The following is a 57,671-nucleotide window of genomic DNA, read 5'->3' as shown; positions in this document are numbered from 1 at the left end:
TCCTCGACCTCGAGGACCCCCTGCGCCCCGGCAGACCGGCCCTGATCAACAGCATCACCCCGGTGGCCGGGATGGCCGCCGGCGTGCTGGCCTCGACCCTCCTCATCGCCCTCTCCCCGGCACCCACGGTCACCGTCTATCTGCTGCCGGCCGCGCTGTTCGTGGCCCAGGCGGCCGCGGTCGCCCGCGCCGCGGAGACCGGACACCGGCGGCCCGGGGCGCTGCGGTCCCTGCGCCCGCGGCTCGGCCTCCCGCCGTCGGCCCGCGGCGCGCTGCTGACCGTGGGCACGGGCGTCGTCGCCGTCTGGGCGCTGGGCGGTCTCTACTCCTCCCTGGGGCCCGCGCTCGTACGCCTGGTGGCCCCCGGCACTCCGCCTCCCGCGGGCGGGATGGTGTTCTTCACCGTCAGCGCCGCCGCCGCGCTCACCGTGTGGACACTGCGGCGCACGGCTCCGGGCGCCGCCGCGATCGGCGGCTGCCTGGCCGTCATCCCCTCCGCCGCCCTGAGCCTGGGCGCGCTGCACGGTGCCGGCCCGCTCGCCCTGTTCGGCGGCGCGGCCCTGGCCGGTGTCGCCTTCGGCGCCGTGTCCCAGGGAGCGCTGCGGCTGCTGCTCGCCTCGCTCGACGAGCGGGACCGGGCCACCACCGTGGCCGCCTACTACGTCCTCAGCTATCTGTCGATGAGCCTGCCCGCCATCGCCGCGGGCGCCGCCACCCAGCACTACGGGCTCCGTACCGCCTGCCACGCCTACGCCATCGGCGCCGCCGTGCTCGCCGCCGCGGCGGTGGCGGCACTGACCGCGTCACGGCGCCGCATCGCGCCCCGCACCACCAATGCCCTCCCCCGCTAGACACCAAGGAGACGACACACCATGCGCACACCGCACGCCAGCACGCGCGCGCCGCACACCATCCCCTTCTGGGCCGTGGGCGACATCGCCGTCCACCGCATCGAGGAGGTGCTGCTGCCACCGCGGACCGGGCCGTGGCTGCTGCCCGGCGCCACCGCCGACGTGGTCGCCCAACAGGACTGGCTGCGCCCCGACTTCGCCGACCAGCGGGGCATCCTGCGCCTCGACAGCCACAGCTTCGCCTTCGAGGTGGCCGGGGCGCGGGTCCTGGTCGACACCGGCATAGGCAACGGCAAGACGCGGGCCAACCCGGCCTGGCACGATCTGCGTACCGACTACCTGGAGCGGCTCACCGCCGCCGGGTTCCCTCCGGAATCCGTCGACCTGGTGATCCTCACCCATCTGCACACCGACCACGTCGGCTGGAACACCCATGAGGTGGACGGCGCATGGGTGCCCACCTTTCCCCGGGCGCGCTACCTCACTTCCCGTACGGAGCGTGAGTTCTGGGCGTCCTACGACATGGACGAACCGCGTGCGCGGATGTTCCATGACTCCGTGACGCCGGTCGAGGACGCGGGACTGCTCGACTTGGTCGACGTCCCGGCCGGGGGCACCGAGGTCGCCCCCGGGCTGCGGCTGATCCCCACACCCGGGCACACCCCCGGCCATATCGCCCTCCAGCTTGACAGCCACGGCGAGAGGGCGCTGATCACCGGCGACTGTGTTCACCACCCCGTCCAGCTCGCCCATCCCGCCATCGGCTCGTGCGTGGACATCGCCCCCGAGCAGTCCGAGGCCACCCGCCGCGAGCTTCTGGGCTCCCTCGCCGATACGGGCACCCTTCTGCTGGGCACCCACTTCCCGCCGCCCACCGGCGGTCATGTGATCACCGACGGGAACGCCTACCGGCTCTCGCCCGTGCCCCCGGCCTCGCACTGACGCGAGTCCTCCCGGGGGTGGTGGTGTTCGCGTGGATGTTCCCGTAGGGGCGGTCTTGGGGCCGGGGCGGTGCGACGGGCAGGCTCGTGGGTGCTGTGCCTGCTTCGTATGGGGAGGGGTCTCCTGTGGCCGGTGTGTTACCGCGTGGCGATCGGCTGCCGTCGTTGACGGGGCTTCGCTTTCTGCTGGCCGGTGTGGTGTTGGCGGGCCATGTGCTGACGCTGGGCCGATTCTTCGAGGCCCAGGGGGTCTACGAGGCCGCCGACGCCTCGTCCATGGCGAGCGCGGCGGCGGTTTCCTCGTTCTTCCTCCTCAGCGGCTTTGTGCTGGCGTGGAACGCGTCCCCGTCCGACACCGCCCTCGGGTTCTGGCGCCGCCGAGTGGTGAAGATCTTCCCCAACCACGCGGTGACCTGGGCCTTGATGCTGGGTCTGCTCATGGTGACGGGCACCGCCGCATCGCTTCCGGTGCCGGATCCGGGGCTGGGGGAGGCGGTCCGGAATCTGCTTCTGGTACACGCCTGGGTTCCGGCCATGACCGATTTCAGCAGTGTCAATCCGGTGACGTGGTCCATCTCGTGCGAGGCGTTCTTCTACCTCCTCTTCCCCCTGCTGATCCGGCCGGTGCGGGCGGTCCCGGCGCGGCTGCTGTGGCCGGTGATCGCCCTGGTGGCGGGGGCGGTGGTGACGATGCCGATGGTGGCCATGGCCGTCACCGACGAGGCGGCCCCGGGGAGTTGGTCACCGCTGTCGACCGAGCGCTGGTGGCTGATCTACTTCTTCCCTCCGGTGCGGCTGCTGGAGTTCATCCTCGGGCTGGTGCTCGCCCGGGCGGTCCAGCTGGACCGCTGGCCGGCGCTCCGCCCCGCCTGGCCGCTGCTCGCCCTGGCGGCGGTCTTCGCGGTGCGGCCGGAGTTGCCGGAGGAGTACGTATGGGGAGCGGCGACCTGTCTGCCGGTGGCCGCCCTGATCCCGGCCCTCGCCACCCGCGACATCCAGGGCCGGGAGAGCCGGCTGGGCCGTCGCGGCCTGGTGCTGCTGGGCGAGGCGTCGTTCGCGCTCTACATGGTCCACTTCCCGGTGCTGTACGCGATCCGGGTACTGCTGGACCGGCGGACGTTCGACACCGTGACCGCCACGGTGTTGTCCGTGGCGGTATCGGCGCTGTGCGTGGCGGTGTCGCTGCTGCTGTGGCGCGGGGTCGAGGTGCCGATGATGCGCCGTTTCGCCCGCCCCGGCGGCCGTTCCTCGCCGACCGCGCGCCCCGCCACGCCGGACGACCGGACCGCGTCCTTGCGCCAGGAGGACCCGACTCCCTGACCGGGGCGCCCCGGTGAGCACCGCTGACGGGGCGGCCCCGTGAACACCGCCCACCGGGCGGCCCCGTGAACGCCCGCGCGCGGCGGCGGCACGGGACGGAACCGCTCAGCCTGGCGAGGCGGCGACGCTTACGCGATGGCTTTCGCCGTCGGAGAGGAACGACGCCAGTTCCCGCCCCTCCTCGGCCACCGCGGTGCGGTCGGCGGGGGAGAGGCGGCCCAGCGGGGTGACGGCCACGGTGCCGGCGTCGACGGTCCAGGTCGCGGCCACCCGGCCGTCCACCAGCACAACGCGCTCCCCGGCCACCGAAAGGCCGCGGTGGGCGTCGTCGATGATCCGGCCGCGGTCGTGGTAACCGAGGATCGCGTTGTCGAACGCGGGCAGGAACCGCACCGGCGCGGGCGTGTCGGGGTCGGGGCGTGGCGCGCCGGGGAGGTCGAACAGCTCCCGGCCGCGTTCATCGCGGAAGGTGACCAGCTCCCCGGCTCACGCGTCTTCACGGTCGCGCCGTTCCCTTCGGTTCCTTGGTTCTTGGGTTCCCTGGCTCCTGGGTTCCGGAGCCGCGCCGGTGACGTCCGTCACCGGCGCGGCTCCGAGGAGGTCCGGTCGTCGGTCGGCTGGACTTCTGCCCGTCGAGCGACTCGCGGATGAGGTCCGCGTGCCCGGCGTGCTGGGCGGTCTCCGCGATGACGTGCATCAGCACCCGGCGCACGCTGTGCGCCGCCCCCGGCTCGTTCCAGGGCGCCTCCGGCAGCGGATGCGTCGCCGACAGATCGGGCACGGTGGTGATGATCTCCTCGCTCCGGGCGGCGACCTCCTCGTAGCGCTGGAGGATCCCGGCCAGCGTGTCACCGGGCAGCATCTGGAAGTTGTTCTGGTTGTCGATCGCCCACTGCGGGATCTCCCGTGCGGTACCGGCCGCGAGGTCGGCCCAGGTGACACCGTCGGGCAGGTCGAAGCGCAGCGCCGACGGGCCTTCGAGTACGAAGCGCAGCCATCCTTCCTCGATGGCCGCGACGTGCTTGATCAGCCCGCCCAGACAGAGCGTGCTGACCGTCGGGCGCTCGCCGGCCTGCTGGTCGCCGAGCCCGCGCACCGTCTTGGTGAGGGCGGATCGCGCGGCGGCGAGCTCGGCGAGCAGATCGGCCCGCTCGCTGTCGAGCTCGGCGGAGGGTGTGGTGGTGGCGGTCACGGTGATCGGGTCCTTCTGGTCGTTCCGGTTGCTCTGACGGAGACAACAGTGGCAGGGGAAGCGGACAGGTCGTGGCCGCTACTGGCGGCAGAATGGGAGTCATGCCGAAGACCTCAGCGCGACTGCTCTCCCTGCTCTCGCTGCTCCAGGCGCGCCGGGACTGGCCGGGGCAGCTGCTGGCCGAGCGGCTGGAGGTCAGCCCGCGCACCGTGCGCCGCGATGTCGACCGGCTGCGCGAGCTCGGCTACCCCATCGTGGCCACCAAGGGCCCCGACGGGGGTTACCGGCTCGGCGCCGGTACGGAACTGCCACCGCTGCTGTTCGACGACGACCAGGCCGTGGCGCTCACGGTGGCGCTTCAGACCGCCACCGCCACCGGGGCGGGAATCGAGGAGGCGGCGGCCCGTGCGCTGAGCACCGTCCGGCAGGTGATGCCCGCACGGCTGCGCCATCGCGTCGACGCCCTCCGGATCACCGCCGTCGAACACGCGGGGGCCCGGCCGCAACCGCGGGTCGACCCGCGGGTTCTGATGACACTCAGCGCGGCCGTCCGCGCCCGCGAGGTGCTGCGCTTCGACTACACATCGGCCCGGGTCGGCGACGACGGCCCCGCCACGGCGCCACCGCGCCGGGCACAGCCGCACCACCTCGTCACCCGGGGCGGGCGCTGGTATCTCGTCGCATGGGACCTCGACCGCGAGGACTGGCGCACCTTCCGCGTCGACCGCATCACCCCGCGCACCCCCACCGGGCCCCGCTTCACCCCGCGTGAAGTGCCCGGAGGGGAGGTGGCCGCCTTCGTGGCCGGCCGGTTCCAGGGCTCCGACGGCCCCGGCGGCTGGCCCTGCCGGGGCGAGGTGATCCTCGACCTCCCCGCCGCCGACGTCTCCCCCTTCGCCCACGACGGAGTCGTGGAGGAACTCGGCCCGGACCGCTGCCGGCTCGTCCTGGGCGCGTGGTCATGGCCCGGACTGGCCGCCACCATCGGCAGGTTCGACGCCGATATCGAGGTCGTTGGCCCGGCCGAACTCAAGGACGCCTTCGCCCATCTGGCCCGCCGCTACGCCGACGCGGCGGGCGGACCCGCCGAGCCCACGCCGCCACCTTCGAGCCGATGAGTGATGGGCGCCGGGCATCGTGCCTCGGGAGCGTGCCGCTCATCGGGCCTCAGCAGCGCATCGCGTCCCAGCACCGCATCGCGTCTCAGGGCGCGGCGTCGAGATCCACCTCGAGGTTCTCGGTCTCGGTCCAGAACCCGTCGTCCGCGTCCTGGAGCCGGGACGCCGCGTGCCTCAGATGGAGCAGCGCCGCGTCGCGCGCCGCCTCGGCGTCGCGGGCCTCGATGGCGGCCAGGATCGCGTGGTGCTCCCGCCGGACCGCTTCGAGGAAGTCGCCGCGGCGCGCTTCGTTCGCGCGCGTGACGCGGATTCCGCCGCGCAGCACCTCGCCGAGGTAGCGCAGCGTCGAGAGCATCACCGCGTTGCCGGTCGATTCGGCGATGGAGCGGTGGAAGGCGAGATCCTCGTCCACACCGTCGCCACCGGCCGCCACCGCCACGTCGATGGCCTCCAGGGCCTGACGCATCCGGGCGAGGTCGGCCGGGGTGGCGCGGGTGGCGGCGAGGTACGCCGCCTCGCCCTCGATGGGGCGGCGCACCTCCACGATCTGCCGCACCTTGGACTTGGTGTCCTCGGCGGTCTCGGCCTCCAGGTCGAGCGGCCGGGTGCGGCGCGGCATCACGAACACACCGAGCCCCTGACGCGCTTCGACCAGGCCCGCGTTACGGAGCCTGGACACGGCCTCGCGCACGACGGTACGGCTGACGCCCAGCTGCTTGACCAGCTCCACCTCGGTCGGGAGCTTGTCGCCCTCGGCCAGCCGCCCCGACTCGATCTCTTCCGAGAGTATCGACGCGACCCGATCCGCGAGCCGCACGGGACCGCTCACCTTGGAGAACATGGTCTTCAGTTTATCGGCACCGCTGATCGGCACCGCCCCGGCGGCTAGCGCTGCGCACCGCCCGCGACCGCGTCGGCGTGGTCTTCGAGGTAGTCGCGCACCACCGATGCGAAGTCCGGGTCGGGGGCCAGGCCGAGAGCGGCGGCGCGGGCGTTGTCGAACGCGGCGGGCCACGAGCCCACGATGGCCTCGACACCGGGATCGGGCGCGATGGACACCAGGTCGGCGACGGCGTCTCCGGCCACCCGCCGCAGTGTGCTCAGGATGTCGGCGACCGAGACCGTGAGCGCCGGAAGGTTGACCGGGACCGCGCCGTCGATCCGGCCGGGCCCGGCGCCGCGCTCCACCTCGGCCACGCGGAGGATGCCCTCGACGGTGCGCCGTGGCGAGGCCAGGGCCACTTTCAGAGCGGGGTGGACCGGACAGACGGCGGGGAGGCCCGCGAGCGGTTCGCGGATGATGCCGGACAGAAAGCCGGAGGCCGCCGCGTTCGGCTTGCCCGGCCGTACGGACACGGTCATCAGGCGGGCGACGCGCCCGTCGAGGAAGCCGCGGCGGGTGTAGTCCGCGATCAGCTGCTCGCAGATGAGCTTCTGGATCCCGTAGCTCGACCGCGGTGTGGGCAGGGTGGACTCGCTGACGACCGGCGGCAGCGGCAGCGCGGGATCGGAGCCGTAGACGGCGACGCTGCTGGAGAACACCACCCGTGGCGTCGGCCCGCCGGCGGCCGACTGGGCCCGCGCGGCCTCGAGCAGCGCGCGGGTGGTGTCCACATTGGTGCGCATCCCGAGGTCGAAGTCGGCCTCGCATTCGGCCGAGACCGCGGAGGCGAGGTGGATCAGCACATCCACCGGTTCCGCGAACACTTCGTCGAGCCGGTCCGCCAGGTCGCCCCGTACGACGTCCACGAGGGGGTCGGCCGCCGCCGAGCCGGACGGCACGACACGGTCGGCGAGCACCAGCCGGTCGATCGGCGCACCACGGAACGTCCGTGTGGTGAGCAGCGCGTCGGCGACCCGCTGCCCCAGGAAGCCGAAGCCACCCGTGATGACGATCCTCATGTGTTGTCTCCTCGGTAGTCGTGGCGCCAGCCGAGGCCCTCGCTCGTGCCGGCGCGGGGGATGTACTCACAGCCGATCCACCCGTCGAAGCCCAGGTCGTCGATGACCCCCAACAGATGACGGATGTTGAGCTCGCCCCGGTCGGGCTCATGGCGATCGGGTACGCCCGCGATCTGAAGGTGACCGACCCGGCCGGTGGGCAGGTCCCGGCGCAGGGTCGTGGTCAGGTCGCCCTCGACGATCTGGCAGTGGTAGAGGTCGAGCTGCACCTTGAGGTTCGGGGCCGCCACCTCCCGTACCACGGTGTGCGCTTCGGACTGGCGGTTCAGGAAGTAGCCCGGCATATCACGGCCGTTGATCGGCTCGATCAGGATGTCCGCGCCCGCCGCGGCGGCCCGCTCCGCGGCCCAGGCGAGGTTGGCCAGGTAGGTGTCACGGTGCTCGGCTGCCTCAACCGGCTTGGCCGGCTCCGCCGGTGTGGCGCCCGCCGGTCCCACCAGCCCGGCCATCACATGCACCCGCGGGCAGCTGAGCTCGGCCGCGTACTCCAGCGCCCGGTCGATCCCCGAGCGCAGCTCCGCCTCGCGTCCGGGCAGCGCCGCGAGCCCGCGCTCTCCGGACTCCCAGGCGCCGGGAGGCGCGTTGAAGAGCACCTGCCGCAGACCGTGGTCGTCGAGCCTGCGGCGCAGCTCGGTGGCGTCGTACGGGTACGGGAAGAGGTACTCCACGGCCTCGAAGCCGTCCGCCGACGCCGCGGCGAAGCGGTCGAGGAAGTCGTGCTCGGTGTACATCATGGACAGGTTCGCGGCGAACCTCGGCATGCTGGCTCCTGCGTTCGGGCCGGGACCGTCCCGGTCAGCGGTTGACGACGTGCTTGTTGGTGGTGAGCACCGCGGCGGCGCCGGCGACGAGGGTGAACGCCAGGACGTACATCGGGATCGACGCCGAACCGGTGGCGTCCTTGATCGCGCCGATCATGTAGGGACTGACGAAACCGGCGAGGTTGCCCACCGAGTTGATGATGGCGAGTCCCGCCGCGGCCGCGGTGCCGCCCAGGAATGCGGTGGGGAGCGACCAGAACAGCGGAGCGCAGGTCAGCACCCCGGCCGCGGCGACGGACAGCGCGGTCAGGGACAGCGCGGTCGATCCGTTCCAGACGGCGGCCAGCGAGAACCCGACGGCGCCCATGAGGCTCGGTATGACCAGGTGCCAGCGGCGCTCGCGGCGTCTGTCCGCCGAACGGCCGAACAGGTTCATGGCGACGAGCGCGGCCAGGAACGGCACGGCGCTGAGCACGCCGATCGCGTAGTTGCCCTCGATACCGGTGGACTTCACGAACGAGGGCATCCAGAAGGTCAGGGCGTACTGGCCCATCACGAAGCAGAAGTAGATGAGGCACATCAGCCACACCCTGGGCTCACGGAAGGCGTCCCGGACCCGGCTCCGCACCGTCTGGTGCGCGGTGTCATCGGCGACCGCCCGCTCGACCACGGCCTTCTCCTCATCGGTCAGCCACTTGGCGCCGCGCACATCGTCATCGAGGTAGAAGAGCGTGATGACACCGATGACAAGCGCGGGCGCCGCCTCCAGCAGGAACATCCACTGCCGGCCCCGCCATCCGTTCACACCCTGGAAATGGTCCATGATCCAGCCGGAGAGCGGGTTGCCGAAGATGCCCGCCACCGGGATGGCCGACATGAACATCGCGATGACCCGGGCCCGGCGGTGCGAGGGGAACCAGTAGGTGCAGTACAGGATCACACCCGGGTAGAACCCCGCCTCCGCCGCACCGAGCAGAAACCTGAGTACGTAGAACGTCGCCTCGTTGGTGACGAACATGAACGCCGCTGAGACCAGGCCCCAGCTGATCATGATGCGGGCGATCCAGGTGCGGGCCCCGACGCGTTGCAGCATCAGGTTCGAGGGGACCTCCAGCAGGAAGTAGCCGATGAAGAACAGGCCCGCCCCCAGGCCGTACGCCGCCTCGCTGAACCCGAGGTCATCGGACATCTGGAGCTTCGCGAAGCCCACGTTGACCCGGTCCAGGTAGGACGCCACGTAGCAGAGGATGAGGAAGGGGACGATGCGGCGTACGACCTTGCGGTAGACGGCGTTCTCACGGGCGAGCGCGGGGGTCTCGGCCGCCACTGCGGGCATGGGCATGACGGAATCCTTTGTGCGGCTCAGGGGATTCTGCGGCGGGGAGGGGGAGACAGGTCACCAAGCGGCGCCGAAGGCGGACCTCAGCTCGCCGATGGCGTCGGTGGTGAGAGGCCCGGGCCGACGGTCGGTCAGGAGCCAGAGACGTGCCGTTTCCTCGAGTTCTTCGAGGACGGCGAGGGCGGCGGCCGCGTCCGGGCCCCACACCACGGGGCCGAGCCGCTCGAGCAGGACGGCCCGGATCGGGGTGTGGCTCGCCAGGCGGTCGGCGATCCGGGCGGTCACCAGATCGGCCACGCGCGGGTCGCCGGGCCGGTGGTAGGGGATGAGCGGGACATGCCCCACCTTCATCACGAAGTAGGGCGTGATGGGCGGGAGCACATCGTCCTGGCTCCACACACCGGCCAGGGTGAGCGCGACCAGATGGGTGGAGTGGGTGTGGATGACGAACCCGGCCGTGGGGTCGGCCGCGTAGACGCGTCGATGGAGCGTCAGGGTCTTGCTCGCGCGGTCGCCCGCGATCCGCTCGCCGTTGGCGTCCACCAGCGCCAGGCGGTGGCGATCGAGAAAACCCAGGGCGGCGTCGGTGGGGGTGATCAGATGGCCGTTGCCGACCCTGGCGCTGATGTTCCCGGCGCCGGCGTGGACATAGCCCCTGTTGAACAGGCTCGTACCCACCCGGACGATCTCGTCGCGCGCCCTGTCCACGGCGGTGTGGGGGAGCCCGGTCGTCATGAGGTCTCCCGGTCGGGGCCGAGCAGGGCGAACGAGTCGGTGAAGAAGCCGGGGCCGCCGAAGTTGCCGGACTTCAGCGTGATGTGGAGCGTGTCACCGCCGGGAAGCCGGAGCGTGTCGCCGTCGGGAAGCGCCGCCGCGCACCAGGGCACACCGGGGTCGATCTGCGGGCCGATCCGCAGCCCGGTGATGCCGAGCGCCCGGACGACCGCTCCCGAGGTTTCGCCCCCGGCGACGACGAGTTGCCGGACACCGCGCTCCACCAGGCCCTGGGCCACGCGGGCCAGGGTCCGCTCCACGAGTTCGCCGGCCTCGGCGGCGCCGAGTCTGCTCTGGACGGTCCGGACCGCCTCGGGCGGCTCGGTGGAGTAGAAGAGGACAGGCCCGTCGGCCAGCCGCGGCTCGGCGAAGGCGAGGGCCTGGCCCGCCACGTCCTCACCGGCCGCGACACGCAGCGGATCCACGCGGAACGCGGGCCGGCCACCGCGCAGGAACTCCAGGACCTGCTGATGGGTGGCGGCGGAGACCGATCCGGAGATGACGGCTTGGTGGCCACTCGGCGGTTGCAGCCGCGCGGCGGCCCCGGACGGTGTGAACCCCCAGTTCGCGGGCAGGCCGATGGCCAGGCCCGAGCCCGCCGTCACCAGGGGCATCCCCTGGACCGCCGCGCCGAGGCGCAGCAGATCGTCGTTGGAGACGGCGTCGGCGATGGCGATTCCGACCCCCTGCTCGCGCAGTTCGTCGATCCGGGCCCGGACCGCCTCGGCGTCGCGGCCGACGACCGTATGGTCGATCAGGCCGACCGCCCGTGTGGTCTGCGCACCGAGGACCGAGACCAGATCGGGGTCGGTCATCGGGGTGAGCGGATGGTGGCGCATACCACTCTCGCTGAGCAGCACATCGCCGACGAAGAGATGGCCCTTGAAGACCGTGCGCCCGTTGTCGGGGAACGCAGGTGTCGCGATCGTGAAGCCGGTGCCGAGCGCGTCCATCAGGGCCTCGGTGACCGGTCCGATGTTGCCGGCCGGTGTCGAGTCGAAGGTGGAGCAGTACTTGAAGTAGATCTGCTCGGCGCCCGCGGCGCGCAGCCGGGCGAGGGCCCGCAGCGACGCGTCGACCGCGTCGGCGGCCGGAACGGTCCGCGACTTGAGTGCGATGACCACGGCGTCCGCGTCCACCGGCGGCTCGGCCCGAGATCGTCCACACCACCCGTGACTGGCTGGCCAAGCTCAGCCTGGTCGCCGCGGGCTGCGGCCTCACCACGGTCGGGGCCTCGCTCGCCCCGGCCGCCCCCGAGGGAGTACGCATCCTGCCCGTGCGCGGCGGCCCACGGGAGCAGCGCCGCCTCGTCCTCGCCCGGCTCCCCGATCCGCCCGATGAAGCGACGGCACGCGTCGCCGAGGCGCTGCGCGCCGCGGCCGTCGAGGAGGCGGACGCGCCACGGTGAGGCGCCCCGCCGAACATAGTTGATCGGCTGTCCGGTGGTGGCCCAGGGGCCGTGCACGGACAGCAGCGGAGGCGTCCCGCCTGCCGCCGCTCGTCGTCGGAGCCCCGGCGCGGAACGGATGCGCCGGGGCTCCGACGACGGGTCCGCCATGAGGGCGGACGGGGCGTCAGGACGCGGGTGTCAGGACGAGCTTGGCCTTGTGTCCGGAGGCCGACTGCACCCGAATGCTCAGGTTGTTGAGCCTGACGGTGCCGCCCGGACTGGTGCTGCCGCTCAGGCGCGCGCCGCCCGTCGTGGTGGCCGACATCTTCACGGACCGGGAGCTGATGTGGGTGATCCGCAGCTTCCCGAACCCGAACCGGTGGCTGTCGACCTTGATGCTCGTGGGCCTCGACACGGTGGTCTTGCACCGCCCGTCGTAGCAGGGCCCGTGGCCGGCGGCGTGCGCCACCGGTGACATCAGGCCGAGTCCCAGCGTGCCCGCCAGAGTCGTGGTCACCGCGGCCGTCGCGGTCCTCCAGCGCATACCGGTACCCATCAGTTGGACCTCCTGTGTCGGGGAACTCGTGCGCGGCTTTTCTAACCCGCGGGTCCCGGGACCGTTCCCGAGGAGGTGCCTGACCGTGGTGCGGTGTCCCGGCCGCGGCGGTGGCGGCGGCTGGCAGGGGCGGATGAGGACGGTGCCGACCTTGCCGGGCCGTACCGCGTGCTCCACGGCGTCGGTCAGCCCGTCGGGGCCATACGTGGCGGCCACGTCGAACTGGTCCGTGAGCCCCGGCGCGAGCCGCTTCGCGGTGGCCACGTCCGAGGCCCGCCTCTCGGCGGACGCCTCGGTCGGCCACCGGCCGACGACTTTCTCGCCCCGCAGCGTCAGCGACTTGCTCAGCGGCGTCGACGCGTGCACCGAGATCGGCTCCTCGGCGACCAGCCCGTAACCGACCAGCTTCCCGCCCGGCGCCAACAGGTCCAGCAGGCGCTCCGCCGGCTTCCCGCCGATCGGGTCGAACGCCACACTCACCGGAGGTCCCCCGGCTACCGAGCGGACCTCGTCCGCCCAGTAGCCCGTCAGTCCAGTGTGATCCGCGCCGCGACCGGCAGATGGTCGCTGCCGGTGGCGGGCAGGGCGCGGATGTGGCCGACGGTCGCCGAGCGGGCCATGACCTGGTCGATCCGGGCCAGCGGGAAGCCCGCCGGGAAGCTGAAGGAGAAGCCCCGCTCCGCCACGTTCATCCGAGACGTCAGCGGCGCCAGCCCGCGGTCGTCGACCGTGCCGTTGAGGTCGCCCAGCAGGATCACCGGATCCCGCCTCTCCGCGGCGATGGCCCTGCCCAGCAGGCCGGCGCTCTCGTCACGCCAGGAGGACGCGAGGCCGCTCGCCCGGACGCGGACCGAGGGCAGATGCGCGACATACGCCGCGATCTCGCCGCGCGGTGTGTGGACGGCGGCCCGCAGTCCGCGATTCCATGCCTCCGTGATCCCCCGGGGTTTGATGTCCAACGGCCGGGCATCGGTGAGCGGATGCTTCGACCAGAGCCCGACGGTCCCCCGGACGGCGTGGTACGGGTAGTCCCGGGCGAGGGTCTTCTCGTAGACCGGCAGCGCCGTGGGCACCAGTTCCTCCAGCGCGATGAGATCGGGCCCGGCGTCGGCCAGGGCGCGGGCCGTCCCCGCCGGGTCGGTGTTCTCATCGCTGACGTTGTGCTGCACCACGACCAGGTCATGGGCGCCCGGTTCCGGCCCGGGCAGGAACAGCCCGCCGAAGAGGTACGTCCAGGCCGTCACCGGCAGGAGCAGGGCCACCAGGGCGATGGCCGAACGGCGCAGCAGCGCCAGGCCGAGCAGCACCACGACCACCAGGCCGAGCCACGGCAGGAACGCTTCCAGCAAACTGCCCAGCCGCCCCACGGAGTTGGGCACCGCCCGGTGGAACGCCAGCAGCCCGGCCAGCAGCATGGCCAGTACGGCGAGCACCCGCCCCCGCGTCCAGGCCGACCGGCCCCGGGCGTCCTCGCCCCGAGTCCACCGCACCACCCAGCGCCCCGCCCGCCGAGGCGCTGCCGCCCGCACCGGCGGCGTCGCACCGCTGTCCACCCGCTCCACCATGGCTTCCCATCCGTTCGACCTCGCCTTCCAAGACGAGCCACCGGGCGAATCGGTTTGGGCGGTGAGCGGCGAAATTCCGGTGACGGCGGCCCGCTCGCTGCCTAGGATCGGATCTCGTGCTCTCCCGTCCCTCCTTCATCGGCGACGAAGCGATCGCGCATGCCGTCGCCGCCCACTGGCTGCCCGATGTCGCCGAAGTCGCGTATCTGCCCTGGGGTTTCGGCGCCCACCACTGGCGGGTGGTGGCCGGTGGCGGCACAGTCTTGTTCGTGACGTTGGACCAGCTGGAGCCGCGGCACACCGCGGCGACGCTGGAGGCCGCCTACGCGGGGGCGGCGGCGCTGGCCGCAGGCGGTGTGGGCGTGGTGTGCGCGCCGTTGCCCGCCCGGTCGTCCGGCCGGTTCACCGTCGGCGTCGGGGCGGGCGCGCTGAGCGTGACGCCGTGGCTGGACGGGCGGAGCCCCACCGAGGAGGAGGCGCGCGGGCCCCGCCACGTCCGTGAGGTCGAGGCCGCCCTGGCCGCGCTGCACCGCGCCGCGCCGCCACCCGGGCTGCGGCAGTGGACCCCGCGGGTCGGCCCGGAGTTCGCCGAGGAGTTGCGGGCGCGGACCGCCCGGCCCTGGACGTCAGGACCGCTGGGGGAGGAGGCGCGGGCCGCGATCGCCGCACACGATGCCGCGATCGCCCGCTGGACGGACCGCTACCTCGAACTCGCGGACCTCGCCCTCTCCCGCCGGGAGACGTGGGTGCCGACCCATGGCGAGCCGCACAACGGCAACCAGGTCGTGGGCGCGCGCGGGCTGAAGCTGGTCGACTGGGAGTCGCTGGCCCTCGCGCCACGGGAGCGGGACTACGCGGATCTGATCGAGGCCGGGGCGGGCGACCGGCTGCGCCCCGACCCGGCGATGGTGGAGCTCTTCGCCCTGGACTGGCGCCTCTCCGAGATCGTCGAGTACGCGCACTGGTTCGCCGCCCCGCACACCGGCACGGATGACGACCACACCGCTCTGGAAGGGCTGCGCGAGGAGCTGCGGTAGCTCACCGGGCCAGGGCCGTCCGGGCCACCGTGAGCGCCTGCCCGGCGTAGCCGCGGCCGAACAGCACGGTGTGCACCAGCAGCGGGAAGAGCTGGTGCAGTCCGACGCGGTCGGCCCAGCCCGCGGCGAGCGGGGCCACCTCCTGGTAGCCCTCCAGCACCCGGTCGAGATGCGGGCAGCCGAACAGGTGGAGCATCGCCAGGTCGGTCTCCCGGTGGCCGCCGTGCGCGGCCGGGTCGATCAGCCACGTCTGCCCGTCGGTGCCCCACAGGACATTGCCGTTCCACAGATCGCCGTGCAGCCGGGCGGGCGGCTCGGCGGGTCCGGCCAGCTCCGGCAGCCGCTCACATGCGCGTTCGATCAACTCGGCCTCGCCGCGGCCCACCGTGCCGTCGTCGACGGCGCGGCGCAGATAGGGCAGCACCCGGTGTTCGGCGTACCAGTGCGGCCAGTCGGTGCCCGGTACGTTGCGCATCGGGGCCAGCCCGATGTACGCGTCCGTGGGCCCGTCGGGCGGCGGGGCACCGAACGCGGGCGCGCCGGCGGTGTGCAGGGCGGCCAGGTCGCGGCCGAGCCGGGCCGCCGCCCGGGCGCTCGGCCGGCCGACCGGCACCTGGCCGGTGACCAGCCAGTGCCGGTCGTGGCCGTGCACCGCCGGGACGCGGACCGTGTCCGCGGCGGCCAGCCAGCGCAGCCCGGCCGCCTCGGCCCGCACCGCGCCGGGGCCGTCACCCCGTTTGACCATCACCGTCCGCCCGCCGTCCAGGGTGACCTCGGTGAGCGTCGCGGACAGTGGCCGCCGGCGGGTCACCGGACGGCCGGTGAGCCGGGCCGCCGCGGCACCGGGGTCCTCGCCCGTCCCGGCCGCCGGACGGGCGCTCATGAGCCGAGGCGCTCGCGCACCCAGCCCAGCAGGCCGGGCACCGCGGCTTCGATCATGGCCAGCACCTCGTCGAACCCCTCCGGGCCGCCGTAGTACGGGTCGGGTACATCCAGGTCACCGGTCGCGTCCGGGTCGAAGGACCGCAACATTCTGATGTGGGACGGATCGTCCACCAGACGCCGCAGCGCCTTCTCATGGCCGCGGTCCATCGCCAGGAACAGCTCGGCGTCCCGGTGCTCGGCGCCGATCTGGGCCGCGACATGCCCGACCGGGTAGCCGTGCCGGGCCAGCAGCGCCCCGGCCCGTTCGTCGATGGGTTCACCGGCGTGCCAGGGGCCGATACCGGCGCTGCTGACCCGTACCGCGCCATCGAGGCCGGCCCGGCGCAGATGCTCGGCGAAGACCAGCGCGGCGGACGGCGACCGGCAGATGTTCCCGGTGCAGACAAAGCAGATGTGCACGGCCACCAGGGTAGGGCCTGGCCCCGCGGTACCGCAGCGGTCAGGCGGCCCGGGAACCCCCGGGCCCGCGCCCCGCTCACTCCGCCCAGGGCTTGTCCACCAGCGGTGTCCGGAACCATCCCATGCGTCCGGTGGCCTCATCGCGCCTCAGATCCAGGATGTGGCCACCGGGCCGGTCCGAGGCCCTCGCGATCGCGCTCACCAGATGCTCGGCGAGGTCGTCGCCCTCGGCGTCGTCCATGTCGTCGATCGGCGCGCCGCCCCGCACGTCCTGATGGACCTCGTCGCCGTTGTGCAGGGTCAGGATCAGATGCTGGGGCGTCTTCCGGTCCCATCTGACCTGCTCGATGGTGTCGGAGCGCACCATGCGGCCGCCGAACGCCGCGCTGTTCACCCGCACCCACACCTCGGGCGTCATCACCGCCGCCCCTCGCGGCGGCACCGCTGTTCCGCGTCCACCATCACGGCTTCCTCCTCCTGTGGCGCGCCGCTTCCTCCTGTCGAGCGACCGGACCCTCTCGTTGTACCGGACGGAGCCCGGGGTCAGACGCCGTAGCCCGCGAACGGACCATCGGCGGTGAAGGCCAGCGCGGCGAAACGCTCCCCCATACGGCGGTGGGTGGCCGCGTCCGGGTGGAGCTCGTCGGGCAGCGGCAGCTCGGCGGCGTCGGCCTCGCCGTAGAGTTCGAGGCCGTCGAGGTAGTGGAGGTGGGGGTCGTCGGCCGCCCGCTGCTTGACGATCCGCGACAGCTCCTCCCGGATGACGCGCAGCGTCAGCTTCCCGGCGGCCCGCTCGGCGGGGTCGCCGGTGGCCTGGAACCGCAGCTTTCCGGCACCGAGCGCGCTGACGTCGAAGGCCGCGGGGCCGGGCGTGTCCTCGTGGATGGGGCACAGGATGGGCGAGACGACCAGCAGTGGCGTGGTGGGATGCCCCTCGCGGATCGTGTCGAGGAAGCCGTGCACCGCCGGGGTGAAGGCGCGCAGCCGCATCAGATCGGCGTTGACCAGATTGATGCCGATCTTGATGCTGATCAGGTCGGCGGGGATGTCCCGCATCGTCCGGGCGGTGAACGGATCGAGCAGGGCGCTGCCGCCCAGGCCCAGGTTGATCAGCTCCACGCCGCCGAGGGAGGCCGCGAGCGCGGGCCAGATGGCGGTGGGGCTCGCGGCGTCGGAGCCATGGCTGATCGAACTGCCGTGGTGCAGCCACACCGTGCGGCCCCGGTCCGGTACGGGCTCGACGGGGGCGTCGGTGCGCAGGGCGACGAGCTCGGTGGTCTCGTTGTGCGGCAGCCAGATCTCGACGTTCTTGACGGCGTCGGGCAGATCGGTGAAGCGGACGGTGCCCGCCGGGCCGGGGTGGTTCTCGGCGGTCCCGGTGGCCAGGTCGATGGCCAGGGTGTTGCCGCCGGTCACTGTGGACTGCCCGGCCAGGCGGCCGTCGACGAGCAGGTCGTACACGCCGTCCGGGCGGGGCGGGGCGCCCGCGTAGACCCGCTTGGTGGGCAGTGTGTCCAGTTCGACGGCGGTGGCCCGGGTACGGAAGGCCAGCCGTACGCCGGAGGGCTGGGCCTCCGCCATGGCGAGCTGCCCGTCGGTGTTCTGGGCGCGGGCCCAGGCGGGCAGCCGGTGCGGCAGTACGCCGTGCGCGGTGTGCTCCAGGTCCAGGGCGCCCCGCAGGATGTCCGCGGTGATGGGCGTGGTGATCCAGTCGTGCTCGGTGGTGTGCATGGTTCCAGCCTGTTGATCACGGATGTACGGATGGACTGATGGTGCGCATGCGACGGTGCGCGGCGGGGCCGACCGCCTCGGGCTCGACGCCGTATCCGCCGGTCAGGGGGCGGGCCAGTGCCGCAGTAGGGCGTCGAGGGCGTCCAAGGCGCGCGACCAGCTCTCCTGGCTGTCGGGGGCGCTGTGGCTGAACCCGCCCGCCAGCTCGAGGCTGACGTAGCCGTGGAAGACGCTGCCCAGCAGCCGGACCGCGTGCGTCTGGTCCGGCTCGGCCAGGTCATAGCCGCGCAGGATCGCCCGCGTCATCTGCGAGTGCCTGACACCAGCGCTGGCGGCCGCCGTCTCCGGGTCGAGCCTGAGCCGGGCCGCGGTGTAGCGGCCGGGATGCTCGCGGGCGTAGTCGCGGTAGACGTTCGCGAAGGCGACCAGGGCGTCCTTTCCGGCCCGCCCGGCCAGGGCGTCGGCGGCCAGGTCGGCGAGCTCCTCCAGGGCGAGCAGGGCGATCCTGGTCTTGAGGTCCTGGGAGTTCTTCACATGCGAGTACAGACTCGCGACCTTGACGTCGAACCGCCTGGCCAGCGCCGAGACGGTCACCTGGTCGAAGCCGACCTCGTCGGCCAGCTCCGCCCCCGCCCGGGTCAGGCGTTCCGTGGTCAGTCCTACCCGTGCCATAGCTGTCCTCTCCCTTGCCGGAGCCGATTATGCATTTGCCTAACACCTTTAGGCAAATTAGCCTGCGGTATATGAAGCCGCTGACTGAGCAAGAGATCCGTGCCGCGTTCGTGAACTGCACCAAGGGCGAGGCGAAGCGCCTCTCCGTCCCCCGCGACCTGGCCGACCGGCCCTGGGACGATCTGGACTACCTGGGCTGGCGAGATCCCCAGGCCCCCGGCCGCGCCTACCTCGTCACCGAACTGGACGGCCGCCCGACCGCCCTCGCGCTGCGCTGCCCCGGCCCCGCCTCCTGGCAGGCGCGGCGCAGCATGTGCTCGATGTGCCTGACCGCCCACACCGGCGGCGTCTCCCTGATGGTCGCGCCGAAGGCGGGCAAGGCCAGGCAGCAGGGCAATTCGGTGGGTGCCTACATATGCAGCGACCTCGCCTGCTCGCTGTATGTGCGGGGCAAGAAGGACGCGGGCTCCGGATCGCGGCCCCCCGAGTCCCTCACGCTGGAGGAGAAGATCCAGCGGACCGTGGCGAACGTCGCCGCGTTCCTCGCCAAGGTGACCGCGTAGCAGCGCCACACCGTGTACCGGTCCAAGGCGGGAGAAGACGGCTTACGCAAGAAACGCGAACCGAAATGGGGCTGACGGCCACCGAGCTGTCGGGGGAAGGGATATCGAACTCTTTGGAACCCGTACCCCCTGAAGTGTGATGTTTTGGTGGAGGGGGTGAGGGCGTCCGCCGGTCATTCTTCGGGGCTTTTGCCGGACGTGCTGTCGTTGCCGGCCATGGGCATCCCGGGCGGTGCTGCCGGTGGTGTGTCTCTCCTAGACTGTGCCGGTCCCCAAGTTGATCGGAGCACCATATGCGTCGCCTTGCCGCCGCCCTTTTGGTATTGACCGCTTTTGCCTCGCTCGCCGGCTGCGCGCAGGATTTCGACCGAGGCCCCGACGGCCAGGTCACCGACAAGGTCAAGGACGGGAAGAAGTTCTACTTGGTCGTCAATCCGGCCAAGGGGGGTAATGAGAAGAAGTTCCGTGTCAGTAAGTATGACTATCACGACTGCAACCGGGGCTCGAAGTACCCCAAGTGCGTTGACGATTAATCAGCTCCGTCTGCGCCGCCGCTCACAGGGCCGGCCGTGCTTTTCGGCCGGCCCGCCGTCCTCCGTGGCCCGGAACGGCTCAGGTCTCCGCACCGCTACCGCCTTTGCGGAAGGAGCGGTTGAGGGTGCGATGGAGTATGCGCTACAGAGAGCGATTGGGATAGGGTCTGGCCGGAGGTGAGCCCCGTGCCCGCTGAGGACGAGTTGTTCAGCGCTGTTGACGCGCTCCTGGAACAGGTCGCCCAGGACGATCTTCCGCCACCCGCGGAGCGCAAGAGGCTGCGCGAGGCCGCGGGACTGAGCCAGGCCGAGATCGCCAGGGCGCTGGACATCCGCCGGGAAGCGGTGGGCAACTGGGAATCCGGCAGAACCGAGCCCCGGCAGCCGAAGCGTGCCGCCTACGCCCGGCTTCTGAAGGGCCTGGCCGCCCGCTTCCCCACCCCGGCCGCGGAGGCGCCGGGGACGGGTCCGGCCCCCGCCGCCCCCGAGCTGTCACCTCCCGCCCGGCCCACACCGACGCGACCCCCGCACCCGGACCAGGGTCCTTCCCCGGGGCGGGACCATTCCCCGGCGCGGAGTCACGAGGGCCCCGGGGCGCCCCCCGCACAGGGCGCGCCCCGGCGACCCGCCACGCCCCCGGCGCAGCGGTCCCACCCGCCCCGGCCGTCCGCGTCGCGCCGCCCGGATGCGAAGAAGCCCGCGACGGCGGCGGCCGACACCACCATGGCGGCCCCCGCCGTGGACCCGCGCTTCGCCAACGGCCCCCTGGCGGTCGTAAATGTCGCCGATGGCGAGGTCTGGGCGTACTGCCCCGGCGGACTGGTGCTGGACACACCGGCCAAGTCCCTGCCGTCCCTCGTGGAGTGGACTCTGGCCGAGGCGCGGCTGGGCGCGCCTCGGCTGAACCGCAACGGCAGGGACGCCGACCCGGTGGTGGTGCTCACCGACGCGGCCGCGGTGCGCTTCGGCCTCCCGGCCCGGCTGACCGACGAGGAGCGCCGGGCCGGGAGACTGTCCGAGGGCCACAAGGTCCTCGAGCAGCTGGAGCGGGCCGACTGGCGCCTCACCCGGCGTGGGCTCGGCCCGTGGGCGCGGATCTACCGCCCCGCCGAGGGCTCGCGGCGCGCCTGCGTCCAGCTGTGCGTGCTGGGCTGGGACGCCCTCGACGCGCGCTCCTGGGGCGGGGCCGCGCAGTTGCCGCCCGCCGATCTGGCGCATCTGCTGGGCACCTACGCCGACCGCGTCATGACCCCCTGCGGCTCCACCGCCGTCACCGGCCTGGAGCTGATGACCGCTCTGCACCCGCCCACCCGCGCCGGTGAGCCGGACGACAGCGGCCGGCGGCACGGCGAGCACAACCCCGGCTCGCTGGGCACCCAGCCGGTGCGGTGCGCCCCGCCCGAGGCCCCGGACGGCCACCCCCTGCTGGCGCATCTGCCGCGCTTCCACCAGCGCACCCCCGATGAGGTCCTGGTGGAGGAGGCGTACGACTGGGCGCGGCCGCTCACCGACGACGAATGCGCCAAGCGCTATGTGGTCGGCATCGACGTCAACATGGCCTTCGCCGCGGCCGCCAACGGCACCGTCTTCGGCCTCGGCGAGCCCGTGCACGTCAAGCGGCCGCCGTTCGACCCGAAGGTCCCCGGCTCCTGGCTGGTGGACCTCTCCCACATCGAACTCGATCCACGCCTGCCGAGCCCCTTCACCCCGACCGGGGAGCGGCCGTCGGGACCCGCCTGGTACGCCACCCCGACCGTCGCCTACGCCGTCGAGCTCGGCTACGGCGTCGCCCCCGTCGAGGCGTACCTCCGCCCGGACAACGGCCGCTATCTGGACGCCTGGTACTCACGGCTGCGGGACGCCTATGTCGCCACGATGGCCGACCTGGGGGTCACCACCGGCATGGGGCCGCGGGAGTTCCTGGCCGCGATGGACGGCCACCGGCAGGCCGACCCGCGGATGGCGATCGTCCTCTCCGCGATCAAGGCGACCGTCAAGGGCGGCATCGGCAAGCTGCGGGAGCGTCCCCGCGGCGGTGGCTGGCGCCCCGGTCAGCCGTGGCCGGCGCTCCAGCGCCCGACCTGGCGGCCGGACATCCGCGCGGCGGTCATCTCCAAGGCACGGATCAATATGCACCGCAAGATGCTCAAGATGGCGGCGGTCACCGGCCAGTACCCGGTGGCGGTCCTCTCGGACTGCGCCGTCTACCCCTCCGACGGGCCCGGCCCGCTGGACTTCCTGCCCCACAAGGACGGCAAACCGCTGCCGGGCGGCTTCCGGATCGGTGTGAGTCCGGGGATGGTCAAGCACGAGGGCACCCAGACGACACTGTGGGCCGAGGGCGTGCGCGAGGAGCACGGCGACGACCTCAACCTCGCCCGGTACATCAAGGACGGCCAGGTCACCGGCCCGGACAACGGGGAGTAGAAGACGATGGGCAAGCTGGCGGAGGGCCTGGACAAGGCGGTGGAGGGCGCCTTCACCCGCCCCATCCCCAAGTCGGCGGGTGCGCGGATGCGTTATCTGGTCAGGCAGCTCAAGGGCACCCGGCCGGTGGCCGACCTGCTCGGCATCTCCCAGCGCACCGTCGAGCGCTACGTCAAGGACCAGCTCAAGCGGCCGCGTCAGCCCCTCGCCACCCGGATGGAGCGCGAGGTGAGGAAGCGGTGGCAGCCGCAGATCCGCGCCAAGGCCAAACAGCACGCCGCCACCACGGGCGGTCTCGTCCTCGACACCCGCGCCCGTTTCGGCTTCACCGCCGCCCCCGGCACCACCGACGACGCCCGGCTGCGCCACATCACCCAGGCGCTGCCACCGCGGTACGCCGCCCGGCTCTTCGACGCCCAGGAGCAGGGCGCGGCCGAACAGCAGCTCATCGACATCGCGGCCGAGGGCCTCCAGGAGATCTACTTCAAGGACCGTGGCCGCCGCGCCCAGGGCCTGCTGGTGGAGTTCACCGACATCGACTACATCGAGGTCGACCTGTGAGCCCCGGCTGCTTTCATCAACCGCACAACTGTGCGGCGACGCACTCCAGTTGGGCCGTGGTGCGGTCAGTAGGGTCGAGGGGTGAGGGTTCGGTACGGAGCTGAGGAGCGGCATGGCTCGTGTCGTGGGTGTGCATGGCATCGCCCAACAGATGAAGGGCGAGCAGGTCCTGCTCAGCGCGTGGCGGCCGGCGCTGGCCGACGGTCTGACACGTGCCGCCCACGCCCCTGTGGCCGACGCGGAGGTCGCGATGGCCTTCTACGGGGATCTGTTCCGTCCGCCCGGGGAGCTGCTCGCCGTCGGCGATCCGGTCCTCACCGCGGCGGACGTCGCCCCCGGACTGGAGCGGGAGTTGCTGCTGGCCTGGTGGCGGCAGGCCGCGGCGGTGGACGAGACGGTGGCCCCACCGGACGCGGACACCCTGGTGCGCACACCGGCGTCGGTGCAGGCGGCGCTGCGACAGCTGTCCCGTTCGAGGTTCTTCGCCGGGGTCGCGTTGCGCGCCCTGGTCTTCGACCTCAAACAGGTCAGCCGCTACCTCCTCGACGTCGAGGTGCGGCGGGCCGCCCGGCAGCGGGTGGTGGACCGGATCACGGCGGACACCGAAGTGGTGGTCGCCCATTCGCTGGGGTCGGTCGTGGCCTATGAGGCGCTGTGCGCGCTGCCGGAGCACCCCGTACGGGCCCTGGTCACACTCGGTTCCCCGCTGGGCATCGCCCATCTGGTCTTCCACCGCCTCGACCCCGCGCCGGAGGAGGGGCGCGGCCGGTGGCCCGGTACGGAGCGGATGAGGTGGACCAATATCGCCGACCACGGGGATGTGGTGGCGCTCGAGAAGGACCTCCGCCCCCGGTTCGGTGACCGGGTGCGCAACGCGATCGTCCACAACGGGGCGCATGCCCACGATGTCACCGCCTATCTGACCGAGGCGCATACGGGCGAAGCGATCGCCGGGGGTCTGCGTGCTCCATGACACCGACCGCGAGGGGAGCCGCGTCCAGGAGAGCGACACCGAGAGGCGATTCCTGATCGCCACCGCCGTGGCGAACCACCGCCACGAGCCCGGGTGGAACCGCCCCGGCCTGGCCGCCGCCCGCGAGGAGATCATCGACCTGTTCACCGGCCCCATGGGGTACGAGCACGTCAATGAGCTCGGACTGAACCCGACGCGTGAGCAACTGACCACGCGGCTGCGGGAGTTCTGCCGCTCCCCGGAGCGGCGGCCCACGGACCTGCTCACGGTCTACATCGCCTGCCATGGCGAGGTGCTCGAAGGCAGCGAGGAGCATGTCCTGCTCACCGCCGACACCGACCCCGAGGACATCGCCGACGCGCTGCCCACCGCCGAGCTGGCCCGCAAGATGCTGCTCGGCACCCGGGTGCGGCGGGTGCTGCTGATGCTCGACACCTGCTACTCCGGACGCGGTGGCAACGAACTCACCGCCGCGGCGCTGACCCGGATGGCCCACAGCTGGGAGCGCACGTCGGGATCCGGCCTGGCCGTGGTCACCTCCGCCCAGCCCGCCGAGCAGGCCCGGACCGGCGCCTTCCCCCATCTGCTGCGGAGGGCGGTGGACGGCCTGCCCACGGCCGGCCACGCCCCCTCGACACTGGCGGTGGACGCGGTGGTTTCGGCGATGAACGCCGACTCCGAGCGGCCCGGGTTCCAGACGATCAGCGCCAGCCTGTCCCTCCTGACCGGCAGGGTCCCGCCGTTCCTGCCCAACCCCCGGCACCGGTCCCGGCCGACCGAGGTGGACCTGGCGATCCAGCGGGCCGGTGAGTGGGAGGCCCAGGACGAACGGCGTGCCGTCGAGTACCGGACGCGGCTGCTGACCCGGGCGATGGGATACCAGGGACCGGCCCGCGGATGGTGGTTCCTGGGGCGCCACGCGGCGCTGACCGACATCACCCGATGGCTGGCCACCCCGGACCCGGGGCGGCCCCTGCTGGCGGTGACCGCCGCCCCCGGATCGGGCAAGACCGCCGTACTGGGCCTGATCGCGGCCCTCGCCGACCCCGACCGCCGGGCGACCGTACCCCTGCACGCCCTGGGGCTGCCGCCCGCGGCGGTCCCGCCGGCCGGCGCGGCCGATGTGGCGCTCTACGCACAGGGCCTGACGACGGATCAGGTGCTGCGCGGGATCTCCGCGGCCGCCCGCACCGACGCGGACACGCCCGGAAGTCTGCTGGAGGCCCTGTCCGGGCGCTCGGTTCCGCTGACCGTCCTCATCGACGCCCTGGACGAGGCGGGCGACCCCGAGCACCTGGTCCGGCGTCTGCTGCGGCCTCTGGTCGACCACGCGTGCGGCCGGCTGCGGCTGCTGGTCGGCACCCGTCCGCATCTGCTGAAGGACCTCGGCCTCCAGCGTGAGAGCAGCATCGATCTCGACGCCCCGCGCTACGCCGACCTCGACGCCCTGACCGCCTACGCCGCCCGCGGTCTGCTCGACTCCGCCGCCGACAGCCCCTACCGGCGTCAGCCCGCCCCGGCGCTCCGGGCCGTCGCACGGGCGGTGGCGGAGGCGTCCGAGCCGTCGTTCCTGGTGGCCCGGATCACCAGTGGCACCCTCGCCGCCGACCCCGCCGTGCCCGATCCGCAGGACCCCGTATGGCGCCGGAGCCTTCCCCGTCTGCCCAGCGACGCGATGCGCCAGGACCTGGAGACCCGGCTGGGCCCGGACGCCGCGCGGGTACGGGATCTGCTCCTTCCGCTCGCCTTCGCCGAAGGTCAGGGGCTGCCGTGGGAGGACATCTGGGCCCTGCTCGCCTCCCGTATCGCCGGAGTGACCTACACCGACGACGACCTGCTCCGGCTGCGCCGCCGCGCGGGCTCCTACGTCGTCGAGGCGCCCGCGGCGGGCCGCTCCGCCTACCGCCTCTACCACCAGGCGCTGGCCGAGCATCTCCGCGACGGTGCGGACGAGGCCACCGTCCACCGCGCGTTCACGCGGGTGCTGCTCGCACGGGTGCCTCCCGGGCTCGACGGTTCGCGGGACTGGACCCGCGCCCACCCCTACGCGCTGCGGCATCTGGCGACCCACGCCGGGCGGTGCGGACTGCTGGACGATCTCCTCATGGACGCCGGCTACCTGGTCCACGCCGAACCCGACGGACTGCTCCTCGCACTGCGCGACGTCCACACGGACGAAGGGCGGCTCACCGCCGCCGTCTACCGGGCGTCCGCCACGGTGCACCGACCGCTCAGCCCCCGCCGCCGGCGCCATGTACTCGCCACCGACGCCGCCAGGTTCGCGGCCGGCCGGCTGTGTGCCGCGCTCGCGGAGCCGCTCGAATGGCGACCCCGCTGGGCCACCGGGCAGCAGACCTCCCCGGCCCTGTACGCCAGTGTCCCCGGTGACGAGGGCTCGATGAACGCGGTGGCCCGCACCACGATCGACGGCCGGCCCATGGCCGTCGTAGGCGGCCACGACGACGCGGTGCGGGTGTGGGACCTGGCCACCGGCGCCCTCCACGCCACCCTGTACGGCCATGGCTTCGGTGCCTCCGCGGTGGCCTGCGCCAGTGTCGACGGCGCTCCCGTGGCCGTCGTCGGCTGCGATAAGCAGGCGCTGGTCTGGGATTTGGCCGACGGCACTCTGCGGGCGACCCTCACGGGCGACGACTGGCATCTGTTCGCGGTGGCGTGTGCGACCGTCGACGGCAGGGCCGTGGCCGTCACCAGCAGCGGTCGGGCCCTGCGGGTGTGGGACCTGGCCACCGGCGCCCTCCGCGCCACTCTCTCGGGCCGCGACACCTGGGTGCAGGCGGTGGCCTGCACCACCGTGGGCGGCCGGCCCATGGCTGTCACCGTCAGCGATGAGGACGTGGCGCGAGTGTGGGACCTGACCACCCACACCCTCCACATCGACTTCCCCGTCGCCTCCGCCGACGACCAGGACGACGGTGAACACATGAGGTCGGTGGCGTGCGCCACCGTCGACGGGCGCCCCGTGGCGGTCATCGCCAAGGACCTGGCGGTGCGGGTGTGGGATCTGACCACGGGAGCCCCGCACGCCACTCTGACGGGGCACAGCGGCGAGGTGAGCTCGGTGGCGTGCACGGAGGTCGACGGCCGGCCCGTGGTGGTCACCGCGGGCCATGACGGGGTGCGGGTGTGGGATCTGACCTCCGGTGCTCTGTACGCCGCATTCGTCGCCGCCCTCGACGGCGAAGGCGATTCGGTGGAGGCGCTGGCCTGCGCCACGGTCGACGGCCGGCCCGTGGCCGTGACGACCAGTGGAAACGCGATGCTGCGGGTGTGGGACCTGGCGGGCGCGGCCGGTGGGAACATGCCGGACGACGGCCACACCGACGACATCGCCGAGGTGGCGTGCGGCATCGTGGACAGCGGCGCGGTCGCCGTCACCGCCGGCCGTGACGCCGCCGTGCACGTCTGGGATCTGGCCACCGGCGCCCTCCGCACGACCCTCGCCGGGCACCGCAGCCCCCTGAGGGCGGTGGCCTGTGCCACCGTCCAGGGCCGTCCCCTGGCGATCACGGCCGGATGGGAAAGGACGGTACGGGTCTGGGACCTGACGACCGGCGCCCTCCGAGCCACCCTCACCGGCCACACCGACACGGTGGACGCGGTGGCGTGCACGACGGTCGACGATCGCCCCGTGGCCGTCACCGCGGGCCGTGACGCCGTACGGGTGTGGGACCTGACCGCGTTCACACCGCGTATGACCCTGCCCCATGAGGGGGCCTGGAGCGCCACGCTGGCGTGTACGACGGTCGACGGTCGTCCCGTGGCCGTCGTGGGCGACCACACCAGGCTGCGGGTGTGGGATCTGACCACGGGCGACCTGCGCACCACCCTCTCCGGCCTTGCCCAAGGGCTGGACGCGGTGGCGTGCGCGAGCGTTGACGGTCGTCCCGTGGCGGTCACCGCCGGGCGTGACCCGGTGCGGGTGTGGGATCTGACCACCGGTGACGTCCGCGCCACCCTCGGCCAATCGTGGGTGGTCGAAGTGGTCTGCGGTGTGATCGACGGCCGACCCGTGGCCATCACCGCCGGTTACGACCTGACCGTCCGCATCTTCGACCTTCGCACCACGGCCGAGCTGGCGGTTTTCGACGGGGGAGGACCCGTCCACCGGCGGCTGTGCATGGGACCCGGACAAGAAGTGGTCATCGGCACCGGGCGCGACGTCGTGGTGCTCGAACGGCGCGCCCGGCGCGGGCGCGAAGAGGACGGTGGCCGGTTTCTCGGCCGGTAAGCCGGAGTGAGGCGCGCTCGTCGGCCGGACCGCACACCCGATGTGCTCAGCGGCCGGCGACGATGTCCAAGGTGATCTTCAGCCGGCGACCCACCATGCCTTTGGACTTGCTGACACCGAAGGCGTATCGGTCGATCGAGGCGGTGCCATTGGCCGTGATCCGCTTGCCTTCGGCCACCACGGAGCCGATCGTGACAACCACCGGCCGGGTCACTTCGCAGACGGTCAACTCTCCTTGCAGCACATCGCCTTGAGCGGTCCGCTCCAGGCCGCGGCACCGGAAGTGGATCGTGGGATGTCGCTCCACGTCCAGGAAGTCGGACGACCGTACGTGGTCGTCGCGCCGCTGAATGCCGGACGCGAAGCTGGCCGCGTCCAACTCGACGTCCACCGACGACTCCTCCGGCGTCTCGGCGACGGTGATCCGGCCTTGTCCGATGGTGAACATCCCATGGACCGGGAGCAGCCCGAAGGCACGCGTATCGAAGCGAACGGTCGATGCCGCCGGATCGATCTCGTAGCTGCCCGCGGCCGGTGAGGACCGCTCCGCCGCGTTTGATATCGCCATGTTCGTAGCCTCCGTCGGCTGAAGACCCGCCTGAGTGGATCAGAATCTCGTACACTCCGGCGGCTGCACCAGCCCTCGTCGAACAACGGCGGCGGAGCGGTACCTGGTTTGCGTGGATATCCCGCGAACCGAGGGTTCTCAGCGGCGGCCCAGCACCTCGGCGACGCGGATGAACCCATCGGTGCCATGGCCCAGCCCGATGGCCCGGCGGGCCATGCCTTCCGCCGCGCGCATCACACCCGCGTCGATGCCGTGGCCCTCGGAGGTGTGGACGATATGGGCCATGGACGATACCGCCGAGGTGATCGGGTTGCCTGCACCGGAGAAACCGCCTCGGTCCACTTCCTCCGCGGTCTCCTCGAAGAGCGGCGGGAGGATCGCGCCGATGCCCTTGGCGAAGGGCGCCAGCTCCCGAGCGCTGATTCCCTCCGCCCGCGCCACCGCCAGGGCGTGTGCGTAGCCCGCCATCGCCGTCCAGAAGATGTCGAGCAGCGCGATGTCGTAGGCCGCCGCCCGGCCGATCTCCTCGCCGAGGTGGGTGTGGGTGCCGCCCAGCGCCTCCAGCACGGGCCGGTGCTCCTGGTAGAGCTCCGCCGGGCCGCTGTGGATGAACACCGAGGCAGGGGTTCCGATGGTGGTGGTAGGCGTCATGATCGCGCCATCGAGGTACCGGATACCGTGCCCGGCGGCCCATTCCGATGTGTCCCGGGACCGGTCCGGAGTGTCCGCGGTCAGACTCACGACGGTGCGTCCCTTGAGCGCGTCGGTGACCGCGTGGCGCCGCAGGATCGCATCCGACGCGTCGTAGTTCACCACGCAGACCACGGTCAACTCGCCGGCGGCGACCGCCTCTTCCGCCGATGGCGCGCCGACCGCGCCCCGCTCGATCAGCTCCCGGTCCCTGCCCGGAGTCCGGTTCCAGACCGTGGTCCGCAGCCCGGCGTCCAGGAACGCACCGGCCAGTGCGCGGCCCATCGGCCCCAGACCGAGCACGGTGACGGCAGACTGTTCGGAGTGCATGGACATGGCCCAACTCCCGTATACATATACGTGTAAGTGATGACACACAAGAAATAGGGTGACGATGACGCGCAGCCGTGCCCAGGACACCAACGTCTGTGGAGTGACCGCCGCGATCGCCGTGATCGACGGCAAGTGGAAGACCGCCCTGCTCTGGGCGCTGGAGTCCGGTCCGCATCGCCCCGGTGAGCTGCGCCGGCGGCTGCCGGGCCTCAGCGAGAAGGTGCTGACTCAGGCGCTCCGTGAGATGGAGACGGATGGGCTGGTGCACCGGGAAGTGCACGATGTGCTGCCGCTGAAGACCGTCTACTCCCTGACCGCGTTCGGCCGTGACCTCTCCGAGGCGTTGGCTCCCCTGTCCGATTGGGGCCATCGCCGTCTGGAGAAGCTGGCCGAGGCCCAGCCGGGCCTCTGACGCGACACCACCTCCGTCTCATCCGATCCGGTGGCCCCGCCGGCCGCCCGCAACAAGATTCGCTCGGCCGCCCGTCGCTGCCAAGTACCCACAAATAAGTGGGTACCGCGGACGCCATTCGTCATCCTGGGCCGGAAGCCTGGTGGCCACGCGGCCCCGCGCCCAAGCGCCCCCGCCGTCCGCGTTCAAGGTTTCAGACCCAGGCTCCGTGCGATGCGCGCGCCGAGGTCGGAGTCCACTCTCGTCCAGTAGTCGCCGACCGCCCGTTCCTGCATGGACCGCTCCACGCCCTGGCTCAGATGCGCGACGATGTTGCCGACCAGATGGTCTCGATCGGTCTGCGTCATCACCTGGCGGTAGAGCATGCCGGGCTGGACGAAGTCGTCGTCTTCCGGGTGTGCCTCATAGGCCGCGCGCATGATCTCGGCGGCCTCCGTGAACCAGCTGGGGTCGCGGAAGCGCTGGGGGTCGGCCTTGGGGCCGCCGTAGCTGTTCGGTGCGTAGACCGGCTGATTCCCGCTGTGGTGGTAGCGCATCGGGCCGTCTTTGTTGTAGTTGTGCACCCCGCTGAGCGGCTGGTTGACGGGGAGCTGCGCATAGTTCGGGCCGGTGCGATAGCGGCTCGAATCCCCGTAGGCGAACATCCGCGCCATTACCATCCGGTCCGGGCTGGGCCCGATTCCCGGGACGAAGTTCGCCACGTCGAATCCGGCCTGCACGATCTGGGCGAAGAAGTTCTCGGGGTTGCGGTCGAGTACCAGGCGCCCGACGGTCATGGGCGGATAGTCCGCGTGCGGCCAGACCTTGGTGATGTCGAACGGGTTGAAGCGGTAGTCCGCCGCTTCCTCATAGGGCATGATCTGCATTTCGAGGCGCCATGACGGATATTCCTCGCGGGCGATCGCGTCCCACAGATCACGGCGGTGACAGTCGAGATCTTCGGCGCGCATCGCCTTGGCCTCTGCGTCGGTGAAGTTCTCAATTCCCTGCTCGGTCTTGAAGTGGTACTTGACCCAGAACTTCTTGCCCGCGGCGTTCTCCCACATATACGTGTCGCTGCTGTAGCCGTTCATATGCCGCCAGGTGCGCGGGGTGCCGCGATCGCTCATCAGGACCGTCACCTGATGGGCGGACTCCGGGGAAAGGGTCCAGAAATCCCACTGCATGTTGTTGCTGCGCAGACCGGTGGCGGGCATCCGCTCCTGTGAATGGATGAAGTCCGGGAACTTCATGGGGTCGCGTACGAAGAAGACGGGGGTGTTGTTGCCGACGAGGTCGTAGTTGCCCTGCTCCGTATAGAATCTCATGGCCCAGCCGCGCACATCGCGGTCGGAATCCGGGTACCCTTCCTCGCCGGCCACCGATGAAAAGCGGAGCAGCACCGGAGTGCGCTTGCCGACCTCGTTCAGGAAGGCGGCCTTGGTCCACTCGGTGACATCGGCGGTCACCTCGAAGTAGCCGAACGCACCGCCGCCCTTCACGTGGTACACGCGATCGGGGACGCGCTCGCGGACGAAGTGGGCCAGCTTTTCGATCAGATAGGTGTCCTGGAGCAGGACGGGACCGCCGGCGCCGACGGTGAGTGAGTACTCGTCGCTGCCGACGGGAGAGCCGGCATCCGTGGTCGTATGGGGCGGGCGTTCACTCACGTCTGCGTCCTTCGCTCATGGGTCCGGTCGTCTCGGCCACCAGCCGAATCCCCCCGCGCGCCGCTGACCCGGTCAGGGCTCCATAGGAGTATTTCGCCGCGATCGGGCCGTTGTCCTGCCACGCCGCCCGCCCGGCGACCGTCCGGGTGAATCGGCGGTCGGCGGGCGCCGCATGATCCCATTTGGAGATGGGACATATCGGGATTAGGTTGGTTGATGTCAAGCAACCAACTCCCGATGGGAGTGATGCTCGGTGGGTGGGATGACCGAGCGGCGTACGGCCGGAGCCGAGGGGGCCGTACGGCCTTATGCGGACGGCGGCGCGGGGTCGCGATACAAGTGGATCGCCCTGTCCAATACCACGCTGGGCGTTCTCATCGCGACGATCAACATCTCGATCATGCTGATCGCGCTGCCGGACATCTTCCGTGGCATCGGCGTGGATCCGCTGCGCCCCGGGAACACCAGCCTGCTGCTGTGGCTGATCATGAGCTACATGGTGGTCACCGCCGTGCTCGTGGTGAGCTTCGGGCGGCTGGGGGACATGTTGGGCCGGGTGCGGATGTACAACCTGGGGTTCGCGGTCTTCACCGTGTTCTCCGTGCTGCTCTCCGTGACCTGGATGCAGGGCACGTCCGGCGCTCTATGGCTGATCGGGATGCGAGTGCTCCAGGGTGTGGGCGGCGCCATGCTGATGGCCAACTCCAATGCCATCCTCACCGACGCCTTCCCCGCCGATCAGCGCGGTCTCGCCCTGGGGCTGAACCAGGTGGCGGGCATCGCCGGATCCTTCATCGGGCTGATCCTGGGCGGGCTGCTCGGTCCGCTCGACTGGCGCCTGGTGTTCCTGGTCTCCGTCCCCATCGGAGTGTTCGGCACGGTCTGGGCGTATCTGAAGCTGCGGGACACCGGTGTGCGCACCCCCGCCCGGCTGGACTGGTGGGGCAATGTCACCTTCGCCATCGGCCTGATCGCCGTGCTGTCCGGCATCACGTATGGCATCCAGCCCTATGGTGGCCAGACCATGGGCTGGGGCAACCCCGCGGTGATCGCCGCGATCGCCGGGGGAGTGGCGGTGCTGGGCGTGTTCTGTGTGATCGAGAACCGGGTCGCGCAGCCCATGTTCCACCTGGGCCTGTTCCGTATCCGCGCGTTCACCGCCGGAAACGTGGCCAGTCTGCTGGCGGCGCTGGGCCGCGGTGGCCTGATGTTCATCCTGATCATCTGGTTGCAGGGCATCTGGCTGCCCCGCCACGGCTACGGCTTCGAGGAGACCCCGCTGTGGGCGGGCATCTATATGCTGCCGCTGACCATCGGGTTCCTGCTCGCGGGCCCCTTCTCCGGCTGGGCGTCCGACCGGTTCGGCGCCCGTACCTTCGCCACCGGCGGAATGCTGCTGGCCGCCGCCACCTTCGTGGCGCTGGAGGAGCTGCCGGTGAACTTCGGCTATCCGGTGTTCGCCGGGATCCTGCTGGTCAACGGCATCGCCATGGGCCTGTTCAGCTCCCCGAACCGGGCGGCCATCATGAACAGCCTGCCACCCGACCAGCGCGGGGTCGGCGCCGGGATCAGTACCACGTTCCAGAACTCGGCCACTGTCCTGTCCATCGGCATCTTCTTCTCCTTGATGATCGCCGGGCTCGCCGGTTCGCTCCCCGGCGCCCTCACCCACGGCCTGACCGCGCAAGGGGTTCCGCCCGCCGACGCGGCCCGGGTCGCCGCCCTGCCACCGGTCGGGGTGCTGTTCGCCTCGCTGCTCGGCTACAACCCGGTGAAAACCCTGCTCGGACCGCAGGTGCTCGGCCATCTGCCCGCCCACCACGCCGCCTATCTCACCGGGCGCGGCTTCTTCCCGGCGCTGATCTCCCCGCCGTTCGCCCAGGGCCTGTCCGCCGCGTTCGACTTCGCCATCGCGGCGTGTCTGGTGGCCGCCGTGGCATCGCTCCTGCGCGGCGGGCGCTATGTGCACCAGGGCGGGCCCACGACCGGGCCGAAGGCCGCCGCACCGGCGGTGGCGGCGGCCGCCCCGGACGGCACGGCGGGCGCCGGCACCGAGCAGGCCGAGCAGGCCGCGGGCACCGAGCACACCGAGCACGTCGCCGACACCGAGCACACCGCCGACTTCAAGCACACCGAGCGCGTCGCGTGCACCGCGCGCCCCGAGGACACTTCCCGCCACCCGGCGCCCGCACCCCGGCCGGTGCCCCCACCGGAGTCCGGACCACCATCACAGCCACAGCCGTCACAGCCACAGCCGTCACAGCCACAGCCGTCACGGCCACGGCCACAGCCACCACCGTCACCGCCTCCGTCCCCGCCCGGCCGCGGGCCGGGCCCACCATCCGAGGAGCTGAGATGACCGCGCTCGATCCGACCGCCCCGGGCCCCACGGCCCCCGGCCCTGTCACTCCGGGCCCCGTGGCCCCGGGCCATGTAGCCCGTCCCGCCGTTCCGGAATCCGCGGAGCTGGCCGAACGACTCCGTATCGCCATCCAGGATCTGCTCCCGGCCCTGCGGGGCGCCCGGGGCGAACACGGTGATCTCACCCCCAGCCGCCAGGCGGCCCTGGGAGCGCTCGCCACCCAGGGCCCGATGCGCATCAGCGCCCTCGCGACCCGGCTGGGCATCGCCCTGCCGACCACGTCCCGCATGGTCGATCTGCTCGACGCCTCCGGCTGGATCGAGCGCACGCCCGACCCTGCGGACCGCCGGGCCAGTCTGATCGCCCTCACCGACCCGGGTCGTGAGCTCCTCCGCACCGTGCGCCGCGAGGCCGCCACCCGGCTCGCCGCACGGATCGAGAAGCTGAGTCCCGAGGAGCGGCGAACGCTGTACGCCGCGCTGCCCGCCCTGGAGTCCCTGGCCGCCTCCATGGGCTCGTAGCCGGGCCGGCGTGCTTCGCGTGGTGGCTCGGCCAGGGTCGCCGCCCGCGACTACGTCGGCACCGCCCCACGGGTCGGCTGAGCCTTCTCAGCAGTTGGACTCGGGGGCCGGCGCCTCGCGCTGAGCGGTCTGGGCGACGCGCGTCAGGAGACGGCGCAGTTGGCGGGCGTCGTCCTCGTCGAGGTCGGCGAGCAGACGTGCCTCGGCGACGGAGAGGCGCTGCCGGGCGCGGTCAAGGTGGGCGCGCCCCTCTTCGGCGATCAGGACTTGGCGCGCCCGTCGGTCGCGGGGTCGGGCCTGCGGGTGATCAGCTCACGCGACTCGAGATCGTCGCCTTCCTCGCCAGTCCCGCGAGCAGCTATATGAATGGCGCGATCCTCTTCGCCGACGGCGGCGAGGTCAGCGCGCTGCCCGGCTGAAGGGGACGGTCATGGAAATCTTCATCATCGGTGCCACCGGGCCCTTCACCGCCGAACCGCCGGCCGTCGCACGCAAGGCCGTCGAGGACAAGGTGCTGGCCGCCGCCTCATTCGGCATCCGCGCGATGGTCATCCGCCCCCGTCTGATCCGGGGTCCTGGGGACCACGGCCATGTGCCTATGGTCTGCCGGTCGGTGGCCGCGACGGGTAGGCCCTGATCAGGTGCGGGGCTACCGGTTCGACGGGATTCGGTAGACGGAGACGTGCGAGCGCGACTCGGCGGTGAATTCGGCGCCGGACCAGTCCGCGTGCCTGCTCTCCAACGCGAATCCCGCCAGCTGGGCCATCAGGTCGAGCTCGGCCGGCCAGATGTAGCGGTGCGGACTGCGGGTCAGCCGGGCCTGCTTGCTCTCGTCGAACCGGAAGTGGTGCGAGACGACGTGCTGGCGCAGCACGTCGTAGGTGTCCAAGCCGATGTAGCCGGGCTCGGTTTCCCAGACCGTGGCCTTCTGGCCCGGCGGCAGCTTGCGCAGCTCGGGCACCCAGAGCTCGATCACGAACCTGCCACCGGGCCCGAGGTGGCGGGCGGCATTGCGGAAGCACTCGACCTGCTCGGCTTGGGTGAGCAGATTGGAGATGGTGTTGTAGACGAGATAGACGAGTGTGTACTCCCCGGGGGCCACGGACGTGGCCATGTCGCCCACGATCACGGGGATCGTCGCTTCGTCCGCCCTCGTACGCAGTTGCCGGACCATCGGAAGCGACAGCTCGATACCGGTGACGGGGACCCCTCGTCCGGCGAGCGGGACGGCCACCCGGCCGGTGCCGATGGCGAACTCCAGCGCCGCTCCGCCGCCCGCGAGCTCGGCCAGACGGTCCACGGTCGGCCCCAGGATCTCGGGTGCGAACATGCCCGTGCCGGGCGTGTCATAGCGCTGTGCGGCGTCGACGTCCCAGATCTCCTCCTGGTTCATGGCGCCACCATTCACCGCTGGGATACGCGATGTCCACTGATTTTGGGGGCCGACGGGTCCGGCCCGCCCGGTTCATCCGGCCGGCCGGGGCTCCGTGCTCCTGGAGTGTGTGAGGAGCCGCCTGAGCCAGCGGGTGCGGGCGTCGCGCGCGTCCTTGCTGATGGCCGCCTGCGGTGCCAAGCCGTCGAAGCCGTGGTAGGCGCCGGGCCATACGTGCAGTTCGGCCTGGCCGCCGGCCCGCCAGATCGCGTTCGCGTACGCCACGTCCTCGTCGCGGAACATCTCCGCCGAGCCGACGTCGATGAAGGCCGGAGGGAGACCGGAGAGGTCGGTGGCGCGGGCGGGGGCCGCGTAGGGCGGTACGTCCGCCGCGCCGTGGCGGTCGCCCAGCAGTGCCTTCCAGGCGGTCTCGTTGGAGATGAGGTCCCACATGCCGAGGCCCGACATCTGGTGGCTGGAGAAGGTGTGTCCGCGGTCGTCGAGCATCGGGCACAGCAGCAACTGCCCGAGGACGTCGGGAACGCCGCGGTCACGGACCAGCAGGGCGAGGGCCGCGGCCAGACCACCGCCCGCGCTCTTGCCGCCGATGATGACCCGGTCCGTGTCGATGCCCAGTTCGGCCGCGTGTTCGGTGGCCCAGAGGAGTCCCGCGTAGCAGTCCTCGAGCGGTCCGGGGTAGCGCGTCTGCGGTGCCAGCCTGTACTCGACCGATATGACGCACATGTCCAGCGGAAGGACCCACTCGCGCTGGATCCGCGGCAGCACCGACCATGCGTTGCCCATGATCATCGCGCCACCGTGCATGTAGTACAGCAGCGGCAGCGGCCCTTCCCGTCCGGCGGGTCTCACGCTCACCAGCGTGACGTCGGGCCCGTCCCGCAGCGCCGGAACAGACAGCTCCGTCACCTCGAAACGGCCGTCCGCCCGGAGGTCCTCGGCCGTCGGCCTGGGTCGGGTCGCGGCGTCCCGCTCCTGCCGGGCCGCGAGGTTCTCCGGAGTGACCGGCGCCCGCGGTCCGTTGCCCAGGGATTCCAGCGCGACACTCAGTTCGGGATCGAAGGGCGGCACCGGCGTCGGTCTCGGAGCGGAAGTGCCTGTGGGGGAGAGATCCATACCGGGCATCCAAGCACCCGGTGCTGCCCGAGGGTACCGGCGGGTCCGGCTGCTCGTACTCCCGCCGCGGTTCCCCGCTCCCGGTTGGCTCCGGCCCCGGGAGATCGGCGAACGGTAGCATTTCGGCTGCGGGCCGCAACGAGGGTCGACCGTGGCCGGGGGGAGACGTGGACAGCACCGGGCAACACAGCGACTCACTCGTCGTGCTGACCGCACTGGACGTGGAGTACGCGGCGGTGCGCGCACACCTGGTCGATCCACGGCCCCAACTCCACCCGTCCGGAACCCTGTTCGAGGTCGGGCGGCTCGACGGTACGCCATGGCGGGTGGCCCTTGCCGAGCTCGGCGACGGCAATCAGGGGGCGGCCGTGCTGACCGAGCGGGCGATCGCCATGTTCCAGCCGCGCGCCGTGGCATTCGTCGGCGTGGCCGGGGCACTCAAGGACGATATCGAGCTCGGGGACGTCGTCGCCGCCACACATGTGTACGCGTATCACGGCGGCAAGGACGAGGACGGCGAGTTCCACTCCCGCCCCAGAGTCTGGCCGGTGCGTCAGGAACTCGACCAGCTGGCCCGCTACATCCGCAGGTCCGGTTCATGGACCGGCCTGCTGCGGGAAGGCCCGCCGGGCACCTCCTGCCCGCCCGGCACCTCCCGACAGACCGGTGGCTCCTGCCCGCCCGGCGCCTCCCGTCCGGCCGTCCACCTCAAGCCCGTGGCCGCCGGGGAAGTCGTCCTCAACTCCGCGGACTCGCCCCTGAGGCGGCAACTGCGCCGGAACTACCAGGACGCCGCCGCCATCGAGATGGAGGGCGCGGGCGTGGCGCAGGCCGCCCATCTCAACGCCGCGTTACCCGCCCTGATCGTCCGCGGAATCAGCGACCGGGCCGACGGGAAGAAGTACGACGCCGATGCCGAGGGCCGGCAGTCCCTCGCGGCGCGCCACGCCGCCGCCTTCGCCTTCGCCGTCCTCCGCGAGCTGCCACCCGCACCCGGCCCGGCACCACCCGGGCCGGGTACTCCCACGGGCCCGGTGCCGGGATTCCCGCAAAGCCCGACGGCCCCGGAGCCGGATCAGCCCGCGAGCCCGCCCCCAGCCCCCATGAGACACCCCGACGCGGAAACCCCACCGGACACCGGACCGGCCGCACATCGCCAACTCCTCCGCTGGGCACGGCGGTTCGCGGACGACCTGGACCTCGTGGACTCCCCGCGGCCGGATGGCGGCACCGCCTCCCCGCCGCAGCTCAGCGGCGGGCTGTATGTGCGGCGCGCCATCCAGGACCGGGTCGTGGAGGCCCTCTACGACGGCGACCCGAAGGCGGTCCTGGTGACCGGGGACGCCGGGAACGGCAAGAGCAGCCTGTTGTGGGGCCTCGCCCGGGACCTGACCGCCCTGGAGGACGCCGAGGTCTTCCTGGTGAACACCGCCTGGCTGCTGCGCCCCCTGAGCGGCGCCTCGGCGACCCCCATGCTGACCCCCGGGGCGGTGGTGTCCGGAGCGGCCCACGCCCGCACACACGGGCGCACACCCGTGGTCCTCCTCGACACCGCCGATCTGCTGCTGCACGACGACTACCACGAGATGGCGCTGCTCGATCTGTGCGAGGACCTCGCCGCCGCCGGTGTCCGCCTGGTGCTGACCTCCAGGCCGGAGGAGGCGAACCGGCTGCGGACCGGTTTCGTCCGGATGCCGCTGGGCCCCTACGACGACAGCGAGATCCCGCACGCCATCCGAGGACACGCCGCGCTCTACTGCCCCGACGCCGTTCCCCGGGACGACGAGGCGCGGGTGCGGAGGCTGATGGAGCCCGTCGCCCGCGGACTGCCGGTGCGCGAGGTGTGCCGAAGCCCCCTCCAGCTGCGGCTGCTGTTCGAACTCGCCCGGGACGACGGGGCGTTCCCCAGCGCCGAGATCGACGCCACCGGCCTCTACCGCCGCTACTGGGACCACCGGGTCGTCACCGACCGGCGCCATCACGGCCACCAGCGCGCCACGGCACTGGAGGACCTCTCCTCGGTCACCGGCGCGATCGCCGTCGTACTGATGTCGGCCGGCCGGACCGAGCTGTCACGCGAGGATCTGATCGAGCGGCTCACCTCGGCGCACGGCGGCCCCGGCCCTTCGTGGCCGTACGAACCGGCGCGCGTCCGGACGTCCCTGGAGCTGCTGATCGACCGGGGTGTGCTGGCCAGGGGGGCCTCGGACGGTATCCACTTCTTCCACCAGACCCTGTTCGAGTACGCGGCCGCGCGCGGCCTGCTGCACCTCACCGGGGCGCAGGCGCCGCTGTCGCTGTGCGCGTGGATCGGGTCCCATCCCCGTGACTTCTTCGTCGGGGCGATCCTCGAACAACTCCTCATGCTCGCCGCGGGGTCCGAGAGGTATCGCGACCCGGTACGGGACACGCTGATGCGGATGGCGGCGCACGAGGACGCCATGATCCTGCACACCGTGGCCGTGGCCGTGGCGGCGCGGAACCCGGCCGTGGGCGTGCCCGTCGAGCCGCTGCTCGCGACGGCGCCGCACGGCGTCGCCCGACGGTACGCGGTCCTGGCCCCGACCGTGCGCGACACGGATGTCGACGCCCTCCTCCCGCGGCTGCGCGGGCTGTGGGAGCGGAAGGAGCCCAGCCTTGAGGAGGCGGTGCTCGAAGCGCTGGAACGGCTGGCCGCCCAGGACTCGCTCGCGGTCCACGCCGCCCTGGCCGAGTGGGGCTGCGTACGGGAACTGACCGGGCGCCGTACGGCCGGCGCGGGCATCGAAGTCCTGCCCCGGCTGCTGGTGCTGACGTCACACATCGATGTGGCATCCGCGCGGAACGGCCTCATGGAGATGCTCGACTTCGCCCTGAACCGGGGGCTGGCGGAGCTGGCATCCGGCCTCATGACCCTGTGGGCCCGGCACTGGGAGACACTCGGCTCGCCGGAGTGGGCCGCGGTCGTCCAAGAGCGGCTCCAGCGTGTGCGCATCGCGCCGAAGTCACACGACGTCGAGGTCTTCCAAACGGCCCTGGCCAGGGTGCTGGCCGCCTCCTGGACCCAGGACCACGGGCTTCCCGGGGACCACGCGTTCCCCGGCGACGGCGACGGCACCGACGGCGGTCCGGCCACCGGGGCACACCCCTGGACGCGCCGCCTCGACGCAGCCGTGGCGCTCCTCGAAGCGGACGACCACGACACCGCGGGCAACGCCGGGCTCATCGCCGCCACGGCGATCCTGACCACTCTGCCGCACGGCCACTGGGCCATCGAGGCCACCCTCGACCGCTGTCTGGAGATGACCGGGCCGGGAGCGCCGCACGCACTCCAGCACCGGATGGTCTTCCCCCTGCTGCTCGGCACCGGCTGCGCCGCCGCGGAAAGCCTCGTACACCGGCTCGCGGCCATGCTGAGGGCCCTGCCCTGCCCCGAGAACCGGCCGGTCCCGCCGTCGCAACGGTTCGCGCTGGTCGCCCGCCGGATCCTCGCCCACCGGGATGTGCCTCCGCACCGCGTCCGGCAGGTCCTGGAACACTCCGGCTTCGACGCCGACTCCGACCTGTGGCTGTCCCGGGACGGCCTGGCGACGTTGCTCCTGCCGGCCGCGCTCGGCGGCCACCCCACCGCGGTGAGCAGGGTCGAGAAGGCGACGACCGCCCCCGCGGCCGCCCGGAACCTCGTCCGCCGCTCGCTGCACCGGGCGGTCACGGACGCCGGTCTCCACACCGAGCGCCATATCGGCCTGCTGGTGACCCTGTCGCTGATGGACGCCGACACCGTGCTCCTGGAAGCCATCGTCACCGGCCGGGCCAAGAAGGGCACCGGCCCGCTGCCGCCCCTCGCCCATGAGCGGGTGCTGGGCGCGCTCCGGGCATCGGCCCCGGCCCTCACCGGACTCATCGCGGACGAAGTGGCCGAGGGCAACAGCGGAAAGCGGCAGCGCCAGGCGCTCACGCTCTGGGAGCGTTCCGTGTCGGCCGGTGTTCTCCCCGTGCCCGGACTGACCGAACTGCTGCCGCGGTACGGCACCTTCTCCGACCAGAAGACCCGGGCGGCCTTCCTCGGGCTGGTGGGCACCATCGCGGCCAGCGAACCCGGCCAGTACACCACGGCACACACCTTCCTCTCGGAGCTGGTGTTCGACGCCACGGGCGCCATCCCCCGCCTCGACGACGCATCGGCCGGCACCCGGAACGCCGCCCGCAAGGCCCTGCTCCACGCCGCCTGCGAATCCGGCCCCCTCACCCGGACGGCCCTCGCCACGGCCCTCGACCTGGCCTTCGCCCCACCGACCGACGCCGGACTGATCAGCGGGCTCGGCCAGCTGGTGCGCCGGCTCAGCGCCGCGCACGGCGCGGCACCCGCCGCCGAGCTGCTGATCCGTGTCATCGGCGCGGCCGTGGCCGCCCAACTGGGCCGCGCAGCGGAGAACCACCTCGCGAAGGCGCTCCGCGGCGCGATGGACAGCATCTTCGACCACGGATCCCCGGCCGTGTACCGGAGGCTGTGGGAGCACCTCGAGGAGCGTGGCCCGGAGGACGACGCGGACCGGGTGGTCTTTCCGGAGCGGTACGCCCTGGGGCTGGTGAGCTGCGCGGTCCGCCGCGCGTACGCGGCGACCCGCCAGGATCTGGAAGCACTTGTCGCCCATCCGCGGGTGCCACAGCCCACCAAGATGTGGATCGGCGACCAGCTCAGCGCCCGGTCGCGGGAGCACACGGAACACGACCTCAGCTGGGTGCTGGGCGGCGAGCCGCCCCGGCGGCCAGTGGCAGGATGCTTGCGGTAGTCGTCTTCGAGGTCACGGGTGCGCGGATGCCCGTGCGATCGCGGGAGAGCCGAAGGAGCCCGATGAGCCGTAAGCACCACCATGTCGCCGTGCTCGTGCTGGAAGGTGCGAAGCCACTCGACGTCGGCATCCCCGCGCAGGTGTTCTCCAACCGGCCGAGCATGCCGTACGAGCTGCGGGTGTGCGGTGCCGCGCCCGGACCGGTGACCGGTGGCGAGGGCCTGTCGTACCACGTGGCCGAGGGCCTGGAGGCGTTCGAGCACGCCGACACCATCTTCATCCCCGGCTATCGGGAGCCCGCCACCACGGAGCCGCCGGCCGCGGTCGTCAGCGCGCTGACGGCCGCCCATGAGCGCGGGACCCGGCTCGCGGCCATCTCCACGGGGGCGTTCGCGCTGGCGGCGACGGGGTTGCTCGACGGCAAGCGGGCGACGACCCACTGGCACTACACGAAGGCCCTCGCCGAGAGACATCCGCGCGTACGGGTGGACGAGAACGTGTTGTTCGTGGACGAGGGCGATGTGCTCACCTCGGCGGGCGCCGCATCAGGTATCGACCTGTGTCTGCACCTGGTGCGCCGCGACCACGGCGTCGGGCTCTCCAACCACGTGGCCAGACGGCTGGTGGCGGCGCCCTACCGCAGCGGGGGACAGGCGCAGTACGTTCCGCGAAGTGTGCCCGAGCCGCTCGGCGACCTGTTCGCGAGCACCCGGGAGTGGGCCCTGGCCCACCTCGCCGAACCGCTGACCCTCGAGGAGCTCGCCCGCAACGCGCGGGTGTCGGCGCGCACCTTCTCCCGGCGGTTCGTGGAGGACACCGGCTACACACCGATGCAGTGGGTGCTCCGGGCGCGGGTGGACCTGGCGCGCGAGCTGCTGGAACGCACCGATCTGGGCGTGGAGCAGATCGCCGACCGGGTCGGGCTCGGCACCGGAGCGAATCTGCGTCTGCACTTCCACCGCATTCTCGGCACCTCCCCGACGGAGTACCGCCACACCTTCTCGGCCTGAGCGCCCCGCGTACACCGGGCACCACGGGCACCCTGAGCACCGTCCGTACGCGGGCCGCCGAGGCTGTGGCGAGATCCTTGCGTGTGGTGGCGTTCATGCCGCTTTCGGCCCGGGGTCCGGATACCGAACATGGGGGGCGGAACGAAAGGAATCTCCATGACCCGCATCGCCATCAATGGATTCGGCCGCATCGGACGCAACACCCTCCGCGCCCTGCTCGAACGCGACAGCGATCTCGAAATCGTCGCCGTCAACGACCTCACCGCGCCCGAGTCCCTCGCCCATCTGCTCAAGTACGACAGCGCGCTCGGTCCACTCGGCCGCTCCGTCGAGGTCGACGGGACCGACCTCGTGGTCGACGGCCGCCGTATCAAGGTGCTCGCCGAGCGCGAGCCCGCCAAGTTGCCGTGGGCCGAGCTCGGCGTCGGTATCGTCCTCGAGTCCACCGGTCGCTTCACCTCGGCGGACGCCGCTCGCGCACACCTCGACGCGGGCGCCCGGCGTGTGCTGGTGAGCGCCCCCTCCGCGGGCGCCGATGTCACGCTCGCCTACGGCGTGAACACGGATGTCTACGACCCCGCCGAGCATGTGATCGTCTCGAACGCCTCGTGCACCACGAACGCGCTGGCTCCGCTGGCGGCCGTACTGGACGATCTGGCCGGTATCGAGCACGGCTTCATGACCACGGTGCACGCCTACACCCAGGAGCAGAACCTCCAGGACGGCCCCCACCGCGACCTGCGCCGCGCCCGCGCCGCCGGGGTGAACATCGTGCCCACCACCACCGGGGCCGCCAAGGCGATCGGGCTGGTGCTGCCGAATCTCGACGGCAAGCTGTCGGGCGACTCGATCCGCGTGCCCGTCCCGGTGGGTTCGATCGTGGAGCTGAACACCGCGGTCTCACGGGAGGTCAGCCGTGACGAGGTGCTCGCGGCCTACCGCGCCGCCGCCGACGGCAGGCTCAAGGGCATCCTCGAATACTCCGACGAGCCGCTCGTCTCCAGCGACATCACCCGCCGGCCCGCGTCGTCGATCTTCGACGCCGCCCTCACCCGCGTCGACGGCAAGCACATCAAGGTGGTGGCCTGGTACGACAACGAGTGGGGCTTCTCGAACCGCGTCATCGACACGCTCGAACTGCTCGCGCGCGACTGAGCGCACCGGCTGACCGAACGGTGAGGGGCCGAAACGGACCGGCCCCTCACCGTTCGTGCCAGCAGCTCCAATTTCTCTATGTAGTGCTATATGAGGCATACCCGGCGCGGTGAATGCACTCCGCGAACACGAATGGAATGAGTAATTCCATGCCCGTTCCATTGCTCGACTTGTGACTTGTGTCACAAGCTCATCCGCAATGGATCACGTTTTCGGATCCCTGTGAACCGATGCCTCGGTGCTTGCCTCGACGAAGTAGTCCATCGCGAGACAGCACCGGACCACCGATCGCCCGAATCCACTTCGGGCGGCAGTACGGCAAGTGACTTCTTCAAGTTTGAGCTAGCCGTAACGGGGGAAACAGGAATGCCGGCGATGGTTGTTATCGGCTATAGAGGCGAATTCGGGGCAGCCTGTTTACGGCAGCAGCTGAACAGGCCGGCGACCGGAGCCGGTGCTCTCCGTACGAACGGATTTCGAGCACCGTTTCCTCTTCGATGAGATCGACTACGATTCATCGCCTGACGCACCGGTCGGTCCGTACGGCCGGGTGGGACAGGCCATCGTATCCGACCCGGATGAGCTGAAACTGCGGAAGACGATCGAGGACATCGTGCGATTCAACGAGGTCGGATCCACCTGACCTGACCTGACCTGACCTGACCTGACGGCCGGTCCGGACCGAGCCACCGGCCCGGGATACCCCCGCGTAAAAGAAATCGCCTCACCTCGATCAAACGTGCCGTCGGCGCCACGCTCCGCCCCGGCGCATGCGACCGCGACCCGCCCGAGATCCGCATCACCGTCGACGGTGATATCACAGCCCGTTCACCCCCAACTTCCTGTTCGGGCAGATCAACCAGGCCCTCGCCGGGCGGCCCGCCTCGGAGCGGGAGGTGGACCTGTCCTCTGTGCGGCACATCATCTCCGGCGGTGAGGCCACCGTGACCGCCACCGTACGGGCCTTCCTGGACACGCTCTCCCACTACGGGTTGCGCGGAGAGGTGATCGTGCCCGCGTTCGGCATGACCGAGACCTGCGCGGGCAGCGTGTTCAACCGCGACTTCGCCACCCATGACCTGGAGACGGAGTTCCCCCCCGCTGGGGCGCCCGGTGCGGGGCCTGCGGATTCGTATCACCGACGACGACGGGAAGGTGCTGGCCTCCACCGACCGGCCCGGAACGGCCGAGCCGGGCGAGGTGCAGCTGTACGGTCCGATGGTCTCCGACGGCTACTTCGGCGATGAGCGGGTCACCGCGCGGGCGTTCACCGCCGACGGCTGGTTCCGCACCGGGGACCTGGGCCACCTCGACTCCGAGGGCCGGCTGATGCTGGTCGGCCGCACCAAGGACTCCATCATGGTCAGCGGTGTCAACTACCACAGCCACGACCTGGAGGCGGTCCTGGACGAGCTGGACGGGGTCAGGCGCGGACATGTCGCCGCGTTTCCGATACGGCCCGAGGGGGCCGATACCGAACAGCTCGCCATCGCGTTCGTCCCGGCGGGCGACCTCGCCGACGACACCGCGGTGTACCGGGCCATCGTGGCGATCCGCAGCTCCACGGTGATGCACTGGGGGTTCCGCCCCCAGCTGATCCTCCCCGTGGCCGAGGACGGGATCCCCCGCGGCAACCTCGGCAAGATCCAGCGGTCGCGGCTGCGCGCGGCCGTCGAGGACGGGAGACTGGACGCGGCGGCCCGCCGGTCGGACGAGGTGAGCACCCGCTTCCTCGGCGGCCATGTGGCTCCGGACGGCGAGGTCGAGACCGCACTGGCCGGGATCTACGCCCGCGTCCTGGACACCGGGACGGTGTCGGCCACCGCCAGCTTCTTCGACCTGGGCGGTACCTCACTGGACGTATTGCGGCTCAAGCTGGAGATCCAGACCGAGTTCGGCATCGAGGACGTGCCGATGTCCACGCTCCTCCAGGCCCCGGCCGTGCGAGCCCTGGCCGGGCGCCTGACCGCCGGGCAGGGCGTCGGCGGAGACACCACCTACGATCCGCTCGTGCCGCTTCAGGTCACCGGGGACGGGACGCCACTCTTCTGCGTCCACCCCGGCCTGGGGAGGTGCTGGTGTTCGTCAACCTCGCCAAGTACTTCACCGGTGAGCGGCCCTTCTACGCGCTGCGGGCCCGTGGCTTCGGGCCGGGCGAGACCCACTTCGGGTCGTTCGACGACATGGTCTCCACCTATGTGGCGGCCATCCGGCGGGCGCGGCCCAGCGGCCCGTACGCCGTCGCGGGGTACTCCTACGGCGGGGCGGTGGCGTTCGAGATCGCCAAGCGGCTGGAAGCCGACGGCGACAAGGTCGACTTCGTGGGCATCTTCAACCTGCCGCCGCGGATCTCCGACCGCATGAACGAGATCACCTTCACCGATGGCGCCATCAACCTGGCGCTGTTCCTCGAATTGATCGACGACACCGATATCGAGCGGCTGACCAGCACACTCCGGCCGCTGCCCGAGGCCGATCAGCTGGCCCATCTGATCGACCACGCGCCGCGGCGGCGCCTGAGCGAACTGGACCTCTCCCTGGAGCGGTTCACCGCCTGGGTGCACCTCGCGCAGAGCATGGTCCACCTGGGCCGCAGCTACGAACCGTCGGGCTCGGTCGGGCAGGTGAAGGTCTTCTACTGCACTCCGCTGCGCGGCACCAAGGAGGAGTGGCTGGACAACCAGCTGAGCCACTGGGACCGGTTCACCCGTGAGCCCAACACCTATATCGAGGTCGACGGGGAGCACTACACCTTGATGAGCCCGCGGCATGTGCAGACCTTCCAGGCAACGCTGCGGCATGAACTGGGCCGGGCGCTCGGCTGAGAACGGGCAGGGCAACCGCTGACACCACCAGGAGCCGCCGATCATGCGAGGCAAGAAGATACTCATCACCGGTGGGACCGGACAGGTCGCCAGGCCCGTCGCCGAAGCGCTCGCCATCGACAACGAGGTGTGGTGCCTGGGCCGGTTCGGCGACCCGCACGCCCGCAAGGCACTCCAGGAACTGGGCGTCCACACCGCCGTCTGGGACATGGCCACCGATGGCCTGGAGGGCCTGCCGCGCGACTTCACCCATGTGCTGCACTCGGCGGTGCACCGGGGCGACGGCAGGGACTTCGAGGAAACCGCGCGCGTCAACGCCGTCGGCACCGCACGGCTGATGACACACTGCTCCGCCGCCGAGTCGTTCCTGTATGTCTCGTCCGGGGTGGTCTACAACCGAGCGGATCGCACCCACCGGTACCGGGACAGCGACCCTCTGGGCGGCGCGGCGCCATGGCTGCCGACCTACCCCATCGCCAAGATCACCGCCGAAGGTGTGGTGCGCGGTCTGGCCGAAGCCCTCGAGCTGCCGACGTTGACGGCCCGCCTCAACATCGCGTACGGGCCGTACGGCCACGGCGGTGTGCCGATGATCCTGTTCAACCAGATGCGCGCGGGGCAGCCCTGCGCGGTGCCCCGCGAGGGCCAGAACTACTGCAACCTGCTGCACACCGATGATGTCGTCCGCCAGGTGCCCCTGTTGTGGGACGCGGCACGGGTGCCCGCGCGGGTGGTGAACTGGGGCGGTGACGAGGAGGTCGGCATCACCGATCTGCTGGAGTACATGTCCGCGCTCACCGGAGTGCCGGTTCAGCTGGACCGCGGCGACTACAGCCGGGAAACGGCCGTCTTCGACCACGGTGTCCGCCGCGGTCTGATCGGCGACTGCTCGGTGGCCTGGAGGGCCGGGATCGCCCGCACCCTGGCCGACTTGTTCGAGGAGTACCGCGACCGCATCGACGCGTACATGGACGCGCGCGGGGCCGGGACAGCCAAGTGACACCGAGGAGTGGAGAACGAGCATGCGCAGGTCCGCAGATATCGACGCGCTTCAGCATGTGCTGTCCGCCGCCCTCGGGTCCGGCGCGCCCGTGTGCCCCCCGGCCCGACTGGGCCACGACACGGGCTCCTTCGCCGCACTGGACCGCGCGGTGCTCGAGCGCCCCACCCTGATCGGCGGCGGGGCCCCGTACCACCCGAGCAGCCCCGCCCCCACCACCGACGCCCTCGATGAACTGGTCCGCCGCGCCGAGGAGTTGGACGTGGCCCAGATCCTGGTGCCCCATGTGCGCCGCGGTGATGACACCGGCGCGCTGCGGGCGGCGGGGTTCGTGCCCCTCGCCACCGAGAGCGAGGGCGTCGTCCGGCTGACCGGGGACGTGGACGAGGTCCTACGGGCCCGCGTCGGCGCCGAACGACTCCAGGACCTCCGCCGGCGCGACCTCGCGCTCTCCCATGAGGCCACCTGGGAGCGGATCCCGCTGAGTGAGCTCGACGGGAGTCCTTGGGCCCGGGACGCCTTCGTCAGGCTCCACCAGCGGCGGGCCGAGCGCGACGGCGGCCACGGCTGCCTCTACAACGCCGAAGCCCTCGACGCCCTGGCACGCGGCGCGTTGGCGGACCGCACCGAGATGCTCGTACGCCGTCGCGAGAACACCGTCGTCCAGGCCGGACTCATCGCCATGTCCCACACCGGCCGGGGGATCTACTCCCTCACACAGGCCGTCGACCACGACGATCCCGCCGTACGGCGCGACCTCTGTGCCGCGACCGTGTACCGGCTGTGCCTCGACGCCCGGCGCTCCGGTCTGGAGTGGGTCCACCTCGGCCGGGGCGATGTCCACCACATGCGCCGCCTCGGAGCCGATCTGTTCATCCCCCTCGACCACTGGCTGCGCGCCCCCGATCTGGTGCCCCCGGAGGACGGGGGAGCGGAACCGGAGCTGTCGGAGTTCGCGGCTCCTCCCGTCACGGGGGTGCCGGTCCCGGGCCCGGCCCGCTTTCGCCACGTGCCGCGGTTCGACACCATCGACCTGTCCAGCAACACCAGCCCGTTCCTGGGGGCCGCGGGCGAGTATCCGCACCTCGATACGACGGAGCTGGCCGCCACCTACCTGAACACCATCTCGACGTTGCCAGGCCACGATGGCGTCGAGGCGCTGGGCCCGGATCATCTGCTGTTCAGCAGCGGATCGGTGGACGGCGTCATGCTGCTCCTGACGGCGCTGACGTCACCCGGTGAGCGAGTCTGCGTCACACCGCCCACCTTCCCGCTCTACGGCCACTTCGCCCACCTGCTGCGCCTGCCGGTCGTCGAAGTGCCGCTGTATGGTGACGACTTGACCCAGCTGGACACCGAGCGCATCCTGGCGGCCGATCCCCGGGTGACCATCCTGTGCGACCCCAACAACCCCTTCGGCACCAGGCACGATCCCGAGCAGGTACGCGACCTGCTGGTCCGCGGCCGTGGGCTGGTGGTGATCGACGAAGCCTATGTCGAGTTCAGCGAGAATCCCTCGTACGCCGGGCTGATCGGACGGCACGAGAACCTCATCGTGCTCAGGACGCTGTCCAAGGCATGGGGACTGGCCAGTGCGCGCTGCGGAATCGCGCTGGCCCAGCCCGGCATCATCGAGGCGCTGCGGCGGGTGCAGGTGCCCTTCGGGTTCACCAACGCCTCCCAGCACGCCGTGCGGGATCGGCTGACCAACTCGCGGCCGGTGCTCGCCGGCGTCCAGCGCATCCGCGCCGAACGTGACCGGATGGCCTCGGTGCTGGCCGAGCACCCCGCGGTGGCCCGGGTGTTCCCCTCGGAGACCAACTTCCTGTTCGTCCGACTGCACAAGCACGCGTGATGGACCGGCTTCGGGGCGCGGGGATCCTCGTCGCCGACACCGGGCGCGTGATCCCGGACACATGCCGTATCACCATCGGCGACCGGCGTGCGAACACCGCCCTGCTCGATGCACTCTCCTCCGCCCTATGAGCCATATCGAGCCCTGTCGTCCAGCCGAAAGGATCCGGTGTCGTGGGTCATCATTCTCACTCCGATATCCCTTTGTCGAGCACCGTTGTCGCCGAGGGGTTTGCTCGCTGGAGCCCGGAGCTGCGAAAGGAATTCGACAACAACGCCGATAACGGCTGGATCGGCCAGTCGCTGGTGCAGGAGACCGGTTCACTGCGCATCTGGGAGACCCACCTCCGACCGGGAGAGCGGATTCCCGTCCATCGGCATGTTCTGGACTACTTCTGGATAGCCCTCACCGGCGGCCGGGCCCGCCAGCACTCAAGCGATGGCACCACTCATGAAATCTCTTACGCCCGCGGACAGTCCCGGCATTTCTGTTGCCCCGAAGGGCGATACCACCTTCACGACCTCAAGAACATCGGAGACGATGTTCTGTCGTTCTTGACCATCGAGACAAAGGGCGGGCCGAACGAGCCCATTCAGCTGCCCGAGGCATGAGGGACGTTCGGCCCGCGGGGCGAAGGCGCCCCGCGAGCCGACGGCTCAGCCCGCCTTCTTCGTGACCACGAACCGGTCGATGACCAGGTAGTCGATTTCGGTGGCGAGGAAGCACTCCACCGCGTCCCGCGGCGAGCAGACGATGGGCTCACCGGCCACGTTGAAGGACGTGTTCAGCAGGCAGGGCACATCCGTCCGGGCCGTGAAGGCGCGCAACAGCCGTGCGAGCGCGGGGTTCTGCCGCTCGTTCACCGTCTGGGCCCGCGCCGTGCCGTCCACGTGACAGGCACCGGGAATCCGCTCCTGGTACTTCTTCCGCACCGGGAAGACAAACGTCATATAGGGGGACGAGGTCTTCTTGCCCATCTCGAAGACGCGCGGGGCCTCGGATTCGAGGATGACGGGCGCGAACGGACGGAAGGGCTCCCGGTGTTTCACCCGGAGATTGATGATGTCCTTGATGTCGGGGAAGGCTGGATTGGCGAGAATGCTGCGGTTGCCCAGGGCGCGCGGTCCGAACTCGCTCCGGCCCTGGAACCAGCCCACGACGTTCTTCCCGGCCAGCAGCTCCGCCGTCCGTTCGGCGAGCGAAGCGGCATCGGGCTCCTCCTGCCACTCCACCCGGTCCGCGTACTCCGCCAGCGTGTCCAGGACCTGCCGCTCATCGTACGAAGGCCCCAGGTAGGGGGTGGTGACCGCGTCGGCGGGCCGATCCCTGAGACCTGCGGCGTACACGGCCGCGCCGATGGCGACTCCCGGATCGCTGGCCCCGAAGCTGACCTCCATACCGGTGAACGGCGACCTCTCCAGCATCTTCGTATTGGCTACGCAGTTCAGCGCCAGGCCACCCTCGAAGAGCAGGTGGTCCAGATCGGAGCGCGCGGTCAGCGTCCGCAGCTGATGCGCGGTGATGGCCTCGACCATGTGCTGTGCCAGCCCGGCGACCTTGACACGGAAGTCGAACTGCTCGCGCTTCTCGCTGTCGCCGCCGAAGAGGCTGTCGAACAGGGCGTAATACGCTCCTGTGTCCCGGGGGGTGGAGATGGTGTACGAGCCGTTCTCATGCAGCCGCACCACGCGTTCCAGCAGCGGGTTGTGCCGCGGCGGCGGGCCGTACGCGGCCAGGCCCATCACCTTGTACTCATCGTTGTTCGGCACGAACCCCAGGTAGCGGGTGATCCTCCCGAACGCCACGCCCAGCGAGCTGGTCATGGGGACCGAGCTCTCCTCGAACACGCTGACCACGCCGTTCCGCAGCTCGCCCATGACGGCGGACAGGGTCCCCGCCCGGCCGTCGCTCACCAGGAACGCGGCGTCGCCCCCGCCGGCCAGATAGGCGCCGCACATGAGATGGGCCAGATGGTGGGGGACCAGTACGAGCTTGTTGGGATCCAGCTCATAGCCGGTCCGCCGGACGAAGTCGTCGTACACCGCGTCGCGGCTGATCATGCCGTTGTAGAGCTCGCCCGTGCTGCGCAGGGCGTCGAACTTCGCCGTGACCGGCATGTCGGAGTCACATATCTGCGAAATCATCTCCTCGGCCACGGTCGGCGAAAACCGCCAGGGGAAAGCGAAAACGTCCACCTGGTCGAGGTCGACGCCCGCGGAGTTCAGACACCATTGATCGCGTGGGCCGGAAAATCGGAGGTCTTCTTGACCCGGCTGAGCCGCTCCTCCTCGACCGCCGCGACCACTTCGCCGTCGATCGCCAGAGCCGCCGCGGCATCATGACCCACCAAAAGGTTACGACCGACACCAGTCGCCCCGTAGAGGCGCCCGAAAAGCTCCGCACCTCTGCTGAATCCGTTGTAACCGAGTACGATCACAGGCTCTCAGCCCCCTCAGTACTACAGTATCGACGGGAGAACAGGCTACTCGGCGTGGATACTTGAGGGATAGGCGTGATACACAAGCAAATTGCGCTTTTCCCTTCGCCGGCTGGGGGGCACCTCGGGAAGAATTCCGCGTCGAATGCCGGTGGGCCAGGAAACCAGGGGCGGGCGCGGCCATCGTTACGTATGCTTTTGGGCATGTTGAGGTTGGAGCGGCTGAGGGCCGACCATGCACCGGCCCTGTTGGCCTTCGAACGTGAGAACCGGGAGTACTTCGCTCGGACGGTCCCGGACCGCGGGGACGCGTACTTCGTGGAGTTCGCTTCCCGTCACCGCGCCCTGCTCGCCGAGCAGGACGCCGGGGTGTGTCATTTCCATGTCGTCGTGGACGACGAGGGGGAGCTGATCGGCCGCGTCAATCTCATGGACGTCGAGGACGGGGACGCCGAACTCGGCTACCGGATCGGCGAGCGGACAGCGGGCCGGGGGGTGGCAACCGCGGCGGTCGAAGAGATGTGCCGGATGGCCGCCACGGAGTACCGGCTCGACACCCTCACCGCGGTCACCACCCTCGGCAATGTGGCCTCCATGACCGTGCTCGGCCGCAATGGCTTCACCCTCGTGGGAGACGTCACAGTTGGTGGACGCCCCGGTGTGCGGTACCGGCGCGGACTCGTCGCGGCCCGCTGATCCCTGGACGGGCTCGGCGAGTCCCCTCAGATGCGGCAGCCGTCGAGCAGGACCGCGCCTCCGAAGGCGCTGATGCCCATTCAGCTTCCCCGGTACTCGGTGCAGGCGTCGAGCAGCCAGGTGGCCAGATAGGAGGCGAACGACGCGCGGACCAGCAGCCAGACGCTGGACGCTCCTTCTCCTCGCACCACGAGGGTGATCGGGGCCTGGGCCAGCAGCGTGGTCAGGCAGGAGCCGACCGGTGTCACCCGCGGGTCCAGATCGATGGCACAGCCCCGCGCCAGTACCTCGGGTACGAGACGCCCGGACAGGGCCAGCGTGGTGCGCTGCGCCGAGACGTCGGTGACAGTGGCGAACTCGTCCCCGATGGCGGATCGCAGCCGCGCGAGGAGATCGTGCCGGCTGACCTCGGGAGCCACCAGCAGCCATTCGTCCGGGCCCATCCACAGCACCTCGACGTCCTCCGACACCTCGGCGCGCAGGGGGCCCGGCAGCGTGATACCCAGCGAAGCCTCGATGGACCTCGCCGCGGTGCTGCCGGGCTCAGCCCGAAGGGTGAGCTGGGTCAGGCAGGGCAGCTCCCGGACCTGCACTCCGGTCGGCAGCTGCGCGAAGCTGTCCCGCCACTGGGACAGCGGGCTGAAGCGAGCGGGCGTCTCAACCGTCACGGCGAGTTCCCTCCTTGTCGAAGAGCACGGGCTCGGTCACGGTCACCGGTACGGTCCGGCCGTCCAGCGGGACGTAGAGGGTTTCGCCGATACGCTGGGTTCCCGAGCGCACCAGAGCCAGGGCGAACGTCCGTCGCAGGGCGTCACTGCGGTAGCTGGACGTGATGTGGCCGAGCATGGGTACCGGTGGCGCCGGGATCTCGCTGGTGGCGATGATCTGGGCGCCTTCGGGCAGCAGAACCCGCTCGTCGGCCGGCAGCAGGCCCACGAGCTGCTTGCGGTCGCCGCGCCGGTTCTCCGCACGGGTGAAGGACCGCTTGCCGACGAAGTCCGGCTTCTTCTTGGACACGACCCACGACATGCCCAGGTCCTGCGGGGTGACGGTGCCGTCGGTGTCCTGCCCGATGATCGGGTACGCCTTCTCCGCGCGCAGTACGTGCATCGTCTCGGTGCCGTACGGCGTGATGCCGAACGCGCCGCCCGCCGTGTGGAGGGCCTTCCACACCGTGATGCCGTCCCACGCGGGCACGTTGATCTCGTAGGCGAGTTCACCGGAGAAACTGATGCGGCACACGCGCGCCGCTACCCCGGCGACGGTGGCGTCCCGCCAGGACATGAACGGAAAGGCGTCCTTGCCGACGTCCAGGCCCGGGGCGACCAGGGCCAGCACATCGCGGGAGCGGGGGCCGACCAGAGGGATCGTCACCCAGTGCTCGGTGACGGAGGTGAGGTGCACGCGCAGGTCGGGCCACTCCGTCTGTAGCCACTCCTCCATCCACGCGAGGACCTTGGCCGCGTTGCCGGTCGTCGTGGTCAGCAGGAACTCCCGCTCGGCCACACGGATCACGGTGCCGTCGTCGATGGCCATGCCGTCGACGCCGCACATCACCCCGTAGCGGATCCGGCCCACCTTGAGGGTGCTCATCATGTTCGTGTAGAGCCGGTCCAGCAGTACGCCGGCGTCCGGGCCCTGCACATTGATCTTGCCAAGTGTGGAGCCGTCCATCATCGCGACGCCGGTACGGGCGGCCCGGCACTCGCGCAGCACCGCCTCGTCCATGGTCTCGTCGGCCCGGGGGTAGTACCAGGGACGCTTCCACTGGCCGACGTCCTCGAACCGGGCGCCGTGCTCGACGTGCCAGGGGTGCAGCGCGGTCACCCTGATGGGGTCGAACAGTTCGCCGCGGTTACGGCCCGCGAGGGCGGCGAAGGCCACCGGCAGCGCGGGCGGACGCGAACGCGTCGTGCCGAGGTCGGCGACGTCCACCCCGAGGGCCTCGGCGACGATGCCCGAGGTCATCACGCCCGATGTGCGGCCCTGGTCGTGGGCGGTGCCGATCGTGGTGTAGCGCTTGACGTGTTCCACGGACCGCAGACCCGCTCCGGTCGCCCGCAGCACATCGGAGACGAGGGCGTCCCGCTGCAAGTCGACGAACTGCTTCGCGCCGTCCTGATCGTCCTGCGGACTCGGGACCCGCCAGAGCACGTGGGCGGGCGCCGCGTCCGGGAGCGGAGCGGGGCTCGGCAGGGCGGTCGTCCGGCAGGTCCTGCCGATGGCCGACAGGGCCCGCCGGGCGGCGTCCACACCGTCGGCGAGAGCGCCGGCCAGCGTGAACGTACCGCTCGCCGATCCCGCCGTACGGACGCCGTCCAGCGCGTGCGCGGGGACGAACGCTCCGATTCCGGTGTCGTAGCGCAGGGCGCCGCGGGCCTGGCTGAACAGGGCCACCGCGGGGTTCCAGCCGCCGGAGACCAGCAGCAGATCGCAGCCGATGCCCTGCCGCTCGCCGAGGCGTCCCCGGCCGAAGGCGGCGACATGGGCACGGGTGACGCGCTCGACACCGCTGGTGCCGGTGACCACGTGGCCCGCGCGGATGCCGATGCCGCGTTCGTGGCAGGCGGCGCGCCAGTGCTCCGGCACCTCCTCGCGCGCGTCGATCACCGCGGCGATCCGGATGCCCGCGTCGGCCAGTTCGAGTGCGGCCGGGTAGGCGCTGTCGTTGGTGGTGAACACGACGGCCCGCCGTCCGGGCAGGACGCCGAAGCGGTTCAGGTAGGTGCGGGCGGAGCCGGCCAGCATGATGCCGGGGCGGTCGTTGTTGTCGAAGGCGACCGGACGCTCGTAGGCGCCGGTGGCGTACACGACCTGCTTGGCGCGGATGCGCCAGACCCGTTGCCGCGAGATGTGGGCGGGCGCCGTGGCACCGAGGTGGTCCGTGCGCTTCTCCAGGGCCAGGACGAGCCCGTCGTCATAGTGGCCGAAGGCGGTGGTGCGCCGCAGCACCTGGACGTCGGCGTGGGCGTCGAGTTCGGCGACGACCCCGTCGGCCCATACGGTCGCCGGTGCGCCGTCCAGCAGTTCCTGGCCGCCGAGCAGCGACCCGCCGGGCCGCGGGAGTTCGTCGATGAGGATCACGCGGGCGCCGGCCCGGGCGGCCGCCAGCGTGGTGGCCAGCCCCGCCGGGCCCGCGCCGACGACCAGCAGGTCGCAGTGGGCGTGCATGGTGTCGTAGCGGGCCGGGTCCGGGCGGCTGCTCAGCCGGCCCTGGCCGGACAGGCCCCGCGCGACGAGGCCGTCGTACAGCTCCACGGTGGTGGCCGTGAGCATGGGCTCGGGGAAGGGGGCCTCGATCTGCACGAGCGCGTTGGGCTCTTCGGCTCCCGCGGCCAGGACGCCGCGCGGGCGTCCGTACTTGATGCTGCCGGCCACGCGGTGCACGCCGTTGGCCAGCAGGGCCGAGGCGAGGGTGTCGCCGGGGTGTCCGGTGTGGGTGATGCCGTCGAAGGTGAAGGACAGGGTGGTGTCGCGGTCGACATGACCGTGGCCGTGGGCGCGGAACGGCGTGTTCATCGGCTGGCCTCCTGATCCTTCCGCCGCGGTGCGGCGGGTGCGGCGCTCGTGGTGGGAGGGTGCTTCGCGCGGACGTCGTAGACCGCGAGGAACTCGTGGGTGACGGTGTCGCGCAGGGCGTTGAACCAGCGCCGGCAGCCCGCCGCATGCACCCAGCGCTCGGCGAACGGACCCTTGGTGTTGTCGCGGAAGAAGACGTACTCGGCCCACTGCTCGTCATCGAGCGCGTAGGGGTCCTGGGGGTAGGCGACGTGTGCCTGACCGCCGTAGTGGAATTCGTTCTCCTCGCGCTCACCGCACCAGGGGCAGGCTATGAGCTGCATGACGATCTCCTCGCTGGAACGGTGGTCAGTGGGCGACCGCGGCCGCGCCGTGTTCGTCGACCAGGGCGCCGGTGGTGAAGCGGTCGAGCGTGAAGGGCGCGTTGTAGGGGTGGGGTTGGCCGGTGGCGATGGTGTGCGCGTAACACCAGCCGACGCCCGGTGTGGCCTTGAAACCGCCGGTGCCCCAGCCGCAGTTGAGGTAGAGGTCCTCGACGGGGGTCAGGCCGACGATGGGGGAGGCGTCCGGGGTGACGTCGACGATGCCGGCCCAGGTGCGCAGCATGTGGGCGCGTGCGAAGACGGGGAAGAGCTCCAGGGCGGCGGCCATCTGGCGCTCCAGGATATGGAACGCGCCGCGCTGTCCGTAGCCGTTGTAGCTGTCGATGCCGGCGCCCATGACGAGCTCGCCCTTGTGGGCCTGGGAGACGTACACATGCACGGCGTTCGACATCACCACGGTCGGGTGCACCGGTTCGAGGAGCTCCGAGACCAGGGCCTGAAGCGGATGGCTCTGGAGCGGCAGCCGCAGGCCCGCCATGGAAGCCAGCACGGAGGAGTGCCCGGCGCCCGCGAGCGCGACCTTTCCTGCGGCGATGGGGCCCCGCGTGGTCCGCACGCCTCGTATGCGGCCGCCCTGGATGTCGAGGCCGGTGACCTCGCAGTCCTGGATCAGATCGATGCCGTAGACATCGGCCCTGCGGGCGAAGCCCCACGCCACATAGTCGTGCTTGGCGATGCCCGCGCGCGGCTGGTAGGTGGCGCCGAGCACCGGATAGCGCACATCGGGGGAGACGTTGACGATGGGACAGACCTTGGCGACCTCGTCCGGCTCCAGCCACTCGGCGTCGATGCCGTTGAGCTGGTTGGCGTGGACGCGGCGCTTGCTGTCGCGGATGTCCTGAAGGCTGTGGGCGAGGTTGAGCACGCCGCGCTGGCTGAAGAGGATCGGGTAGTCGAGATCCTCTTCCAGGGTCTCCCACAGTTTCAGCGAGTGCTCGTAGATGCCCGAGCTCTCGTCCCACAGGTAGTTGGAGCGGATGATGGTGGTGTTGCGGGCCATGTTGCCGCCCGCGAGCCAGCCCTTCTCCAGGACGGCGACATTGGTGATGCCGTGGTTCTTGGCCAGGTAGTAGGCGGTGGCCAGGCCGTGCCCGCCGCCGCCCACGATCACGACGTCGT

Annotated in this window: 45 protein-coding genes and 7 pseudogenes (2 of these 52 only partly in view); 28 read left to right on the top strand and 24 right to left on the bottom strand. The window is 71.2% G+C overall.

Going from position 1 to position 57,671, the window contains the following annotated elements; all coding sequences use genetic code 11:
- The 3 genes from NQU54_RS04190 to NQU54_RS04180 all read left to right on the top strand — a co-directional run.
- A protein-coding gene (locus NQU54_RS04190; protein WP_257629802.1) for an MFS transporter crosses the window boundary here: on the top strand, positions 1–851 show its 3' portion. It extends 430 nt beyond the left edge of the window; the window shows 851 of its 1,281 coding nt (coding positions 431–1,281); the start codon falls outside the window, past its left edge; it ends in the stop codon at positions 849–851.
- Between the two features lie 21 nt (positions 852–872).
- Positions 873–1,793: an MBL fold metallo-hydrolase gene (locus NQU54_RS04185; protein WP_257629801.1), complete on the top strand. Its 921-nt coding sequence runs from the start codon at positions 873–875 to the stop codon at positions 1,791–1,793.
- 164 nt (positions 1,794–1,957) lie between these two features.
- Complete coding sequence (locus tag NQU54_RS04180; RefSeq protein ID WP_257629800.1) at positions 1,958–3,112, top strand: acyltransferase family protein; 1,155 nt, start codon at positions 1,958–1,960, stop codon at positions 3,110–3,112.
- Positions 3,113–3,217: 105 nt separating this feature from the next.
- Here NQU54_RS04180 and NQU54_RS04175 read toward each other — a convergent pair.
- Both NQU54_RS04175 and NQU54_RS04170 read right to left on the bottom strand, forming a co-directional pair.
- Positions 3,218–3,592: pseudogene (locus NQU54_RS04175) on the bottom strand (DNA glycosylase AlkZ-like family protein); the annotation flags it as partial.
- Between the two features lie 136 nt (positions 3,593–3,728).
- Positions 3,729–4,304: pseudogene (locus NQU54_RS04170) on the bottom strand (DinB family protein); the annotation flags it as partial.
- Positions 4,305–4,405: 101 nt separating this feature from the next.
- Here NQU54_RS04170 and NQU54_RS04165 point away from each other — a divergent pair.
- Positions 4,406–5,422 (top strand): helix-turn-helix transcriptional regulator, encoded by a 1,017-nt coding sequence (locus tag NQU54_RS04165; RefSeq protein WP_257629799.1) that lies wholly within the window; start codon positions 4,406–4,408, stop codon positions 5,420–5,422.
- Between the two features lie 85 nt (positions 5,423–5,507).
- Here NQU54_RS04165 and NQU54_RS04160 read toward each other — a convergent pair whose 3' ends face one another.
- Genes NQU54_RS04160 through otnK form a run of 6 tightly spaced genes read right to left on the bottom strand, consistent with a single transcriptional unit; the run spans position 5,508 to position 11,397 of the window.
- Positions 5,508–6,263, bottom strand: coding sequence for a FadR/GntR family transcriptional regulator (locus NQU54_RS04160; RefSeq protein WP_257629798.1), 756 nt, complete (start codon positions 6,261–6,263; stop codon positions 5,508–5,510).
- 44 nt (positions 6,264–6,307) lie between these two features.
- Positions 6,308–7,324, bottom strand: coding sequence for a D-erythronate dehydrogenase (denD, locus tag NQU54_RS04155; protein ID WP_257629797.1), 1,017 nt, complete (start codon positions 7,322–7,324; stop codon positions 6,308–6,310).
- Complete coding sequence (gene otnI / locus NQU54_RS04150; protein ID WP_257629796.1) at positions 7,321–8,145, bottom strand: 2-oxo-tetronate isomerase; 825 nt, start codon at positions 8,143–8,145, stop codon at positions 7,321–7,323. Before otnI ends, denD begins: the two co-directional genes overlap by 4 nt.
- A gap of 34 nt (positions 8,146–8,179) precedes the next feature.
- Entirely contained in the window at positions 8,180–9,487 is a 1,308-nt protein-coding gene (locus NQU54_RS04145; protein ID WP_257629795.1) for an MFS transporter, read from the bottom strand.
- Between the two features lie 54 nt (positions 9,488–9,541).
- Complete coding sequence (locus tag NQU54_RS04140; RefSeq protein WP_257629794.1) at positions 9,542–10,219, bottom strand: class II aldolase/adducin family protein; 678 nt, start codon at positions 10,217–10,219, stop codon at positions 9,542–9,544.
- The gene (gene otnK / locus NQU54_RS49695; RefSeq protein WP_257629793.1) at positions 10,216–11,397 is read right to left on the bottom strand and encodes a 3-oxo-tetronate kinase; all 1,182 of its coding nucleotides are present in this window, start codon (positions 11,395–11,397) and stop codon (positions 10,216–10,218) included. The genes NQU54_RS04140 and otnK overlap by 4 nt, the downstream gene beginning before the upstream one ends.
- An 8-nt stretch (positions 11,398–11,405) precedes the next feature.
- On the opposite strand from otnK, the pseudogene NQU54_RS04130 reads away from it, so the two are divergent.
- Positions 11,406–11,666 (top strand): annotated as a pseudogene (locus tag NQU54_RS04130) (type 2 periplasmic-binding domain-containing protein); the annotation flags it as partial.
- A 166-nt stretch (positions 11,667–11,832) separates the two neighbouring features.
- Here the strand turns inward: NQU54_RS04130 and NQU54_RS04125 are convergent.
- Positions 11,833–12,684 carry an MDR/zinc-dependent alcohol dehydrogenase-like family protein gene (locus tag NQU54_RS04125; RefSeq protein ID WP_257629792.1) on the bottom strand — a complete coding sequence of 284 codons (852 nt, stop codon included), beginning with the start codon at positions 12,682–12,684 and terminating at the stop codon, positions 11,833–11,835.
- A 47-nt stretch (positions 12,685–12,731) separates the two neighbouring features.
- On the bottom strand, positions 12,732–13,619 hold the full coding sequence (locus NQU54_RS04120) for an endonuclease/exonuclease/phosphatase family protein (RefSeq protein WP_372505775.1): 888 nt from the start codon (positions 13,617–13,619) through the stop codon (positions 12,732–12,734).
- Between the two features lie 266 nt (positions 13,620–13,885).
- On the opposite strand from NQU54_RS04120, the gene NQU54_RS04115 reads away from it, so the two are divergent.
- Positions 13,886–14,806, top strand: a complete 921-nt coding sequence (locus tag NQU54_RS04115; RefSeq protein ID WP_257629791.1) for a phosphotransferase family protein — start codon at positions 13,886–13,888, stop codon at positions 14,804–14,806.
- Position 14,807: 1 nt separating this feature from the next.
- On the opposite strand, the gene NQU54_RS04110 is transcribed toward NQU54_RS04115, so the two are convergent.
- From NQU54_RS04110 to NQU54_RS04090, 5 genes are all read right to left on the bottom strand, one after another.
- Complete coding sequence (locus NQU54_RS04110; RefSeq protein WP_257629790.1) at positions 14,808–15,689, bottom strand: fructosamine kinase family protein; 882 nt, start codon at positions 15,687–15,689, stop codon at positions 14,808–14,810.
- Positions 15,686–16,150, bottom strand: coding sequence for a low molecular weight protein-tyrosine-phosphatase (locus tag NQU54_RS04105; protein WP_069862450.1), 465 nt, complete (start codon positions 16,148–16,150; stop codon positions 15,686–15,688). Before NQU54_RS04105 ends, NQU54_RS04110 begins: the two co-directional genes overlap by 4 nt.
- A gap of 76 nt (positions 16,151–16,226) precedes the next feature.
- Positions 16,227–16,568 (bottom strand): hypothetical protein, encoded by a 342-nt coding sequence (locus NQU54_RS04100; protein WP_257629789.1) that lies wholly within the window; start codon positions 16,566–16,568, stop codon positions 16,227–16,229.
- A 125-nt stretch (positions 16,569–16,693) separates the two neighbouring features.
- Positions 16,694–17,881: a GDSL-type esterase/lipase family protein gene (locus tag NQU54_RS04095; RefSeq protein ID WP_257629788.1), complete on the bottom strand. Its 1,188-nt coding sequence runs from the start codon at positions 17,879–17,881 to the stop codon at positions 16,694–16,696.
- A 102-nt stretch (positions 17,882–17,983) separates the two neighbouring features.
- On the bottom strand, positions 17,984–18,553 hold the full coding sequence (locus tag NQU54_RS04090; RefSeq protein ID WP_257629787.1) for a TetR/AcrR family transcriptional regulator: 570 nt from the start codon (positions 18,551–18,553) through the stop codon (positions 17,984–17,986).
- Between the two features lie 71 nt (positions 18,554–18,624).
- Between NQU54_RS04090 and NQU54_RS04085 the strand changes: the two genes are divergently transcribed.
- The 6 genes from NQU54_RS04085 to NQU54_RS04060 all read left to right on the top strand — a co-directional run bounded on the left by NQU54_RS04085 (position 18,625) and on the right by NQU54_RS04060 (position 27,859).
- The gene (locus tag NQU54_RS04085; protein WP_257629786.1) at positions 18,625–19,116 is read left to right on the top strand and encodes an FBP domain-containing protein; all 492 of its coding nucleotides are present in this window, start codon (positions 18,625–18,627) and stop codon (positions 19,114–19,116) included.
- A gap of 293 nt (positions 19,117–19,409) precedes the next feature.
- Positions 19,410–19,649, top strand: a complete 240-nt coding sequence (locus NQU54_RS04080; protein ID WP_069862461.1) for a hypothetical protein — start codon at positions 19,410–19,412, stop codon at positions 19,647–19,649.
- Positions 19,650–19,835: 186 nt separating this feature from the next.
- On the top strand, positions 19,836–22,076 hold the full coding sequence (gene tap / locus NQU54_RS04075) for a telomere-associated protein Tap (protein WP_257629785.1): 2,241 nt from the start codon (positions 19,836–19,838) through the stop codon (positions 22,074–22,076).
- Positions 22,077–22,082: 6 nt separating this feature from the next.
- Positions 22,083–22,637: a telomere-protecting terminal protein Tpg gene (gene tpg, locus NQU54_RS04070; RefSeq protein ID WP_093701134.1), complete on the top strand. Its 555-nt coding sequence runs from the start codon at positions 22,083–22,085 to the stop codon at positions 22,635–22,637.
- Positions 22,638–22,749: 112 nt separating this feature from the next.
- Complete coding sequence (locus tag NQU54_RS04065; protein WP_257629784.1) at positions 22,750–23,610, top strand: hypothetical protein; 861 nt, start codon at positions 22,750–22,752, stop codon at positions 23,608–23,610.
- Entirely contained in the window at positions 23,600–27,859 is a 4,260-nt protein-coding gene (locus tag NQU54_RS04060) for a caspase family protein (protein WP_257629783.1), read from the top strand. The genes NQU54_RS04065 and NQU54_RS04060 overlap by 11 nt, the downstream gene beginning before the upstream one ends.
- Before the next feature lie 46 nt (positions 27,860–27,905).
- Here the strand turns inward: NQU54_RS04060 and NQU54_RS04055 are convergent, their stop codons facing one another.
- Both NQU54_RS04055 and NQU54_RS04050 read right to left on the bottom strand, forming a co-directional pair.
- A complete protein-coding gene (locus NQU54_RS04055) occupies positions 27,906–28,427 on the bottom strand; it encodes a YceI family protein (RefSeq protein WP_257629782.1) in 522 nt (173 codons plus the stop codon).
- A 138-nt stretch (positions 28,428–28,565) separates the two neighbouring features.
- Positions 28,566–29,453: an NAD(P)-dependent oxidoreductase gene (locus NQU54_RS04050; RefSeq protein WP_257629781.1), complete on the bottom strand. Its 888-nt coding sequence runs from the start codon at positions 29,451–29,453 to the stop codon at positions 28,566–28,568.
- Between the two features lie 58 nt (positions 29,454–29,511).
- On the opposite strand from NQU54_RS04050, the gene NQU54_RS04045 reads away from it, so the two are divergent.
- A complete protein-coding gene (locus NQU54_RS04045; protein ID WP_069862475.1) occupies positions 29,512–29,862 on the top strand; it encodes a winged helix-turn-helix transcriptional regulator in 351 nt (116 codons plus the stop codon).
- 185 nt (positions 29,863–30,047) lie between these two features.
- Here NQU54_RS04045 and NQU54_RS04040 read toward each other — a convergent pair whose 3' ends face one another.
- Entirely contained in the window at positions 30,048–31,511 is a 1,464-nt protein-coding gene (locus NQU54_RS04040; RefSeq protein WP_257629780.1) for a catalase, read from the bottom strand.
- 253 nt (positions 31,512–31,764) lie between these two features.
- Here NQU54_RS04040 and NQU54_RS04035 point away from each other — a divergent pair, with 253 nt between their 5' ends.
- The 3 genes from NQU54_RS04035 to NQU54_RS04025 all read left to right on the top strand — a co-directional run bounded on the left by NQU54_RS04035 (position 31,765) and on the right by NQU54_RS04025 (position 35,031).
- Entirely contained in the window at positions 31,765–33,870 is a 2,106-nt protein-coding gene (locus NQU54_RS04035; RefSeq protein ID WP_441005737.1) for an MFS transporter, read from the top strand.
- Positions 33,867–34,394: a MarR family winged helix-turn-helix transcriptional regulator gene (locus NQU54_RS04030; protein WP_257629778.1), complete on the top strand. Its 528-nt coding sequence runs from the start codon at positions 33,867–33,869 to the stop codon at positions 34,392–34,394. Before NQU54_RS04035 ends, NQU54_RS04030 begins: the two co-directional genes overlap by 4 nt.
- A gap of 430 nt (positions 34,395–34,824) precedes the next feature.
- Positions 34,825–35,031, top strand: coding sequence for a hypothetical protein (locus tag NQU54_RS04025; RefSeq protein ID WP_257629777.1), 207 nt, complete (start codon positions 34,825–34,827; stop codon positions 35,029–35,031).
- A gap of 12 nt (positions 35,032–35,043) precedes the next feature.
- On the opposite strand, the gene NQU54_RS04020 is transcribed toward NQU54_RS04025, so the two are convergent.
- Positions 35,044–35,787, bottom strand: coding sequence for a class I SAM-dependent methyltransferase (locus tag NQU54_RS04020; protein WP_257629776.1), 744 nt, complete (start codon positions 35,785–35,787; stop codon positions 35,044–35,046).
- A gap of 72 nt (positions 35,788–35,859) precedes the next feature.
- Complete coding sequence (locus NQU54_RS04015; RefSeq protein ID WP_257629775.1) at positions 35,860–36,900, bottom strand: alpha/beta hydrolase; 1,041 nt, start codon at positions 36,898–36,900, stop codon at positions 35,860–35,862.
- 167 nt (positions 36,901–37,067) lie between these two features.
- On the opposite strand from NQU54_RS04015, the gene NQU54_RS04010 reads away from it, so the two are divergent.
- The 11 genes and pseudogenes from NQU54_RS04010 to NQU54_RS03965 all read left to right on the top strand — a co-directional run bounded on the left by NQU54_RS04010 (position 37,068) and on the right by NQU54_RS03965 (position 50,128).
- Positions 37,068–41,672: a phosphorylase family protein gene (locus NQU54_RS04010; RefSeq protein ID WP_257629774.1), complete on the top strand. Its 4,605-nt coding sequence runs from the start codon at positions 37,068–37,070 to the stop codon at positions 41,670–41,672.
- A 62-nt stretch (positions 41,673–41,734) separates the two neighbouring features.
- Positions 41,735–42,682: a GlxA family transcriptional regulator gene (locus tag NQU54_RS04005; RefSeq protein ID WP_069862487.1), complete on the top strand. Its 948-nt coding sequence runs from the start codon at positions 41,735–41,737 to the stop codon at positions 42,680–42,682.
- A 156-nt stretch (positions 42,683–42,838) separates the two neighbouring features.
- Positions 42,839–43,837 (top strand): type I glyceraldehyde-3-phosphate dehydrogenase, encoded by a 999-nt coding sequence (gene gap, locus NQU54_RS04000; protein ID WP_069862489.1) that lies wholly within the window; start codon positions 42,839–42,841, stop codon positions 43,835–43,837.
- A 469-nt stretch (positions 43,838–44,306) separates the two neighbouring features.
- Positions 44,307–44,480, top strand: a pseudogene (locus NQU54_RS03995) (ATP-grasp domain-containing protein); the annotation flags it as partial.
- Positions 44,481–44,733: 253 nt separating this feature from the next.
- Entirely contained in the window at positions 44,734–45,084 is a 351-nt protein-coding gene (locus NQU54_RS49955; RefSeq protein ID WP_372505770.1) for a hypothetical protein, read from the top strand.
- Positions 45,056–45,742 (top strand): annotated as a pseudogene (locus NQU54_RS03990) (acyl carrier protein); the annotation flags it as partial. The gene NQU54_RS49955 and the pseudogene NQU54_RS03990, both read left to right, overlap by 29 nt.
- A gap of 167 nt (positions 45,743–45,909) precedes the next feature.
- Positions 45,910–46,662, top strand: a complete 753-nt coding sequence (locus NQU54_RS03985; RefSeq protein WP_308408464.1) for a thioesterase domain-containing protein — start codon at positions 45,910–45,912, stop codon at positions 46,660–46,662.
- Positions 46,663–46,705: 43 nt separating this feature from the next.
- Positions 46,706–47,662 (top strand): NAD-dependent epimerase/dehydratase family protein, encoded by a 957-nt coding sequence (locus tag NQU54_RS03980; RefSeq protein ID WP_257629772.1) that lies wholly within the window; start codon positions 46,706–46,708, stop codon positions 47,660–47,662.
- 22 nt (positions 47,663–47,684) lie between these two features.
- On the top strand, positions 47,685–49,517 hold the full coding sequence (locus tag NQU54_RS03975) for an aminotransferase class I/II-fold pyridoxal phosphate-dependent enzyme (RefSeq protein WP_257629771.1): 1,833 nt from the start codon (positions 47,685–47,687) through the stop codon (positions 49,515–49,517).
- Positions 49,517–49,648, top strand: a complete 132-nt coding sequence (locus tag NQU54_RS03970; protein WP_257629770.1) for a hypothetical protein — start codon at positions 49,517–49,519, stop codon at positions 49,646–49,648. The genes NQU54_RS03975 and NQU54_RS03970 overlap by 1 nt, the downstream gene beginning before the upstream one ends.
- 42 nt (positions 49,649–49,690) lie before the next feature.
- Positions 49,691–50,128, top strand: coding sequence for a cupin domain-containing protein (locus NQU54_RS03965; RefSeq protein ID WP_257629769.1), 438 nt, complete (start codon positions 49,691–49,693; stop codon positions 50,126–50,128).
- Positions 50,129–50,173: 45 nt separating this feature from the next.
- On the opposite strand, the pseudogene NQU54_RS03960 reads toward NQU54_RS03965, so the two are convergent.
- A pseudogene (locus NQU54_RS03960) lies at positions 50,174–51,954 on the bottom strand (carbamoyltransferase family protein).
- A gap of 204 nt (positions 51,955–52,158) precedes the next feature.
- On the opposite strand from NQU54_RS03960, the gene NQU54_RS03955 reads away from it, so the two are divergent.
- Entirely contained in the window at positions 52,159–52,650 is a 492-nt protein-coding gene (locus NQU54_RS03955; RefSeq protein ID WP_257629768.1) for a GNAT family N-acetyltransferase, read from the top strand.
- Between the two features lie 80 nt (positions 52,651–52,730).
- Here NQU54_RS03955 and NQU54_RS03950 read toward each other — a convergent pair whose 3' ends face one another.
- From NQU54_RS03950 to NQU54_RS03935, 3 genes and pseudogenes are all read right to left on the bottom strand, one after another.
- Positions 52,731–53,318: a sarcosine oxidase subunit gamma gene (locus NQU54_RS03950; protein WP_257629767.1), complete on the bottom strand. Its 588-nt coding sequence runs from the start codon at positions 53,316–53,318 to the stop codon at positions 52,731–52,733.
- Positions 53,308–56,492, bottom strand: a pseudogene (locus tag NQU54_RS03945) (sarcosine oxidase subunit delta family protein). Before NQU54_RS03945 ends, NQU54_RS03950 begins: the two are co-directional and overlap by 11 nt.
- A gap of 25 nt (positions 56,493–56,517) precedes the next feature.
- Positions 56,518–57,671 carry the 3' portion of a sarcosine oxidase subunit beta family protein gene (locus tag NQU54_RS03935; protein WP_257629764.1) on the bottom strand. 145 nt of this gene lie beyond the right edge of the window, so 1,154 of the gene's 1,299 nt are visible here — the last part of the coding sequence; its start codon lies beyond the right edge, outside the window — the gene reads right to left on this strand; it ends in the stop codon at positions 56,518–56,520.

It is taken from the genome of Streptomyces malaysiensis subsp. samsunensis, from assembly GCF_024519315.1.
In the GTDB taxonomy this organism is placed as follows: Bacteria; Actinomycetota; Actinomycetes; order Streptomycetales; family Streptomycetaceae; genus Streptomyces; species Streptomyces malaysiensis.
The sequence above is the reverse complement of the archived record's forward strand: the minus strand, read 5'-3'. Positions and strand labels throughout refer to the sequence as shown.

Excerpts from the sequence above, each read along its gene's own strand:
- NQU54_RS04015 (WP_257629775.1), bottom strand. The coding sequence starts at position 36,900 with ATGGATCTCTCCCCCACAGGCACTTCCGCTCCGAGACCGACGCCGGTG.
- NQU54_RS04160 (WP_257629798.1), bottom strand. The coding sequence starts at position 6,263 with ATGTTCTCCAAGGTGAGCGGTCCCGTGCGGCTCGCGGATCGGGTCGCG.
- NQU54_RS04100 (WP_257629789.1), bottom strand. The coding sequence starts at position 16,568 with ATGACGCCCGAGGTGTGGGTGCGGGTGAACAGCGCGGCGTTCGGCGGC.
- NQU54_RS04110 (WP_257629790.1), bottom strand. The coding sequence starts at position 15,689 with ATGAGCGCCCGTCCGGCGGCCGGGACGGGCGAGGACCCCGGTGCCGCG.
- NQU54_RS03975 (WP_257629771.1), top strand. The coding sequence starts at position 47,685 with ATGCGCAGGTCCGCAGATATCGACGCGCTTCAGCATGTGCTGTCCGCC.
- NQU54_RS04140 (WP_257629794.1), bottom strand. The coding sequence starts at position 10,219 with ATGACGACCGGGCTCCCCCACACCGCCGTGGACAGGGCGCGCGACGAG.
- otnI (WP_257629796.1), bottom strand. The coding sequence starts at position 8,145 with ATGCCGAGGTTCGCCGCGAACCTGTCCATGATGTACACCGAGCACGAC.
- NQU54_RS04095 (WP_257629788.1), bottom strand. The coding sequence starts at position 17,881 with ATGCACACCACCGAGCACGACTGGATCACCACGCCCATCACCGCGGAC.
- NQU54_RS04020 (WP_257629776.1), bottom strand. The coding sequence starts at position 35,787 with ATGAACCAGGAGGAGATCTGGGACGTCGACGCCGCACAGCGCTATGAC.
- denD (WP_257629797.1), bottom strand. The coding sequence starts at position 7,324 with ATGAGGATCGTCATCACGGGTGGCTTCGGCTTCCTGGGGCAGCGGGTC.
- NQU54_RS04050 (WP_257629781.1), bottom strand. The coding sequence starts at position 29,453 with ATGTCCATGCACTCCGAACAGTCTGCCGTCACCGTGCTCGGTCTGGGG.
- NQU54_RS04090 (WP_257629787.1), bottom strand. The coding sequence starts at position 18,553 with ATGGCACGGGTAGGACTGACCACGGAACGCCTGACCCGGGCGGGGGCG.
- NQU54_RS03980 (WP_257629772.1), top strand. The coding sequence starts at position 46,706 with ATGCGAGGCAAGAAGATACTCATCACCGGTGGGACCGGACAGGTCGCC.
- NQU54_RS04185 (WP_257629801.1), top strand. The coding sequence starts at position 873 with ATGCGCACACCGCACGCCAGCACGCGCGCGCCGCACACCATCCCCTTC.
- NQU54_RS04055 (WP_257629782.1), bottom strand. The coding sequence starts at position 28,427 with ATGGCGATATCAAACGCGGCGGAGCGGTCCTCACCGGCCGCGGGCAGC.
- tpg (WP_093701134.1), top strand. The coding sequence starts at position 22,083 with ATGGGCAAGCTGGCGGAGGGCCTGGACAAGGCGGTGGAGGGCGCCTTC.
- NQU54_RS04120 (WP_372505775.1), bottom strand. The coding sequence starts at position 13,619 with ATGCTGCTGGCCGGGCTGCTGGCGTTCCACCGGGCGGTGCCCAACTCC.
- NQU54_RS04030 (WP_257629778.1), top strand. The coding sequence starts at position 33,867 with ATGACCGCGCTCGATCCGACCGCCCCGGGCCCCACGGCCCCCGGCCCT.
- NQU54_RS04045 (WP_069862475.1), top strand. The coding sequence starts at position 29,512 with ATGACGCGCAGCCGTGCCCAGGACACCAACGTCTGTGGAGTGACCGCC.
- NQU54_RS04145 (WP_257629795.1), bottom strand. The coding sequence starts at position 9,487 with ATGCCCATGCCCGCAGTGGCGGCCGAGACCCCCGCGCTCGCCCGTGAG.
- NQU54_RS03970 (WP_257629770.1), top strand. The coding sequence starts at position 49,517 with ATGGACCGGCTTCGGGGCGCGGGGATCCTCGTCGCCGACACCGGGCGC.
- NQU54_RS03955 (WP_257629768.1), top strand. The coding sequence starts at position 52,159 with ATGTTGAGGTTGGAGCGGCTGAGGGCCGACCATGCACCGGCCCTGTTG.
- NQU54_RS04005 (WP_069862487.1), top strand. The coding sequence starts at position 41,735 with ATGAGCCGTAAGCACCACCATGTCGCCGTGCTCGTGCTGGAAGGTGCG.
- NQU54_RS04025 (WP_257629777.1), top strand. The coding sequence starts at position 34,825 with ATGGAAATCTTCATCATCGGTGCCACCGGGCCCTTCACCGCCGAACCG.
- gap (WP_069862489.1), top strand. The coding sequence starts at position 42,839 with ATGACCCGCATCGCCATCAATGGATTCGGCCGCATCGGACGCAACACC.
- NQU54_RS04165 (WP_257629799.1), top strand. The coding sequence starts at position 4,406 with ATGCCGAAGACCTCAGCGCGACTGCTCTCCCTGCTCTCGCTGCTCCAG.
- NQU54_RS04080 (WP_069862461.1), top strand. The coding sequence starts at position 19,410 with ATGCGTCGCCTTGCCGCCGCCCTTTTGGTATTGACCGCTTTTGCCTCG.
- NQU54_RS04065 (WP_257629784.1), top strand. The coding sequence starts at position 22,750 with ATGGCTCGTGTCGTGGGTGTGCATGGCATCGCCCAACAGATGAAGGGC.
- NQU54_RS04085 (WP_257629786.1), top strand. The coding sequence starts at position 18,625 with ATGAAGCCGCTGACTGAGCAAGAGATCCGTGCCGCGTTCGTGAACTGC.